The organism is Curtobacterium sp. TXMA1, assembly GCF_020162095.1.
In the GTDB taxonomy this organism is placed as follows: Bacteria; Actinomycetota; Actinomycetes; order Actinomycetales; family Microbacteriaceae; genus Curtobacterium.
In genome coordinates this window covers 2347511-2402524 of the sequence record NZ_CP083910.1, presented here as the reverse complement: position 1 = coordinate 2402524, position 55014 = coordinate 2347511, and the positions used below count along the sequence as shown (strand labels likewise).

General features: G+C 73.0%; 58 protein-coding genes, 2 pseudogenes and 1 riboswitch (2 of these 61 only partly in view). Of the genes and pseudogenes, 41 read left to right on the top strand and 19 right to left on the bottom strand.

The features are described from left to right. Together LCG91_RS11345 and LCG91_RS11340 are read left to right on the top strand one after the other, a co-directional pair. Positions 1-228, top strand: partial view of a VOC family protein gene (locus LCG91_RS11345; RefSeq protein ID WP_224443139.1) — the 3' portion only. Its footprint begins 180 nt before the window's first position; the window shows 228 of its 408 coding nt (coding positions 181-408); its start codon lies beyond the left edge, outside the window; its stop codon occupies positions 226-228. A 34-nt stretch (positions 229-262) separates the two neighbouring features. After that, entirely contained in the window at positions 263-877 is a 615-nt protein-coding gene (locus LCG91_RS11340; RefSeq protein ID WP_224441418.1) for a DNA-3-methyladenine glycosylase I, read from the top strand. 11 nt (positions 878-888) lie between these two features. Here the strand turns inward: LCG91_RS11340 and LCG91_RS11335 are convergent, their stop codons facing one another. Together LCG91_RS11335 and LCG91_RS11330 are read right to left on the bottom strand one after the other, a co-directional pair. Further along, positions 889-1359, bottom strand: a complete 471-nt coding sequence (locus LCG91_RS11335) for a GNAT family N-acetyltransferase (RefSeq protein WP_224441417.1) — start codon at positions 1357-1359, stop codon at positions 889-891. Further along, a complete protein-coding gene (locus LCG91_RS11330) occupies positions 1356-2144 on the bottom strand; it encodes a LysR family transcriptional regulator substrate-binding protein (protein WP_224441416.1) in 789 nt (262 codons plus the stop codon). Before LCG91_RS11330 ends, LCG91_RS11335 begins: the two co-directional genes overlap by 4 nt. A gap of 33 nt (positions 2145-2177) precedes the next feature. Here LCG91_RS11330 and LCG91_RS11325 point away from each other — a divergent pair, with 33 nt between their 5' ends. The 3 genes from LCG91_RS11325 to LCG91_RS11315 are packed head-to-tail and all read left to right on the top strand — an operon-like array spanning position 2178 to position 3698. Beyond that, positions 2178-2567: a DUF5997 family protein gene (locus LCG91_RS11325; RefSeq protein ID WP_058729189.1), complete on the top strand. Its 390-nt coding sequence runs from the start codon at positions 2178-2180 to the stop codon at positions 2565-2567. Positions 2568-2598: 31 nt separating this feature from the next. Continuing rightward, positions 2599-3114, top strand: coding sequence for a hypothetical protein (locus LCG91_RS11320; RefSeq protein WP_224441415.1), 516 nt, complete (start codon positions 2599-2601; stop codon positions 3112-3114). 56 nt (positions 3115-3170) lie between these two features. Next, a complete protein-coding gene (locus LCG91_RS11315) occupies positions 3171-3698 on the top strand; it encodes an Lrp/AsnC family transcriptional regulator (protein ID WP_153001824.1) in 528 nt (175 codons plus the stop codon). A 19-nt stretch (positions 3699-3717) separates the two neighbouring features. Here LCG91_RS11315 and LCG91_RS11310 read toward each other — a convergent pair whose 3' ends face one another. Next, on the bottom strand, positions 3718-4149 hold the full coding sequence (locus LCG91_RS11310; protein WP_126892230.1) for a GNAT family N-acetyltransferase: 432 nt from the start codon (positions 4147-4149) through the stop codon (positions 3718-3720). A 111-nt stretch (positions 4150-4260) separates the two neighbouring features. On the opposite strand from LCG91_RS11310, the gene LCG91_RS11305 reads away from it, so the two are divergent. The 7 genes and pseudogenes from LCG91_RS11305 to ribH all read left to right on the top strand — a co-directional run bounded on the left by LCG91_RS11305 (position 4261) and on the right by ribH (position 13980). Beyond that, the gene (locus tag LCG91_RS11305; protein WP_224441414.1) at positions 4261-5661 is read left to right on the top strand and encodes a hypothetical protein; all 1401 of its coding nucleotides are present in this window, start codon (positions 4261-4263) and stop codon (positions 5659-5661) included. A 92-nt stretch (positions 5662-5753) separates the two neighbouring features. Continuing rightward, positions 5754-7757: a beta strand repeat-containing protein gene (locus LCG91_RS11300; protein ID WP_224441413.1), complete on the top strand. Its 2004-nt coding sequence runs from the start codon at positions 5754-5756 to the stop codon at positions 7755-7757. 171 nt (positions 7758-7928) lie between these two features. After that, the gene (locus LCG91_RS11295) at positions 7929-9257 is read left to right on the top strand and encodes an alpha/beta hydrolase (protein ID WP_224441412.1); all 1329 of its coding nucleotides are present in this window, start codon (positions 7929-7931) and stop codon (positions 9255-9257) included. Further along, positions 9254-11698, top strand: coding sequence for a bifunctional lysylphosphatidylglycerol flippase/synthetase MprF (locus tag LCG91_RS11290; RefSeq protein ID WP_224441411.1), 2445 nt, complete (start codon positions 9254-9256; stop codon positions 11696-11698). Before LCG91_RS11295 ends, LCG91_RS11290 begins: the two co-directional genes overlap by 4 nt. A 177-nt stretch (positions 11699-11875) precedes the next feature. Continuing rightward, a riboswitch (FMN riboswitch) is annotated at positions 11876-12009 on the top strand. A gap of 90 nt (positions 12010-12099) precedes the next feature. Then, complete coding sequence (locus LCG91_RS11285) at positions 12100-12741, top strand: riboflavin synthase (RefSeq protein WP_224441410.1); 642 nt, start codon at positions 12100-12102, stop codon at positions 12739-12741. 116 nt (positions 12742-12857) lie between these two features. Continuing rightward, positions 12858-13481: pseudogene (gene ribB / locus LCG91_RS11280) on the top strand (3,4-dihydroxy-2-butanone-4-phosphate synthase); the annotation flags it as partial. Between the two features lie 20 nt (positions 13482-13501). Then, positions 13502-13980, top strand: a pseudogene (gene ribH, locus LCG91_RS11275) (6,7-dimethyl-8-ribityllumazine synthase). 229 nt (positions 13981-14209) lie between these two features. On the opposite strand, the gene LCG91_RS11270 reads toward ribH, so the two are convergent. Both LCG91_RS11270 and LCG91_RS11265 read right to left on the bottom strand, forming a co-directional pair. Further along, positions 14210-14380: a hypothetical protein gene (locus tag LCG91_RS11270; protein WP_161968448.1), complete on the bottom strand. Its 171-nt coding sequence runs from the start codon at positions 14378-14380 to the stop codon at positions 14210-14212. A 91-nt stretch (positions 14381-14471) separates the two neighbouring features. Then, entirely contained in the window at positions 14472-15026 is a 555-nt protein-coding gene (locus LCG91_RS11265; RefSeq protein WP_058729776.1) for a TetR/AcrR family transcriptional regulator, read from the bottom strand. Positions 15027-15162: 136 nt separating this feature from the next. Between LCG91_RS11265 and LCG91_RS11260 the strand changes: the two genes are divergently transcribed. The 5 genes from LCG91_RS11260 (at position 15163) to LCG91_RS11240 (ending at position 21261) form a co-directional block, all read left to right on the top strand. Continuing rightward, entirely contained in the window at positions 15163-17211 is a 2049-nt protein-coding gene (locus LCG91_RS11260; RefSeq protein WP_224441409.1) for an aldo/keto reductase, read from the top strand. Continuing rightward, on the top strand, positions 17190-18212 hold the full coding sequence (locus LCG91_RS11255) for a LacI family DNA-binding transcriptional regulator (RefSeq protein WP_224441408.1): 1023 nt from the start codon (positions 17190-17192) through the stop codon (positions 18210-18212). The genes LCG91_RS11260 and LCG91_RS11255 overlap by 22 nt, the downstream gene beginning before the upstream one ends. 224 nt (positions 18213-18436) lie before the next feature. Further along, positions 18437-19960, top strand: a complete 1524-nt coding sequence (locus LCG91_RS11250) for an MFS transporter (RefSeq protein WP_224441407.1) — start codon at positions 18437-18439, stop codon at positions 19958-19960. A gap of 131 nt (positions 19961-20091) precedes the next feature. Then, the gene (locus LCG91_RS11245) at positions 20092-20601 is read left to right on the top strand and encodes a flavin reductase family protein (RefSeq protein WP_058729777.1); all 510 of its coding nucleotides are present in this window, start codon (positions 20092-20094) and stop codon (positions 20599-20601) included. Positions 20602-20646: 45 nt separating this feature from the next. Beyond that, positions 20647-21261, top strand: a complete 615-nt coding sequence (locus LCG91_RS11240) for a superoxide dismutase (RefSeq protein ID WP_058725055.1) — start codon at positions 20647-20649, stop codon at positions 21259-21261. 173 nt (positions 21262-21434) lie between these two features. Here the strand turns inward: LCG91_RS11240 and LCG91_RS11235 are convergent, their stop codons facing one another. The 6 genes from LCG91_RS11235 to upp form a co-directional block, all read right to left on the bottom strand. Further along, complete coding sequence (locus LCG91_RS11235) at positions 21435-22007, bottom strand: TetR/AcrR family transcriptional regulator (protein ID WP_224441406.1); 573 nt, start codon at positions 22005-22007, stop codon at positions 21435-21437. Between the two features lie 90 nt (positions 22008-22097). Beyond that, positions 22098-23594 carry a serine hydrolase domain-containing protein gene (locus LCG91_RS11230; protein WP_224441405.1) on the bottom strand — a complete coding sequence of 499 codons (1497 nt, stop codon included), beginning with the start codon at positions 23592-23594 and terminating at the stop codon, positions 22098-22100. Next, positions 23591-24940, bottom strand: coding sequence for a cryptochrome/photolyase family protein (locus LCG91_RS11225; RefSeq protein ID WP_224441404.1), 1350 nt, complete (start codon positions 24938-24940; stop codon positions 23591-23593). The genes LCG91_RS11230 and LCG91_RS11225 overlap by 4 nt, the downstream gene beginning before the upstream one ends. Continuing rightward, positions 24937-25437, bottom strand: a complete 501-nt coding sequence (locus tag LCG91_RS11220; RefSeq protein WP_224441403.1) for a MarR family winged helix-turn-helix transcriptional regulator — start codon at positions 25435-25437, stop codon at positions 24937-24939. Before LCG91_RS11220 ends, LCG91_RS11225 begins: the two co-directional genes overlap by 4 nt. 282 nt (positions 25438-25719) lie before the next feature. Beyond that, positions 25720-26490 (bottom strand): winged helix-turn-helix domain-containing protein, encoded by a 771-nt coding sequence (locus tag LCG91_RS11215; protein WP_224441402.1) that lies wholly within the window; start codon positions 26488-26490, stop codon positions 25720-25722. Positions 26491-27241: 751 nt separating this feature from the next. Next, positions 27242-27877: a uracil phosphoribosyltransferase gene (gene upp / locus LCG91_RS11210; RefSeq protein WP_058729799.1), complete on the bottom strand. Its 636-nt coding sequence runs from the start codon at positions 27875-27877 to the stop codon at positions 27242-27244. Between the two features lie 75 nt (positions 27878-27952). Between upp and LCG91_RS11205 the strand changes: the two genes are divergently transcribed. After that, positions 27953-28384: a nucleoside deaminase gene (locus LCG91_RS11205; RefSeq protein WP_224443138.1), complete on the top strand. Its 432-nt coding sequence runs from the start codon at positions 27953-27955 to the stop codon at positions 28382-28384. Between the two features lie 66 nt (positions 28385-28450). Here the strand turns inward: LCG91_RS11205 and LCG91_RS11200 are convergent, their stop codons facing one another. Then, positions 28451-29407, bottom strand: a complete 957-nt coding sequence (locus tag LCG91_RS11200; protein WP_224441401.1) for a cation diffusion facilitator family transporter — start codon at positions 29405-29407, stop codon at positions 28451-28453. 95 nt (positions 29408-29502) lie between these two features. Here LCG91_RS11200 and proC point away from each other — a divergent pair, with 95 nt between their 5' ends. Then, complete coding sequence (proC, locus tag LCG91_RS11195; protein ID WP_058750337.1) at positions 29503-30333, top strand: pyrroline-5-carboxylate reductase; 831 nt, start codon at positions 29503-29505, stop codon at positions 30331-30333. A 95-nt stretch (positions 30334-30428) separates the two neighbouring features. On the opposite strand, the gene LCG91_RS11190 is transcribed toward proC, so the two are convergent. After that, complete coding sequence (locus LCG91_RS11190) at positions 30429-31085, bottom strand: potassium channel family protein (RefSeq protein ID WP_202596823.1); 657 nt, start codon at positions 31083-31085, stop codon at positions 30429-30431. A gap of 52 nt (positions 31086-31137) precedes the next feature. After that, entirely contained in the window at positions 31138-32577 is a 1440-nt protein-coding gene (locus LCG91_RS11185) for a TrkH family potassium uptake protein (protein WP_224441400.1), read from the bottom strand. 72 nt (positions 32578-32649) lie between these two features. On the opposite strand from LCG91_RS11185, the gene LCG91_RS11180 reads away from it, so the two are divergent. The 5 genes from LCG91_RS11180 (at position 32650) to LCG91_RS11160 (ending at position 34425) form a co-directional block, all read left to right on the top strand. Beyond that, the gene (locus LCG91_RS11180) at positions 32650-33165 is read left to right on the top strand and encodes an ArsR/SmtB family transcription factor (RefSeq protein WP_058729785.1); all 516 of its coding nucleotides are present in this window, start codon (positions 32650-32652) and stop codon (positions 33163-33165) included. 213 nt (positions 33166-33378) lie between these two features. Next, positions 33379-33573: a helix-turn-helix domain-containing protein gene (locus LCG91_RS11175; RefSeq protein ID WP_058729786.1), complete on the top strand. Its 195-nt coding sequence runs from the start codon at positions 33379-33381 to the stop codon at positions 33571-33573. A gap of 125 nt (positions 33574-33698) precedes the next feature. Then, positions 33699-33797: a 30S ribosomal protein bS22 gene (locus LCG91_RS11170; RefSeq protein WP_003792170.1), complete on the top strand. Its 99-nt coding sequence runs from the start codon at positions 33699-33701 to the stop codon at positions 33795-33797. Between the two features lie 83 nt (positions 33798-33880). Then, positions 33881-34135, top strand: a complete 255-nt coding sequence (locus LCG91_RS11165; RefSeq protein WP_058729787.1) for a glutaredoxin family protein — start codon at positions 33881-33883, stop codon at positions 34133-34135. Then, positions 34132-34425: a Dabb family protein gene (locus LCG91_RS11160; protein ID WP_058749596.1), complete on the top strand. Its 294-nt coding sequence runs from the start codon at positions 34132-34134 to the stop codon at positions 34423-34425. The genes LCG91_RS11165 and LCG91_RS11160 overlap by 4 nt, the downstream gene beginning before the upstream one ends. Before the next feature lie 72 nt (positions 34426-34497). Here LCG91_RS11160 and aspS read toward each other — a convergent pair whose 3' ends face one another. Next, a complete protein-coding gene (gene aspS, locus LCG91_RS11155; RefSeq protein ID WP_224441399.1) occupies positions 34498-35838 on the bottom strand; it encodes an aspartate--tRNA(Asn) ligase in 1341 nt (446 codons plus the stop codon). A gap of 140 nt (positions 35839-35978) precedes the next feature. Here aspS and LCG91_RS11150 point away from each other — a divergent pair, with 140 nt between their 5' ends. Continuing rightward, complete coding sequence (locus LCG91_RS11150; RefSeq protein ID WP_224441398.1) at positions 35979-36359, top strand: hypothetical protein; 381 nt, start codon at positions 35979-35981, stop codon at positions 36357-36359. Beyond that, complete coding sequence (locus LCG91_RS11145) at positions 36313-36525, top strand: hypothetical protein (protein WP_153001756.1); 213 nt, start codon at positions 36313-36315, stop codon at positions 36523-36525. Before LCG91_RS11150 ends, LCG91_RS11145 begins: the two co-directional genes overlap by 47 nt. Positions 36526-36546: 21 nt before the next feature. Here LCG91_RS11145 and LCG91_RS11140 read toward each other — a convergent pair whose 3' ends face one another. Continuing rightward, positions 36547-36921: a MerR family transcriptional regulator gene (locus LCG91_RS11140; protein ID WP_058749599.1), complete on the bottom strand. Its 375-nt coding sequence runs from the start codon at positions 36919-36921 to the stop codon at positions 36547-36549. Positions 36922-37099: 178 nt separating this feature from the next. Between LCG91_RS11140 and LCG91_RS11135 the strand changes: the two genes are divergently transcribed. The 6 genes from LCG91_RS11135 (at position 37100) to ccsB (ending at position 43384) form a co-directional block, all read left to right on the top strand. Further along, complete coding sequence (locus tag LCG91_RS11135) at positions 37100-38590, top strand: SulP family inorganic anion transporter (RefSeq protein ID WP_058729791.1); 1491 nt, start codon at positions 37100-37102, stop codon at positions 38588-38590. Positions 38591-38681: 91 nt separating this feature from the next. Next, positions 38682-39338 (top strand): histidine phosphatase family protein, encoded by a 657-nt coding sequence (locus tag LCG91_RS11130; protein WP_058749593.1) that lies wholly within the window; start codon positions 38682-38684, stop codon positions 39336-39338. After that, a complete protein-coding gene (locus LCG91_RS11125; protein ID WP_058729793.1) occupies positions 39338-39949 on the top strand; it encodes a TlpA family protein disulfide reductase in 612 nt (203 codons plus the stop codon). The genes LCG91_RS11130 and LCG91_RS11125 overlap by 1 nt, the downstream gene beginning before the upstream one ends. Before the next feature lie 45 nt (positions 39950-39994). Then, positions 39995-40693 carry a cytochrome c biogenesis CcdA family protein gene (locus LCG91_RS11120; RefSeq protein ID WP_058749598.1) on the top strand — a complete coding sequence of 233 codons (699 nt, stop codon included), beginning with the start codon at positions 39995-39997 and terminating at the stop codon, positions 40691-40693. Positions 40694-40766: 73 nt separating this feature from the next. After that, positions 40767-42395, top strand: coding sequence for a cytochrome c biogenesis protein ResB (locus LCG91_RS11115; RefSeq protein WP_224443137.1), 1629 nt, complete (start codon positions 40767-40769; stop codon positions 42393-42395). Positions 42396-42403: 8 nt separating this feature from the next. Further along, positions 42404-43384, top strand: coding sequence for a c-type cytochrome biogenesis protein CcsB (ccsB, locus tag LCG91_RS11110; RefSeq protein WP_224443136.1), 981 nt, complete (start codon positions 42404-42406; stop codon positions 43382-43384). A 306-nt stretch (positions 43385-43690) separates the two neighbouring features. On the opposite strand, the gene LCG91_RS11105 is transcribed toward ccsB, so the two are convergent. After that, a complete protein-coding gene (locus LCG91_RS11105) occupies positions 43691-44671 on the bottom strand; it encodes an o-succinylbenzoate synthase (protein WP_058749033.1) in 981 nt (326 codons plus the stop codon). Positions 44672-45107: 436 nt separating this feature from the next. Here LCG91_RS11105 and LCG91_RS11100 point away from each other — a divergent pair, with 436 nt between their 5' ends. The 4 genes from LCG91_RS11100 (at position 45108) to LCG91_RS11085 (ending at position 48641) form a co-directional block, all read left to right on the top strand. After that, positions 45108-45452 (top strand): hypothetical protein, encoded by a 345-nt coding sequence (locus tag LCG91_RS11100; RefSeq protein WP_058729677.1) that lies wholly within the window; start codon positions 45108-45110, stop codon positions 45450-45452. A 71-nt stretch (positions 45453-45523) separates the two neighbouring features. After that, the gene (locus LCG91_RS11095) at positions 45524-46453 is read left to right on the top strand and encodes a 1,4-dihydroxy-2-naphthoyl-CoA synthase (RefSeq protein ID WP_058729676.1); all 930 of its coding nucleotides are present in this window, start codon (positions 45524-45526) and stop codon (positions 46451-46453) included. 16 nt (positions 46454-46469) lie between these two features. Then, positions 46470-47621, top strand: a complete 1152-nt coding sequence (locus tag LCG91_RS11090) for an AMP-binding protein (RefSeq protein ID WP_224441397.1) — start codon at positions 46470-46472, stop codon at positions 47619-47621. A 24-nt stretch (positions 47622-47645) separates the two neighbouring features. Then, on the top strand, positions 47646-48641 hold the full coding sequence (locus tag LCG91_RS11085; protein ID WP_224441396.1) for a 1,4-dihydroxy-2-naphthoate polyprenyltransferase: 996 nt from the start codon (positions 47646-47648) through the stop codon (positions 48639-48641). A gap of 71 nt (positions 48642-48712) precedes the next feature. Here LCG91_RS11085 and LCG91_RS11080 read toward each other — a convergent pair whose 3' ends face one another. Then, entirely contained in the window at positions 48713-49042 is a 330-nt protein-coding gene (locus tag LCG91_RS11080; protein WP_058729673.1) for a DUF4229 domain-containing protein, read from the bottom strand. A 78-nt stretch (positions 49043-49120) separates the two neighbouring features. Here LCG91_RS11080 and LCG91_RS11075 point away from each other — a divergent pair, with 78 nt between their 5' ends. Then, positions 49121-49513 carry a PLDc N-terminal domain-containing protein gene (locus LCG91_RS11075; protein ID WP_058729672.1) on the top strand — a complete coding sequence of 131 codons (393 nt, stop codon included), beginning with the start codon at positions 49121-49123 and terminating at the stop codon, positions 49511-49513. Beyond that, complete coding sequence (menD, locus tag LCG91_RS11070) at positions 49446-51248, top strand: 2-succinyl-5-enolpyruvyl-6-hydroxy-3-cyclohexene-1-carboxylic-acid synthase (protein WP_058729671.1); 1803 nt, start codon at positions 49446-49448, stop codon at positions 51246-51248. The genes LCG91_RS11075 and menD overlap by 68 nt, the downstream gene beginning before the upstream one ends. A 66-nt stretch (positions 51249-51314) precedes the next feature. Here the strand turns inward: menD and LCG91_RS11065 are convergent, their stop codons facing one another. Next, positions 51315-52574 (bottom strand): isochorismate synthase MenF, encoded by a 1260-nt coding sequence (locus LCG91_RS11065; RefSeq protein WP_224441395.1) that lies wholly within the window; start codon positions 52572-52574, stop codon positions 51315-51317. 172 nt (positions 52575-52746) lie between these two features. Here LCG91_RS11065 and LCG91_RS11060 point away from each other — a divergent pair, with 172 nt between their 5' ends. The 3 genes in view from LCG91_RS11060 to LCG91_RS11050 are tightly spaced (at most 56 nt apart) and all read left to right on the top strand, a layout consistent with a single transcriptional unit that may run on beyond the window. Then, the gene (locus LCG91_RS11060) at positions 52747-53538 is read left to right on the top strand and encodes a demethylmenaquinone methyltransferase (protein ID WP_224441394.1); all 792 of its coding nucleotides are present in this window, start codon (positions 52747-52749) and stop codon (positions 53536-53538) included. A 32-nt stretch (positions 53539-53570) separates the two neighbouring features. Then, a complete protein-coding gene (locus tag LCG91_RS11055) occupies positions 53571-54647 on the top strand; it encodes a polyprenyl synthetase family protein (RefSeq protein WP_058730197.1) in 1077 nt (358 codons plus the stop codon). A gap of 56 nt (positions 54648-54703) precedes the next feature. Further along, positions 54704-55014: the beginning of an FAD-dependent oxidoreductase gene (locus tag LCG91_RS11050; protein WP_224441393.1), read on the top strand. 1060 nt of this gene lie beyond the right edge of the window; 311 of the gene's 1371 nt are visible here — the first part of the coding sequence; the start codon lies at positions 54704-54706; its stop codon lies off the right edge, out of view.

The window sequence follows — 55014 nt, the reverse complement described above, 5'->3', positions numbered from 1 at the left end:
ATCGCCGACCCGGGCACGATCGAGGTCATCAACTCCCTCAGTGCCGCGTCGAAGGACGAGGTGCACCGCATCGTGGACGCCGCCGTCATGGCCGGCGGGAACGAGGACCGCCCGGAGACCGATTACGGCTCCATGTACCAGCGGAGCTTCACCGACCCGGACGGCCACCGGTGGGAGTACGTCTGGATGGACCAGTCGGCGATGACCGACGGGGACGACCAGGAGTGACGTCCCTGTCGGTGCCGTCGGCCAGGATGGACCGGTGAGCACCGACCCGACCACGACCCCCGACGGCCTGGTGACGGGGGACGACGGACTCGCGCGACCGGTCTGGGCCGCGAGCGACGCGATGCTCCGCGAGTACTACGACACCGAGTGGGGCATGCCGGTCCGCGACGAGCGCGGCGTGTTCGAGCGGTTGTCGCTCGAGGCGTTCCAGTCGGGGCTGTCCTGGCGCACGATCCTGGCGAAGCGGCCGGCGTTCCGCGCAGCGTTCGCCGACTTCGACCCGGACGTGGTGGCGACCTTCGGTGACGACGACGTCGAGCGCCTGATGGCGGACGCCGGCATCGTCCGGAACCGGGCGAAGATCCACGCGACGATCACGAACGCGACCGCGACCATCGCCCTGCGCGACGACGGCGGACTCGCCGACCTCGTGTGGTCGTTCCGGCCGGACGCGACACCGGCGCCGCGGACGATCGCCGAGGTCCCGACGACGAGCGACGAGTCGGTCGCCCTGTCGAAGGCGCTCCGGAAGCGCGGGTTCGTCTTCGTCGGGCCCACGACGATGCACGCCCTGATGGAGGCACTGGGCATCGTCGACACGCACCTCGTCGGCAGCCACCGGCGCGGGTCGTCCGGCGTCTGGGGCTGAGGAGCCCGCGCTCAGTCGAGCGGGAGCTGCATCTGGGTCGCGGTGACGCGGTAGCCGAGCGACGCGTACAGGTCCTGCGCGCCGGTGCTGTAGGCGAAGACGTTCAACCCGATGCTCGTGGCTCCGTGCTCGCGGGCGACCCGCTGTCCGGCCTCGAGTGCCCGTCGTGCGTGCCCGCGGCGGCGGTGGCTCTCGTCGACCTCGACGTTGAACACCCACCACTCGGTGCCGCCCGGCGAGAACGGTCCGATCCAGAGGAACCCCACGACGGTGTCCTCGTCGTCGACCAGGTCCCAGACGAAGTGGTCGGGCAGAGGTGCCTCGTCGGGGAACCACTGGTCGAGCGACTTCTGCTTGTTCGCCTCCGCCTGCTCGCGGGTCTCGCCGGCCCGCATGCGCGACGCGACGTACTCGGCCATCGTGCGCTCGAGCCAGGCCGGGAGGCGCGTGGCCGGCATCGGGACGAGCCGCGTCTCCGTCACCGGTTGCCCTTCGAGCCGCGCTTCGGCTTCCCGTTGCCGAGCCGCTGGGTCCCGGGTCGACCGGACCCCCGGGGCTTCCGCGCGCCCTTGCCGCCCGCCTTGCCGCCGGAGGCCTGCTTCGCGGTGGCCTTGCCACCACCGGAGCGGGCGTCGCCACCGGAGCCGCGACCGGTGCCCGAGCCGCCGCGCGCGCCGCGCGAGCCGTCGTCGTCGGCGCTCGTCGTGCCTCCCGGCCGGTCGGCGGTGTTCCGCGAGCTGTTGGCGGTGCGGCCGCGGACGACGCCGATGAACTCCTCGGTGGTGTCCGAGGCGTCGGCGTCGCGCCAGACGAGGGCGATCCGGGTCCCCGCCGCGCCGTCGAGGGGCTTCGCCACCAGGTCCTTGCGGCTGGCGGCGCGGAAGAGGGACTGCGGGAGCACCACGACGCCGACGTTCGCCTCGACGAGGTCGAGGGCGGCGGACACGTCGTCGGGGACCGGCCCCGCGTCGACGACGTGCACGTCCGCCAGGTCGGCCTCGGTCACGACGTCGGCCGAGGCGAGGGAGCCGTCCTTCGGCATCGCGACGACGGCGGTCTCGGTCCACAGCGGGATGGCGTTGAGGTGTGCGCCGACGGGCATCCGGGCGAAGGCCATGTCCGCCTCGCCGGTGAGCGCCTGGTCGACGTCGGCGGGACCGATCGGCAGCAGGCCGAGTTCGGCGTCCGGGAAGCGTTCCCGCCAGACCCGGACCCACTTCGCGGGGGAGACCCCCGGGACGAAGGCGATGGTGAGGGCCGCGGTCATGCAACCGAGTGTAGGGGCCGTACCCTGGTACCCATGGCGCAGGAACAGACGATGAAGCCCGAGACGGCTGCGAAGAAGCTCGGCATCCTGCTGGCAGCAGCCCCGGAGTCGTTCCGCGCGGAGCCGGTCACGCGGACCGCCTTCGACGAGCTCCGGACGCAGCCGCCGGCGTGGCTCGAGGAACTCCGTCGCGAGGGGCCGCACCCGCGTCCGGTCGTCGCCCAGAAGCTCGGCGTGTCGATCTCCGGGCTGGTGCGCGCCGGCGTCGAGGAGCCCCTGACCACCGCCGAGATCAAGGCGCTGCTGCAGGAGATGCCGGAGTGGCTGGTGCGCGAGCGCGCCACCCAGGCCGAGGTGCACGCCGAGAACGCCCGTGTGAAGCAGGAGCGCGCCGACAAGGCCGCTGCCCGCGCCCAGGACTGACCGACCGGAACCACCCCGGACGCCGCTCGCCATGACCGCCGTGCACGAGACCGTCGCCGACGCGATGCTCGTCGTGCCGCAGTTCGCGTCGGTGTGCTGCATCGTGGGGGACCGCTACCGTCCCCGCCCCGGCGTGATCGTCCCCGCCGCCGTCATGCTCGTGGCGATGGTGCTGCCCGTCGTGCAGGCCGGTGCCTCGTGGACGCTCCTCGCGGCTGCCGTCCTGCTGCTCCTGGCGCCGCTGCCCGTGCTGCGGCGCCGTCGGCCGGACGGGCGCCGGGCGGAGCCGATGGACGTGCACCGGGCGCTGTCCTCGGTCGTCATGGCCGGCATGCTGCTGATGGGGCACGCCACCGGTCTGACCGACGGACACGCGGGCCACGGGATCGCGCTCTCCGCGGTCCTCGGTGCCGGGGTCATCGGCTACTGCGGGTTCAGCGGCTGGCTGCTCCGGTACGAGTGGGCGCGCGAGGACCGTCGTGCGGTCCGCAGCGGCGAGGTCTTCGCCATGACCGTCGCTGTGGTCGGGATGACCCTGGCGATGTAGCACCGTCGGCGCGCGACGATGAAGCCCCGGCGCCGTCCGGCGGTAACGTTCGGGGCGTGTCCGACCGAACCGTCCGTCGCCCCGTCACCACGCCGCGCCTCGACGAGGTCGACGAGCGCATCCTCTGGACCCTGGCGGCCGATGCCCGCATCCCGAACAACCGGCTGGCCGCCGCGGTCGGGATCGCGCCCTCGACCTGCCTGACACGGGTGCGCGCGCTCGAGGACGCCGGCATCATCCGCGGCTACCGCGCTGACGTCGACGTCGCCGGTCTCGGGTTCGCGATCGAGGCGATGGTGTCCGTCCGGGTCCACGCTGCCGCCCGGCACGAGCTCCGCGACTTCGCGAAGCGCCTGCTCCGGGTGCCCGTCGTGCAGGACGTCTCGTTCCTCGCCGGCGACAAGGACTTCCTGGTGCACATCGCGTGCACCTCCACCGAGCAGTTGCGGGACTTCGTCGCCGACGAGCTGAGCGGGGACCCGGCGGTTGCGACGACGCAGACCAACATCGTCTTCGAGCGGCTCGTCGCGGACCGGGCGCACCAGGGGCGGTCGTTCGACGAGCTCCGCCGCTGGCGCGCCTGACCCGCAAGCGGCGGGACGACTAGCGCGTGCGCGTCATCGGCACGTGCGGGATGGCGTCCTCGAGGAAGTCGTCACCGGAGCGCACGAAGCCGAAACGGCCGTACCACTGCTCGAGGTGCGCCTGCGCGTTGATCGCGATCGACGACGACCGCGACTCGGCGATCGCCGCCTCCATGAGCTGCGCCCCGAGCCCCTGCGACCGGGCGTGCCGGGCGGTGGCGACGCGGCCGATGCGCTCGGTCCCGTCGTCCTCGCGGAGGAGTCGGAGCGTCGCGTCGACCGACCCCTGACCGGCCCAGAACTGCACCGTGCCCGGCTCGAGGTCGCGCCCGTCGATGTCCGGGTAGGCGCACTCCTGCTCGACGACGAACACGTCCTGTCGGAGCCGCAGGATCTCGTGCAACGTCACGATGTCGAGGTTGCGCGTCGGGGCGGAGAAGATCGAGACCACGTGCGGCCTTTCCTGAGAATTCCTGCCAGAACCGGTTCCGGTCCGGGATCGATCGGCGTACAGTGCCGGTCAACCACTCTACGTGCGCAGCCGAGATCAGGAGGTGAGCGCATGGACCAGCCGTTGCGCGACCCCTGGCGCGCGCTGCTCCGGACCGCCCTGGTGGGCGTCGGGGTCGCTGCTGCGCTCGTGCTGCTCTCGCTGCTCCTCGGAGCCCGCCCGGCCGCCGCGGCCGAGGGCGCCCCGCAGCAGCGCGGGCTGGTCGGTGGGCTGGTCCAGGACGTCGGTGGCACCGTCCAGGGCGTGACGCAGGGCGTCGGCGGGGTCGTCGACAGCGCGGTCGCACCCGTCCGCAGTGCCGTCGCCCCGCCCGCTCCCGCTCCGGTGCCTGCGGCTCCGGCCCCCGCCGCCCCCGCTCCCGCGGCGGCACCGGTCCCGGCCGCACCGGCACCTGCGCCCGCTCCGGTCGCGACCCGGCCCGCTCCCGCGGCACCGCCGGTGCAGCAGGCCGCACCGGTCGTCCCGGCGGCACCGCGGGCGCAGCACACCGGGACGCCGACGCCGGCTCCGCAGCAGGCGACACCGGCCCCGACCGGCACCGCCGCCAGCCCGGCCACGTCGACGACGGACGAGGCCGTGAGCGCGGTGGGCAGTGCCTCCCGGCCGCTCACCGACACCCTGACCGGTGTCGTCCGTCCCGTCACCGAGACGGTGCAGTCGGTCACCGACGCACGGCCCCTCACCGGCGTCGTCGAAACCGTGGACACGGTGGTCGGCGCGCTCCCGGTCACGCGGGACCTGCTCGGCGCCGACACGCTCGGCACCGTCACCCACCCGGTCACCGGAGTCGTCGACGACGTGGTCGGCGGCGTCGGGACGACCGTCGGCGTGCTGCCGGGAACGGTCGAGCAGGTCGTCGCGCCCGTCGAGGACGCGCTCCCGGTCCTGCCGCTGCCCGTCGGGCCGGTCCTGCCGGTCCCGTTGCCGCCCCTCCTGCCGGGAGGCACGCTGCCCGTTCCCGGGACCACGCCGATCCCGGTGGGCGGTCCGGTCGAGCAACCCGTGGGCACCCGGCCGCACACGACCGGGCCCGGTGCACCGACGACGGCCACCGTGCCGGCCACGACCGCCGTGTCGGCCACGGCCGCTCCGGTGGTCCTCGCAGCTTCGTCGACGGCACCGGCCGCCGCAGCGCCCGTCGGTGGTTCGACCACCGATCGCGCCGTGACCGTGGTCGCTGCCGCCCCCGCAAGCGCGCCGGTCGCGGCGACGATCGGCGGTGCGGCACTCCTCGTCCCGGCGGACGGTGCCGGCCACGAGGGCCTCCCGTCCGGTCCGGGTACCTCCGGGACCACCGGCGGTTCTGCCTCCGGCTCCGCCGGCGCTGCGCCCGTCGGGGTCGACGGCACGTCCGCCGTCCTGTTCTCCCTCGCCGCGGGGTCACGCGGCACCCTCGCCGACGACGTGGTCCCCGCGTCCGTCGTCGGGGACCACGACGTCGCTCCTGACTGAGATCGGTGCGCCTGTCCGGCACGGCAGGCCCGCACCACCCGACCGCGATCGCGGTCGGACGACAGATCTCGATCAGTGAGGAACGAACGACCATGAACAAGTACGTCTCGAGAGGGCTCTGGTTCACCCTCTTCGTCGGCGGCCTGACACTCGGAGGGGCGTGCGCGGCGAACGCTGCGACGACCTCCGGTGACGACGGCCTCCTGTCCGGCACCCAGGTCGCCCCGGCGATCAGCGCGCCGGTGTCCGCCGCCGGGAACGCCCTCGGGGTGCTCGGCGACGCCGTCTCCACCGCCCCGGCCGCCGCGCCCGCCGCGGCTCCTGCTCCGGCTGCTCCGGTCACCTCGGGATCGGACGGCATCGCGTCCGGTACCCAGGTGGCACCCGTCGTCACGGCACCGGTCCAGGCGACCGGGAACGCGGTCGGCGTCGCGGGTGACGCGACCGCGACCGCCCCGGCCCCGGCGGCTCCTGCTCCTGCGGCTCCGGCTCCTGCCCCCGCTCCGGCCCCGACGACGTCCGGCTCGGACGGTGTCGCGTCGGGGACGCAGGTCGTCGGTGACGTCACCGCTCCGGTGACGGTCTCCGGCAACGCCGTCGGGGTCGTGGGCGATGCGGCGGCTGCTCCGGCGTCCGCGCCGGCCCCGGCCACGAGCACCCCCGCGCCCGCGGAGCCGGCAGCAGGGCCGACGACGTCCGGCTCGGACGGCATCGCGTCCGGGACGCAGGTCGCCCCGGTGGTGTCCGTCCCGGTGACGGTCACCGGCAACGGCATCGGCGTGCTCGGTGACGGGTCAGCGACGGGGACGCCGACGGCGGGCAGCGGTGCGGGTGCGACCCCGGCAGCGAGTGGCACGACGTCGGGTGACGACGCGGTGCTCGGTGGCACGCAGGTGTCGCCGGTCGTGGACCTGCCGATCACGATCGGTGGGAACGGCATCGGCGTCCTCGGCGACGGCACGAGCACCGGTACCGGCAGCGGTACCGGTGGCGGTTCGGGTCAGGGTGCGGCCCCGGCAGCCGGTGGCACGACGTCGGGTGACGACGGCGTGGGCTCCGGGACGCAGGTCGCCCCGGTCGTGTCCGTCCCGGTGACGATCGGCGGGAACGGCATCGGCGTGCTCGGTGACGGCTCGGCGACGGGGACGGCGCCGACCGCCGGCACCGGTGCGGGTGCGACCCCGGCAGCGAGTGGCACGACGTCGGGTGACGACGCGGTGCTCGGTGGCACGCAGGTGTCGCCGGTCGTGGACCTGCCGATCACGATCGGTGGGAACGGCATCGGCGTCGTCGGTGACGGCACGAGCACCACGACGCCCGGGACCGGCACCGGTACCGGCACGGGCACCGGCACGGGTTCGGGTTCGACCCCGGCCGCGGGTGGCACGACGTCGGGTGACGACGGTCTGGGCTCCGGCACGCAGGTCGTCCCGGTCGTGTCGGTCCCGGTGACCGTCGGTGGCAACGGCATCGGCGTGGTCGGCGACGGCACGAGCACCACGAACCCGGGCAGCGGCACGGGCACGGGATCGGGCACGACGCCCTCCGCCGGTGGCACGACCTCCGGCGACGGCGGTCTGCTCGGTGGGACCCAGGTGATCCCCGTCATCAGCGTGCCGATCACCATCGGCGGGAACGGCATCGGCATCGTCGGTGACGGCACCAGCACCACGACCCCGGGCACCGACCCCGGCACCGACCCCGGCACGGACCCGGGCACCGACCCCGGCACGGACCCGGGTACCGACCCGGGCACCGACCCCGGCACGGACCCGGGTACCGACCCCGGCACTGACCCGGGCACCGACCCCGGTACGACCGTGCCCGGCGACACCACCGCCGGCACCTCGGTGCCGGGTGTGACCACCGTCCCGGTCGCGACCACGGACGTCACCGCGGCGGGCGCGGTCGTAGCGACCAGTGCCTCCCGGCCGACCGCGTCGACGACCACGGCTGCGGTGACCGCTCCTGCGGGGGCAGCACAGCCCGAGCTCGCCTACACCGGAGCCGGCTCGCAGACGGTCCCCGCGGGCATCGCGTTCCTGCTCCTGCTCCTGGGAGTCGGGGTGCTCGCGCTCCGGAAGCGCACCGCGTAGCACCAGGGGGTGGGAGGGGCGTCGTCAGCGGCGCCCCTCCCACCCGTGCGCGCCCGGCGCGAGCCGCTTTGGAGCGACTGGAGCTTCCCTGGGAGCATTCGGTGCCCAACCTGTGCGCAGTGGAAGCGCTTCCGAGGCTGTGCGGCAGCGCTGCGGGGCCACGATGAACCCGTGCTCCACGAACTCCTCCGCGTCCCGATCACCGGCAGCAGTCTGCTCGTCCCGGTGTACGTCATCGCAGCCCTCCTCGCCGGCTGGGTCCTGATCGGTCCGCTGCACGAGCGGCACCGTCTGCGCCGCGCTGCGGTCCGGGTCGGGGGAGCCGCGGTCGGCGCGGTGATCGGCCTCGCCGCAGTGTGGTGGACGGGTGACGTGCAGGACGACTTCGGCGTGCAGTTCACCCCCGTCACCCGGATGTGGATCGCCTTCGCGTTCGCCGGTGTGGCGTTGCTGCTCGTCGTCGCGGTGCAGGGCGGGTGGCTCGCACGCGTCCTCGCCGTCGCAGCCGCCGGCGCACTCGTGCTGTCGGCGGGACTCGGCGTCAACGTGGACTTCGGGTTCTACAAGAACATCGAGCAGGCCATCGCCACCAACCCCTACAAGACAAGGGACCTGCCGGTCCTGGCGGACCAGCCGTCGCAGCCCGAGGTCGACGCGGCGGACTGGCACGCACCCGCCGGCATGCCGACGAAGGGCGAGACGTTCAGCGTGTCGATCCCGGGCAAGGTCTCGCACTTCCGGGCCCGCAAGGCGGTGGTCTGGCTCCCGCCGGCGGCACAGGTCGCGGATCCGCCACGCCTGCCCGTGCTCGTCGCGCTCTCGGGGCAGCCCGGTCAGCCGGCCGACATGTTCCAGACCGGTGACCTCGGGAGCTTCCTCGACCGCTACGCGGCGGCCCACGACGGGCTCGCGCCGATCGTCGTCTCGCCGGACCAGCTCGGGGCACCGAACCGCAACCCGATGTGCGTGGACTCCCGACGCCTCGGCCGGAGCGCGACCTACGTGATGACCGACACGGTCGACTGGATCGAACACCACCTGCCGGTCGCCAGCGGACCGGGCGCCTGGGGCATCACCGGGTTCTCACAGGGTGCGACCTGCGCGATGCAGTTCTCCACCGAGCACCCCGACGTGTTCGGCTCGGCGCTGGCGATCTCCAGCGAGCTCGCCCCCGTGACGGGCAACGCGCACACGAGCACCGCGCTGGCCTTCGGCGGTTCGACCGCGGCCTACCGGGCCGCTGCGCCGGTCGCGGTGATGGCGGCACACGGGTCGTACCGTGACCACCTCACCGTCTTCGGTTACGGTTCGGAGGACGCCCCCTACCGGGCGTCGACCGAGACCCTGCACGCCGCAGCGGTCCGCGCGGGCATGCAGACGCAGGTCATCGTCTCGCCGGGATCGGCACACGACTGGAACACCGTCCGCTACGTGCTCGCGCACGGACTGCCCGTCGTCCTGGCGCACCTCGGTCTCCCGCAACAGGAGGGTGCGCTGTGAGCAGGACCACGTCAGGAGTGACCGCGGTGTGGTCGCGGATCGTCAGGTCGGTCCGGCGGTACCCGGTCACCGCCGTCGTCTTCGTCCTCGTGCTCCTCACCTCGGTCGGGGGACTCGTCGCCCGCGTCGTCGCGCGCACCGCGACCCTCGACGCCGTGCCCCTCAGCCCGTTCCGCGTCTTCGCGGTGACGACCGGTGTCGTGGCGCTCGTCCTCACCCTGGTCGGGGTCGTCGTGCTCGTCGGCGCGTCGGAGCGGCTCATGGGCGGACGCCGGACCGTCCTCGCGTTCGTCGTGACGACCGTCGTCGGAACCGGGCTCGGCGCCCTGACGGCGCTCGTCGACCAGGACGGGCGCCAGGTCGGGAGCCTGCTGCTCGGACGCGCCACGAGCTTCGACCCCTGGACCGCCCTGGTCGGCACGATCGTCACCGCGAGCGCCTTCGCCGGCCCGCTCTGGCGCCGACGCATCCGGGTCAACGCCGTGGCCGTGGTCGCCGCGCTGCTGCTCTACGCCGGGCACGCCTCCGACCTGTACGCCGCGCTCGCGACGGCGGCCGGGTGGTTGCTCGGCGACCTGCTCCGGCGCGGTCCCGCCCGGCTCGGCTGGACCAGGAGCTCGCACCGCGAGACGCGGGTCCTGCTCGGCACCGTGGTCCTGGTGTCCGCCGTCGGTCCGGTGATCGCACTCGTGTCCCGTGCCCGGGTGGGGCTCCTCGCCCCGCTCGCGGCCGTCGTCGGCACCGGTCCGGTCACCCCCGTGCACGGCTGCCGCGCGGACAGCGCGTCAGGCGAGTGCCTCCGGGGACTGCTGGCGTACCGGGCGACCGATCCGTGGACGCTCGTGCTCGCGGTCGCGCCGCTCCTCGTGCTCCTCGTCGCCGGACTCGGCCTGTTCCGGGGCAGCCGCTTCGCGGTGTGGCTCGCGGTGGCCGTCGACGTCGTGCTCGCCGTCGCTGCCGCCGTCACCTACGGACTCCTGCCCGCCGGAGCGGCAGCGCTCCACGGCGCCGAGAACCGCTTCGTGGTCACCGTCTCGGTGATCGCGTCCGTGGTCGTGCCGCTCGCGACGGCCCTCGTGCTCGTGCTGCTCCGCCGGTCCTTCACGGTGCTGCCCGCACGCCGACGCGTCGTGACCTTCGCCGTGGTGGTCCTCGTCGCGCTCGTCGTCGTGACGACCGTCGTGCTCGTCACCGCGGCGTCGACCCGGGAGACGGTCGCCGACCCGCTGCGTCTCGTCGTCGCGGCGCTCGGTCCGCTGTCGCCCGTGGTGTTCTGGGACCGGCTGGCCTCCCTCGACCCGGCACTCCGCTTCGTGCTCGGCGCCGCGGGCCCGGTGCTCTGGCTGGTCGTCGCCGGCGCCGCCGTCCGTCCCACCGGTGCCGTCGAACCCGACGCGGACGCCGACGGACTGCGCGAGAGCCGGCTCCGTGCCCGCACCCTGCTCGAGGCCGCCGGCGGGGACACGTTCGGGTGGATGACGACCTGGCAGGGCAACGCCTACTGGTTCAGCGACGACGGCCGCGCGGGCGTCGCGTTCCGCCGGAACGGCCGGGTGGCGGTGACCGTCGGCGGACCGTTCGGGTGGCCCGACGCCCGCGACGCGGCGATGGTCGACTTCGCCCGGTGGTGCGACGACAACGGCTGGACGGCCGTGTTCTACGGGATCGGTACCGAGGCCGCCGGCACCCTCACGGCGCAAGGCTGGGAGACGCTGCCGGTCGCGGAGGACGCCGACCTCGACCCGCGCACCTGGACCACGAGCGGCAAGAAGAAGCAGGACGTCCGCACCGCCGTCAACAAGGCGGACCGCGAGAGCATCACCGCACTGTGGTCGTCGTGGCAGGACCTGCCCCCGGCAACGGTGCGGCAGATCGAGGCGATCTCCGAGGAGTGGGTCTCCGAACGAGAGCTGCCCGAGATGGGCTTCACGCTCGGCGGCATCGACGAGATGCGGGACCCCGCGGTGCGGACGCTCGTCGCGCTCGATCCCGAGGGCACCGTCCTCGCCGTGACGAGCTGGCTGCCGAGCCACCGCGCCGGCAGGGTGGTCGGGTGGACGCTCGACGTGATGCGTCGCACGAACGCGGCACCGAACGGCGTGATGGAGTTCCTCGTCGCGAGCGCCGCACAGCGGATGCGCGACGACGGGGTGGAGCGCCTCAGCCTGTCCGCCGCGCCGCTCGCGCAGTCCGCCGAGGGTGCCCCCGCCGCCGAGGGCGTGCAGGACCTGCTCGACCTGGTCGGTGGGGTGCTCGAGCCCGTCTACGGCTTCCGGTCGCTGCTCCGCTTCAAGGCGAAGTTCGGGCCGGAGCTGCACCCGCTGGTGCTCGCCTACCCGGACCCGGTGGCGCTCCCGGCGATCGGCGTCGCCGTCGTGCGGGCCTACCTGCCGGACCTGTCGCTGCGGCAGGCGGTCGCGCTGGTGCGCGGGCGGAGCTGACGCCGGCGTCCCGCGGCGGCGTCCGACGGCGCACCACGGGACGGACGGGAGGTCCGCCGCGGCCCCGCCACGCGCCTCCCGGCCGTCCCGCGGCCCGTCGGCGCCCCGCGGTCCCGTCACACGACGCAACGCCGTCGGGCGCACGGTCGGGGGCGTGGGGTATCGTTCGGGGTACGCAAGCGCTCCGGGGTCGGTGCAAGTCCGAACCGGTGGTGACAGTCCACGAGCTGACGACGGGTGCGAACCCGACCGATGCTGACCCGGTGGGATTCCGGGACCGACGGTGAGAGTCCGGATGGGAGGAAGCGCTGGCGGACAGGACACGTCCGTACCCGGACGCGCCCGATCCGCCGATGCCGACGATCGTCGAGCACCCCCGGAGTCCCGTTGAGAGGACATCAGTGTTCACCGGCATCATCGAGGAACTCGGCACCGTCACCGCCGTCGAGCAGCACGGCGACTCCGTCGCGCTCACCGTCCGCGGCCCGAAGGTGCTCGCCGACGCCCGCCACGGCGACTCCATCGCCACGAGCGGCGTCTGCCTGACCGTCGTCGAGCAGACCGACGAGACCTTCACCGCCTTCGTCATGAAGCAGACGCTCGACATGAGCGCCCACGGCGCGCTCGCCGTGGGGGACCGGCTCAACCTGGAGCGCGCGGCCTCGGTCGGCGACCGCCTCGGCGGACACATCGTCCAGGGCCACGTCGACGGCACGGCCACCGTGCTCGAGACCGCCGACGGCGACGGGTGGCGGCGCGTCCGGTTCTCGCTGGCACCCGACCTCAGCCCGCTCGTCGTGGACAAGGGCTCGGTCGCCATCGACGGCGTCTCGCTCACGGTCAGTGCCGTGTCCGACGAGGACACCCCGCCGTCCGACGCGTGGTTCGAAGTCAGCCTGATCCCGGAGACGCTCGAGGCCACCACGCTCGGCGCCCGCGTCCCCGGCGACCGGGTGAACATCGAGACCGACGTCCTGGCGCGCCACGTCCGCCGGATGCTCCGGCTCGACGCCGCCACCGCGCCCGTCCTGGAGGCACGGTGACCGCCGTCGACGCCGCCCGCCGCGCGCACACGGGCGGCGTCGGGTCGACGGGTGCAGCCGGGCAGGCGGACCACGGGGAAGACACGGTCGGCACCGGCGCTCCGGCGCGGCCCGCGCTGTCGAGCATCCCGGACGCCGTCGCGGCGATCGCCGCGGGTCGCCCGGTGATCGTGGCCGACGACGAGCACCGCGAGAACGAGGGCGACGTGATCCTCGCCGCCGAGCTCGCCACCCCGGAGTGGATCGCGTGGACGGTCGCGCACTCGTCGGGGTTCATCTGCGCCCCGGTCAGCGCCGAGATCGCCGATGCGCTCGACCTCCCGCCGATGGTCGCGCACAACGAGGACGTCCGCGGCACCGCCTACACCGTTACGGTCGACGCCGCCGTCGGTGTCACGACCGGCATCAGCGCGCACGACCGCGCACGCACGCTCCGGGTGCTCGCCGATCCGACCTCGGTGCGCGACGACCTGCACCGCCCGGGACACGTCGTCCCGCTGCGGGCCCGGCCCGGCGGCGTCCGCGAACGCGCCGGGCACACCGAAGCCGCGATCGAACTGGTCACCGCAGCCGGGCTCCGGCCCGCCGCAGCGATCTGCGAGATCGTCGGCGAGGACGGCGAGATGATGCGTCTGCCGGGCCTCGTCGGACTCGGGGCGCGCGAGGGCGTGCCCGTCATCACCATCGCCGCACTCGTCGAGTGGCTCGACGCGGCAGACCGGGCGGCGGCTGGGTCCGCGCCCCAGGAGGGAACGACACGATGAGCGGAGCAGGAGCCGCCGAGCGCGACCACGTCGACGGATCGGGGATCCGGGTGGCGATCGTGACCGGGCAGTGGCACGAGACCATCGCGGGGGTCTCCTCGCCGGGGCCCAGCGCGAGGTGCAGCGCCTCGGCGCCACCGCGCAGGTCGTGCCGGTGCCGGGGAGCTTCGAGCTGCCGGTCGTGGCCAAGGCAGCGCTCGAGGGCGGGTTCGACGCGGTCGTCGCCCTCGGGGTGATCATCCGCGGTGGGACCCCGCACTTCGAGTACGTGTCGAGCGCCGCGACGAACGGTCTGACGACGGTCGCGCTCGAGACCGGCAAGCCCGTCGGGTTCGGGGTGCTGACGCTGGACGACGAGCAGCAGGGCCTCGACCGTGCCGGTCTGCCAGGCTCGAAGGAGGACAAGGGCGCCGAGGCCGCGCACGCCGCGATCGCCACCGCCGTGTCGCTCCGGAGCCTGCGCCAGATGGCCTGACCCGCGCCGCACGGGTCCCGGACTCGCGCGCGTCGCACCACGAGAAGCGCCTCGCGCCACGGAACGCCGTGGCGCGGGGCGCTTCCGGTTGAGCGACGGCAGCAGGAACCACGGAGCGACGGCGCCAGCCACGACCGAGCGACGACGCCCGCACTGAACGACGGCCCACCGCGTGGACGACGACGGCCCCGCACCTCGGAGGTGCGGGGCCGTCGTGGTACGGCTGCGGTTACTTCTTGCCGAAGACGTGGATCGGCAGGAAGAACGAGAGCGACATGAGCAGGAGGCCGCCCATGAAGACGAACGCCTGGCCCGACTGCACCTGGAACGCGAACCCGAACAGGTACATCGACACCAGCAGCAGCAGGATCGAGAAGAAAGCGGCGATGACGCGGCCCACGGTGGTACCTCCGGTTCGAGCGGGTGGATCCCGACCAGTCTATCCCCAGGAAGGAGCGGACCGGTTCACGGACGGCCGGAAGACGCCGAGCTCAGGTCCCGGGGCGCGTCGCGATGAGCCGGTCGACGACCGCGAGCAGGGCGTCCATGTCGACGGTGCCGCGGTTCGGGCGGACGTCGGTCGCGATCGCGGCGCCGAGGGACGCCTGGTGGTAGAGCCCGTCACCGAGCAGCTTGACCGCCTGGGCCGTGGGGACGTCACCGAGGGCGTCGACCAGGGTCTCCAGCCACGCGTTCTCGGTCTCGTCGAGCGTGCGCCCCGCTTCCTCGTACCCGGCCTGCTGCAGCCGGCTGGCCGCGAGCAGGGCGAGGTCGAGTTCGCTCCCCACGTAGAGGCAGTTCCGCACGAAGTAGCGCGCTGCGCCGTCCTCGGCCTCGCGCATCCGGTCGACGTCGATGGCGGACAGGTCGGAGAGGCGCTCGCACAGCCCCTCGACCAGGGCGGCCTTCGACCCGAAGTGGTAGAGCAGACCGCCCTTCGACACACCGGCCCGCGCGGCGACGGCGTCGAGGGTCGCCGGACGCTCGCCCTCCTCGCACACGATGGCGACGAAGCTGTCCAGGACACGGTCTCGGGCACTTGCCATGCGGACGAGTCTAGGGAACCGTCCGGACCGTGACGACCGTGGTGTTCCGTGAACGTTCACGAACGGCTTGTCCCGCAGCATCCGCGCGGCTAGCGTCGCCGTGACCGTGAAGGTTCACGACACGAACAGGATCCGCATGTCAGCGCAGACCGCGACCCCCTCGACCACGCCCACCGGCGACCGCACCCCGGACGGCGGGGCCGCGCCCGGCTGGGCCGTCCTCGGCCCGGGCGGCATCGCCCGCCGGTTCCTCTCCCAGCTGCCCGCATCGACCGGCACCCTCGTGGCCGCCGGGAGCTCGTCGCCCGACCGGGCGCAGGCGTTCGCGGACGAGGCCGCCGAGTACGGCTTCGCCGACGTCCGCGCGGGGGAGTACGACGCCGTGCTCGCCGACGCCGCCGTCGACGCGGTGTACGTCTCGACCGTGCACACCGGTCACGCCGACCTGGTGCTCCGCGCCCTCGACGCAGGCAAGGCCGTGCTCTGCGAGAAGCCCCTCGCGCCGAACCACGGGACCGCGATGGCCCTGGTCGACGCCGCCCGCCAGGCTGGTCTGCCGCTGGTCGAGGCGTACATGTACCGCTTCCACCCGCAGACCGCGGCCCTGCTCGACCTCGTTCGCGAGGGCGTCGTCGGCCGGGTCACACACGTCGACGCGTCCTTCGCCTTCCGCAGCGGGGAGCGCACCGGTCGCCTGTTCGACGTGGCCACCGCCGGGGGCGGGATCCTCGACGTCGGCGGCTACCCGGTGACCATGGCCGCCGCGGTCGTGCAGGCCGCCACGGGCGTCGCCGTCGCCGAGCCGGTCGAGCTCAGCGCCACCGGCACCCTCGGCCCGACCGGCGTCGACGAGTGGACGGTCGCGCACCTGACGTACCGCGACGGCACCACCGCGAGCGTCCGCACCGGGGTCCGCGTGCAGGACGAGAACGCCGTCACCGTGCACGGCACCCGCGGGCGCATCGTGCTGACCGACCCGTGGACGCTCTCGGCCGACCCGACCATCACGGTGCACACCGTCGACGAGGACCCCCGCACGCTGTCCTTCGCCGGCGCCGAGCCCTACGCCCTCGAGGCGGACGCGACCGCCGCGGCGCTGGCGTCGGGCGCGGTCGAGGCGGCGCAGATGACCCTCGACGAGACCCTCGCGACCGCCCGGACGCTCGACCGCTGGCGCGCCGCGATCGGCCTGCGCTACCCGTTCGAGGCCGAGACCGCCGACGTGCCGACGGTCGGCGGGCGACCCCTGCGCGTCCGCGACGACGCCCCGATGCGCTACGGCGAGGTCCCGGGTGTCGGCAAGCGCATGTCCCGTCTGGTGATGGGCGTCGACAACCAGCCCGACCTCGCGCACGCGAGCGCGATCTTCGACATGTTCGTCGAGCAGGGCGGCAACGTCTTCGACACCGGGTACATCTACGGCGGCGGGGTGCTCGAGGGGCGGCTCGGCAGGTGGATCCAGAACCGCGGCATCCGCGACGACGTGGTCGTCATCACGAAGGGCGCCCACACCCCGTACTGCGACCCGGAGTCGCTCACCCGGCAGCTCCTCGAGAGCCTCGACCGGCAGGGCACCGACCACGCGGACATCTACATGATGCACCGGGACAACCCGGCCGTCCCCGTCGGGGAGTTCGTCGACGTCCTCGACGAGCACCGCCGTGCCGGCCGGATCCGCGTGTTCGGCGGGTCGAACTGGACCCCGGCGCGCTTCGACGAGGCGAACGCCTACGCCGCGGCGAACGGCAGGCACGGCTTCGAGGTGCTCAGCAACCACTTCGGCCTGGCCGAGGCCTACGACGTGCCGTGGGACGGCTGCGAGCACGCGACCGACCCGGCGTCGAAGCGCTGGCTCGAGGAGCGCCAGGTCCCGCTGCTGCCCTGGTCGTCGCAGGCCCGGGGCTTCTTCACCGGCCGTGCCGCCCCGGGTGACACGAGCGACGCCGAACTGGTGCGCTGCTACTACTCCGACGACAACTTCGAGCGCCTCCGCCGCGCGCGGGAGCTCGGCGAGCAGTACGGCGTCCCGGCGACCGCGATCGCCCTGGCGTACGTGCTGCACCAGCCCTTCCCGACGTTCCCGCTGTTCGGCCCGCGCACGATCGCCGAGGCACGGTCCTCGATGACGGGGCTGTCCGTCGAGCTCAGCCCGGAGCAGGTGGCGTGGCTGGACCTGCGCGCCTGAGCCGCACCGTCGGGCCGACCCCGGCGCGCGCCACGATCCACGACGTCGCCGCCGCCGCCGGGGTCTCCCGGCAGACGGTGACCCGGGCGATGAACGGCCTGTACGGCATCAGTCCGGCGACGAAGGAGCGCGTGCTCGCAGCGGCTGCCGCGCTCGACTACCGTCCGTCGCGTTTCGGCCGCGGGCTCGTCACGGGCGGGGACCGGCAGCTCGGACTCGTCGTCGACGACCTGCGGAACCCGTACTCGCCGGAGCTCGCTGCCGCGGTGCTCCGGCTCGCGGCCGCACGCGGGTGGGACGTCATGCTCGCCGATGCCGGGCTCGCCGGTGACTCGGACCGCGCGGTGCGGGCGCTCGGGGTGCAGACGGACGTGGTGATCGGGTACCTCGGTGCCCGGGCGCCCGAACTCGTCGAGCACCTGGGGTCCGCGCCCGTGGTGGAGCTCGACCCCGCGGGCGAGGTGCTCCGCGGAGCCGTCCGGATCGACCCGACCCGAGCGGTCGAGGACCTCGCCGACCACCTCGTGGAGACGGGCGTCCGGCACCCGGTGATCGTCGACGCGTCCGACACCGGGCGGCCGAGCGGTCGCGGCCGGCTCATGCTCGACGCCCTCCGACGCCGCGGGTACCTGCCGGAGGTCGCGATCGCGGACGCCCCGACCTCGGAGCTCGGCGCCGCGATGACGACCAGGGCGCTCGAGCGATTCCGTCGCGTCGACGCGGTGCTCGCCTTCAACGACCTCATGGCGCTCGGGGTCCTGGGGGCCTGTCGACGCGCCGGGATCGACGTCCCGGGGGACGTCCGCGTGGTCGGCGTCGACGGCCTCGCGCTCGGCACGCTCGTCGCCCCCACCCTCACGACCCTCGCGGTCGACCTCGACGCCGTCGCGCGCGAGGCCCTCGACGTCGCCACCGGCATGCTCGTCGGCGACCTGCCGCGGTCCGGCGCGGCCGTGCAGCGCACGGTCCGCCACCGGCTGCTGGTGCGCGAGTCCGCCTGAGCGGCCACGGTCCGCCCAGGGGACCGACGACGGACGGGAGGCCCGTGGCGACGCCGCCACGGGCCTCCCGTCCGTCGGTTGGTTGCACTTGCAACCACAACCGTCCGGACGGTACACTCATGGAGTCCTGACGGGGCGCGTGACCACTTCCGCGTCCCGTCTCGTCTGCCCCACCGAAAGTGTCCGCCGTCGACCTGGTCCGGCTCGTTCCCCAGGGAGTCACCGTGTCCACTCTGCTCACCAGCCCCGTCGCCACCGCCGTCACCGGCAGTCGCGCCCGCCGGTTCGCGGCGCTCGCCGTGCTGATGCTGCCGGTGCTGCTCATCTCCGTCGACAACACCGTGCTGAGCTTCGCGCTGCCGACCATCGCGCGCGCCCTCGACCCGAGCGCGACGACCCAGCTCTGGATCGTCGACGCCTACCCGCTCGTGCTCGCCGGCCTGCTCGTCGTGATGGGGAGCATCGGCGACCGCATCGGACGACGGCGCATCCTCGTCGTCGGCGCGACCGGCTTCGCGCTGCTGTCCGTCGCCGCGGCCTTCGCGACCGAGGCCTGGATGCTCGTCGCGGCCCGCGCGGTGATGGGCGTCTTCGGGGCGATGCTCATGCCCGCCACGCTCTCGATCATCCGCAACGTCTTCGTCGACGCGGGGGAGCGCCGGGTCGCCCTCGCCGTCTGGTCGACGATGTTCGCGGCGGGCAACGCGCTCGGCCCGCTCGTCGGCGGCACGCTGCTCGCCCACTTCCACTGGGGCGCGGTGTTCCTCGTCGCGGTGCCGATCCTCGTGCTCATGCTCGTCGGGGTGCCCTTCCTCGTCCCCGAGTCCCGCGACCCGCAGCCGGGCCCGGTCGACGTCCCGAGCATGCTGCTGTCGCTCGGCACCCTCGCCCCGACCGCGTGGGCGATCAAGTCGGTCGTGCACCCCGAGGAGCGCGGCTTCGCGATCGCGGCACTCGCGGTCGGCGTGCTCTGCGGCATCGCGTTCGTCCGTCGACAGCTGCGGTCCCGCACGCCGATGCTCGACCTCCGGCTCTTCCGGAGCACCGCGTTCACGGGCAGCGTGCTCATGAACATGGCGGCGATGTTCTCGCTCACCGGGTTCCTGTTCTTCATCGCGCAGCACCTGCAGCTCGTCGCCGGGCTCGACCCCTTCACCTCCGGGCTCGTGCTCGTGCCCGGGTCGGTGCTCACCATCGTCGCCGGGCTCGTCGTCGTACCGATCGTCGCCCGGGTCGCCCCGCGGTGGGTCGTCGCCGTCTCCCTGACGTTCTCGGCGGCCGCATACGCGATGGTCTCGGTCCTCGGGCACCACGCGTCGATCGTCGCCCTGGCGGTCGCGTTCGTGCTGCTCGGCATCGGCATCGGCGCCTCGGAGACCGTCACGAACGACCTCATCATCTCCACGGCTCCCGCGGACAAGGCCGGCGCGGCGTCGGCGGTGTCCGAGACCGCGTACGAGATCGGCGCCGTGCTCGGGACGGCGGTGCTCGGGACGATCCTGGCGACGGCGTACCGGTCGCACGTGGTGGTGCCGGACGCCCTCGCCGGCTCGGCGCGGACGGCAGCGCAGGAGACCCTCGGCGGCGCGGTGTCCGCCGCCGCCGACCTCGGCGGCACGGCCGGGCAGGCGCTGCTCGAGAGCGCCCGCGCCGCGTTCGACTCCGGCGTGACGATCACCGGCGCGGTGGCGGCGGTGCTCATGCTCGTCGCCGCGGCGGCCTCCGTCGTGATGCTGAAGCGCGACTGAGGCCGTCCGTCCGGCGCGCCCGGGATCGGACGAACCTGGGAATCGCTGACGTGGACCCTGGTCGAGGTCCTACGGTGGGAGGTGGCCGCGCAGCCGCGGCCGATCCCACCCGGAGGAACACCACGACTGCCATGCCCGACGACACCCCGGCCACCATCGCCGACGCGTACAAGGCCGCGTTCCGCGGACACCCCGCCGGTGTCGCGGTCATCACCGCCGAGGGGCCCGACGGCCCCACGGGACTGACCGCCTCGAGCGTCGCGAGCGTCGCCGTCGACCCGCCCGTGCTCGTCTTCTCGCTCTCGACCAAGTCCGGCTCCGCCGGGGTCGTGCTCGGCGCCGACGTCTTCGTGGTGCACCTGGTCGACTCGCTCAGCGTCGGTCTCGCCAAGCGGTTCGCCGCGACCGGCAGCCCCGCGGCGGACGACCCGATGTGGGGGACGCTGCCGACCGGCGAGCGCTACCTGCCCGCCGCCGCGACCGCGCTGCGCTGCCGCCCGCGGTCGACGACGGAGATCGGCTCGTCGACCGTCGTCGTGGCCGAGGTGCTCGACATCGCGACCGGGACCGACCGCGGGGAGCCGCTGGTCTACCACAACCGGGAATTCCACTCCCTCTCCGACCGTTCCCGGCTCTCGTGAGCCGCGGAGCACCGTTCCGCCAACCACCGATCGAAAGGACCTCAGATGGCTGAGTACACCCTGCCGGAGCTGCCGTACGACTACGCAGCGCTCGAGCCGCACATCAGCGGCAAGATCATGCAGCTGCACCACGACAAGCACCACCAGACCTACGTCACGGGTGCGAACACCGCGCTCGAGCAGCTCGCCGAGGCCCGCGAGTCGGGCAACCTGGCGAACGTCAACAAGCTCGAGAAGGACCTGGCGTTCAACCTCGGCGGCCACGTCAACCACTCGATCTTCTGGACCAACCTCGGCCCGGACACGAAGGTCCCCGAGGGCGAGCTCGCCGCGGCGATCGACGAGTTCTTCGGCTCGTTCGAGAAGTTCCAGGCCCAGTTCACCGCCGTCGCCACGGGCATCCAGGGCTCCGGCTGGTCGGTGCTCGCGTGGGACCAGGTCGGCCAGAAGCTCACCACGTTCCAGCTCTTCGACCAGCAGGCCAACGTGCCGCTGGGCGTCGTGCCGATCTTCATGCTCGACATGTGGGAGCACGCGTTCTACCTCGACTACCTCAACGTCAAGGCGGACTACGTCAAGGCCGTGTGGAACATCGTCGACTGGGAGAACGTCGCGGCTCGCTTCGCGAACGCCAAGTCGCAGTCGTTCGTCACCCTGTGACGCGGCTGCCGGTCACGTGGTGACCGGCTGACGGACGGGAGGCGCGGTGCCGGCTGGCACCGCGCCTCCCGTCCGTCGTCGTGCAGGTCCGTCGTCGTGCAGGTCCGTCGTCGTGCCGGTCGGTCGTCGCGCGGAGCCGTCGTCCTGCCGATCCGGTGTGCGCTCGTCGGCCGTCAGGCAGCAGCGAGGCGCACCGACGCCGCGAGGTCCTGCGCGATCGCGCGCAGCGCGCCGTCGACGTCCGAGCGGTCCGGGTCGACGAGGGCGCTCCACTGGGCACCGCGGGCCGCGGCCACCGCGGCCTGTGCGGTCCGGTCGGCATCCGCCTCGCACCGACCGTGCGCCCGGCACCACGCCGAGAGCTCCTCGACCCGGCGACGGTGCAGTCGCAGCTGGCGGTCGCGGCCGTCGAGCCCCTCGACGCAGCCGAGTTCGAAGGTCAGACGGACGGCGAGGAGCCGCTCCGGGGTGTCGAGCCCACCGAACACGGCGAGCAGGTGCTCGGTGAGCGCGCACGGGTCGGCGGCGGGGTCGAGTGAGCGGTCCTGCGCGGTGGAGAGGTGGTCGACGACGGCGTCGATCAGCGCCTCGCGTGAGCCGAAGTGGTACACGATCGGGTACGCACTCGTCCCGAGCACGCGGCCGATGCTCCGGACCGAGGCGTCCTCGAGCTTCGTGTCCTGCAGGTGCCGGGCGACCTTCGCGACGATCGCGGGCTTCAGGGTCGGGTCGGGTCTCCTGGGCATGGCGTCTCCGGCGAGGTCGAGTGATCGGTCGGCGACCGTGCGGACACGATCACCTGAAATGTTAGCGGATCACCCGTCCGCTCGTCCCGGTCAGTGCTCGGCGTGCTCCGGCGTCACCGTCAGGGTCTGCACCCGACCCGCCGCGAGCGGGGCGAGCCGGATCTCGACCCGCAGGCGTCCGGCGCTGCCGGGGATCCACCAGCGGAGGTGCGACGGCACCGAGGATCGCTCGTCCACCGGGTCGGCGGCGAGGTCGGCACCGACGGCCTGTGCTCCCTCGACCGACGCGCGGCGCCGGGCGATCCACGGTCGGTCGAGGGGGACGTTCGGCGTGCAGACGGCCGCACCGAGGTCTGCGGCGGTGTCGTCGTCGACCGCCGGGTCCGCCCAGGCCCGGAGCAGCGTGGTGACGGCCTGCCGCGCGGTGCGCGTGGCCTCCGCGGTCCGGCGGACGCCCGGCGCCGAGTCCGACACGCGCGCCGCGGGTGCTCCCGTCGCGCTCGTCGCCGTCGCACGGGTGTCGAGTGCCTCGGTGAGCAGCAGGTCGAGCGCCCGTTCCGCCGGCACCGACACCTTCGCCTGCGTGGCGTTCTCGAACGCGACCACGCCGAGGCCGTGCTCCGCCGACCATCGCACGTGCGCTGAGAAGCCCGGGTAGCCGCCGGAGTGCGACACGATCTCGCCCGCGCGGTCGTCCTGCTCCACGAACAACCCGAAGCCGTACGCCGTCGGTCGGGTCGCCGTGGGCACCACCGAGGGCGGGACGATCCGCATCGCCTGCTGCATCCCGCGCCGGTCGGCGGGGGAGACCGGTCCGTCCTCGGGAGCGGTGGTCGATGCCGACGCGAGGAACCGTGCCCAGCGCGCCAGGTCCCGCACCGTCGAGAAGAGCCCGCCGATCGGCGAGAAGGTGCCGGGACCGGTCATCGGCTGCGGCGTCCACGACCCGTCGTCGTCGCGCTGACCGGTGACGACGTAGCCGCGCGCCTCGGCGGCGCTGAACACGGTGTCCGTGAGCCCGAGCGGCCGCAGCACCCGCTCCGTCACCGCTTCGGTGTACGGCACGCCGGCGCCGCGGGCGACCGCACGGCCGAGCAGCGCGTAGCCGGTGTTCGAGTAGGCGAAGCGCGTGCCGGGAACGGAGTCGAACAGCAGTCCCGCGCGGAGCACCGCGTCGAACGTGTCGTCGTCGATCGACTCCTGCCGGTCCGCCCACGGGTCGTCGGTCGGCAGCCCGCCGGACATCGTCAGGAGCATGCGGAGCGTGGGCACCGGCGCGTCGGCCGACGGCAGGACGACCTCGGCGAACGCCGGCACGGCCGTGGTGATCGGGTCGTCGAGGGCCAACCGCCCCTCGGCGACCAGGGTGAGCAGCGTCGCGGCGGTCACGCTCTTCGTGCACGAGGCGATCCGGTAGACCGTGTCGGCGTCCGGTGCGCGCCCGTCGCCGCGGTCGCCGTGTCCGCCGGTCGCGACCAGACCGTGCAGGTCGAAGACGCCCCACACGCTGCTCGGGGCCACCCCGTCGGCGACCCGCGCGGCGAAGAGGGCGTCGACCTCGGCGAGGACCTCGGTCGAGGGCGTCATGCGCGACGCATCCGGTCGTACGCGTCCAGCGCGCGTTGCCGCGAGGCCTTGAGGTCGACCATCGGCTCCGGACGGTCCTCGTCGGCGGGCACCCAGCGCCGCACGTACTCCTTGTGCGGGTCGAAGCGTTCCATCTGCCGGTCGGGGTTGAACACGCGGAAGTACGGCGCGGCGTCGAAGCCCGAGCCCGCCACCCACTGCCAGTTGCCCGCGTTGTTCGCCGGGTCCGCGTCGACCAGGGTGTCCCAGAACCACTGCTCGCCGATGCGCCAGTCGACGAGGAGGTTCTTCACGAGGAAGCTCGCCGCGGCCAGGCGGACACGGTTGTGCATCGCCCCGGAGTGCCAGAGCTCCCGCATGCCGGCGTCGACCAGGTCGAAGCCGGTGCGCCCGTGCCGCCAGCGGTCGAGCTCGTCGTCGTCCACGTCGCGCCACGGGAAGGCGTCGAACTCGCGACGCACGTTCACGGTCGCGATGTCGTCGCAGTGGAAGTACTCGTTCCAGTTGAACTCCCGCCACGCGAGCTGGCGGAGGAACGCCGGGGCCTGGCGGCGCTGCTCGGGTTCGAGCTCGCCGTGCAGGCGGTGCCACACCTGGTACGGGCTGACCTCGCCCCACCGCAGGTGCGGGGACAGGTCGCTGGTGGCAGCCATCGCGGGCTCGTCACGCTGGTCGTAGTCCTCGAGCGGCCCGTGCACGAACTGCTCGAGCTTCCGGTGCGCGCCCGCCTCGCCGGGCTCCCACGCGTCGCGGAGCCCGCCCGCCCAGTCCGGCTCCGTCGGCAGCAGGGCCCAGTCGTCGAGGTCGTCGGACTCGACGTCCGCCGGGGCCGGCAGGTCCCGCGGCTTCGGCAGCGGGTGCCGCGGTTCGGGCATCGCCTGGGCTGCGCGCCAGAACGGGGTGAAGACCTTGAAGGGCTCGCCCTGCCCGGTGAGGACCGTCCACGGTTCCCAGAGCAGGTTCGCCGCGAAGCTGTGGGCGTCCTTCCCGTCGTCGGTCAGGGCGCTCTTGATGCCCGCGTCGAGGTCGCGTTCGACCTTGCCGTACCGCCGGTTCCAGTAGACGGCGTCGGCGCCGGTCTGTGCGACGAGCTCGGGGATCACCCGCGCGGCACCGCCACGGCGCAGGACGAGCCGTGACTGGCGGTCGCGGAGCTCGGCGTCGAGGGCGGCGAGCGAGTGGTGCAGCCACCAACGGCTGGCGGCCCCCACCGGACGGATGCCCGGCGACTCCTCGTCGAGCACGACGACGACGGTCACCGGGCCGCCGTGGTCGATCGCCGCGCGCAGGGCGGGGTTGTCCGCGAGGCGCAGGTCCTCGCGCAACCAGACGAGCGCGCCGCTCACGCCGACACCGCCTCGGGTGCGCGGGGACGACGGACGCCGGCACCCGCGCCCGCTGCGTCGCGCAGCTTCGTGCAGAGCGCCGTCAGGGTCCGGAGCTCGTCGTCGTCGAGGCCGGCGCCGACCTGGTCGGCGATGGTCTGCGCGTGCTGCACCGCGACCGAGCGGTAGACGTCGAAGCCGTGCGCCGTGAGTGCGACGATCACGCCCCGGGCGTCGCTCGGGTCCGGCTGCTTCTCGACGATGCCCCGGGATGTCAGACGGTCCACCAGGCGACTCACGCTCGGCTGCGTCAGGAGCAGGTGTCCGGTCAGGTCGCGCATGCGCGCCCGACGTCCGGGCTGCGTCGACAGGTTGAAGCAGACGTCGTACTCGTTGAAGGAGATCTCACCGCCCGGGAAGTCGGCGTTGAGTGCGCGCATCACGGTCACCTGCGCCCGGAACAGGGCCTCCCAGGCTGCGACAGCGGTCGCCTTGTCGCTGCGGCGTGCGTCGTCCACGGTCGTCGTCCCTCCGGTCGTACGGTCAATCCACACTACCGACGGCGTGCGACGCCGGCCCCGGCTCGGGGGACGTGCGACGGTCCCGGACGTGACGAGGGCCGGTCGCCTTCTGAGCGACCGGCCCTCTCCCTTGCACCAAGAGTGTCCTGCAATCACATTCCGCAGACGGTGCCACAGCAAACACTGCCTGCACGACCGACTGTATAACGAGGCGGTAACGGTGCGCCAGCGTGTGGGACCTTCGTTCGCTGCGAGTTCACCGAACGTCGCCGGAGCGGATCAGAAGAGGTCGGGGGACGGCGTCGACGCGTAGCGCACCGCGACGTCGGCGTGCCGGTCGAATCGGTAGCCGACTCCGCGCACGGTCCGCACGATCTCCTCGAACGCCCCGAGCTTCGAGCGCAGCCGCCGCACGTGCACGTCGATGGTGCGCTCGTTCGGGGTCTCGTCCTCGTCGTCGGACCACAGGCCGTCGATGATCGCGGCGCGGTCGACCGTCTGGCCCTCGCGCAGCACGAGGAACTGCAGGAGCTCGAACTCCTTGTAGGTCAGCGGAGCTGCCTCGCCGTCGAGCGTCACGCGCTTCCGGGAGATGTCGATGACGACCCCGGTCTCCTCGGGCTCGGGCTTGTCGGCCTGCTTGCGGGCGGCGACGGCCGAGCGGTCCTGCAGCGCGAGACGGACCACGTCGACGTCACGCCCGCCGGAGCCCTCGGCGGCGACGGCGACGGCTGCGTAGGTCTCCGCCGACGGCACGAGCTGGGCGGTGAGGGCCTTCAGCTGCTCGACCACGGCCGCGAGGGTCGTACCGGCGGCCGCGGCAGCTGCCTCGTCGATGCCGACGTAGAGTGCGAAGCCCCGCGCCTCGGTGCCCTCGGGGAGCGCGCGGTTGCGCTGCGGAGCGACCACGGGGCTGGTCGGGATCCCGCTCGGCACCGGCGGGACGACGGCCTGCTGACGCGGGCGGATCGGCGTGACCGTCCCGAGGTCGGTCGGCACCGAGGATGCGGGGCGGACGGCGGTGCGGGGCTGGGCGATGGTGAGCGACATGGTGGATCTCCGGGCGGTGGCTGCGGTGCGGTGCACCGTGGCGGTGTCGAATGCGTCGGTCCGGGTACGGCGGATCGCCGTGTCGCCCAGCGGTCCTGCGGTGGATCGGGGCCTCCCGGGAGGTACGGGCGTCCAGCGGGTCGACGATTGCGCTGTCGGAGCGTCGTCGCGGTGCTGTCGCCCGGGGATCACACGCGCGCGACCGGGGTGGTGTCGCGGGGGATCCGGCTGGAACGGGTGCCGATCAGGCACACATTCGACAACGCATGACCGCCGTCGCCGGCATCATCGAGCCGGCGTGCTCCAGGGCCTCGGAGAGGACTCGGGAGGACACGGTTGCAGTCATGGGTCGAGTATCGGCGGTATACCAAGGCGCTGTCAACCGTCCGCGCGGACGGTGACGGGAGCGGACAAGCGGCGCTCCGGCGGGACCGACCGTCGGACGGGAGGCGCGCTGCGGCTCCGGCGCGCGCCTCCCGTCCGCCGCCGTCCGGCTCAGTGCGGTGCGCGAGACGGTCGCATGCGAGCGGGACGCCGGCGTGCGCAGGGGCGCCCCGCGCGAGACGCCGGCGTGCGTGCCGGACGCCGCCGCTCGCGCGAGACGCCGCCGGGAGCGGCGGCGTCTCGACCGCGTCACGGCGTCTCTCGGCGACGCCGGTGTCTCTCGGCGACGCCGCGGACGCGGGACGCCCCCGCCGACCGGTGCGCCACGAGGGGCGGAGCCGTGTCGACGGGGGCGTCGGGGAGGGTGCTACTCGGCCAGGCCGTACAGGCGGTCGCCGGCGTCGCCGAGGCCCGGGACGATGTAGCCGTTCTCGTCGAGCTTCTCGTCGAGCGCACCGAGGACGATGCTCACGTTGCGGTCGCCGACGGCCTGCTCGACGGCGGCCAGGCCCTCGGGCGCACCCAGGATGCAGACGCACGTGACCTCTTCGGCGCCGCGGTCGAACAGGAAGTCGATCGCGGCGGCGAGCGTGCCACCGGTCGCCAACATCGGGTCGAGCACGAAGCACTGCCGACCGGACAGGTCGTCGGGCAGACGCTCGGCGTAGGTCTGCGGCTCGAGCGTGTCCTCGTTCCGGGCCATGCCGAGGAAGCCGACCTCGGCGGTGGGGACGAGCTTCACCATGCCCTCGAGCATGCCGAGCCCGGCGCGCAGGATCGGTACGACGAGCGGGCGGGGCTTCGCGATGGCGACGCCCATCGTGTGTGCGACGGGGGTGTCGATCGGCGTCGCCGTGACCCGGACGTTGCGCGTCGCCTCGTACGCGAGGAGCGTGACGAGCTCCTCGGTCAGGGCGCGGAACGTCGGGGAGGGTGTGGTCCGGTCGCGGAGCACCGAGAGCTTGTGGGTGATGAGCGGGTGGTCGGCGACGTGGACTCGCATGGTGTCGAGCGTACCGTGCCGATGGGGCAGGATCGACGCGTGGAGCACCCAGCCGGACGACCGTTCACCGCGGCGATGGACCTCGCGCTCGTCGAGGCGCGTGCCTGCCTGGACACGGGGGACGTCCCGGTCGGTGCCGTCGTGCTCGACGCCGCGGGCGAGGTCGTCGCGGTCGGTCGGAACGAGCGCGAGGCGCGGCAGGACCCGACCGCCCACGCCGAGGTGCTCGCGCTCCGCGCCGCGGCCGAGGTGACCGGGGACTGGCACCTCGCCGAGCACACCCTCGTCGTCACGCTCGAGCCGTGCCCGATGTGCGCCGGTGCCGCCCTGGCCGCCCGCGTGCCCCGGATCGTGTTCGGGGCGTGGGACCCGAAGGCCGGAGCGAGCGGCAGCGTCTACGACATCGCGCGGGACCGGCGCCTGCCGCACCGCGCCGAGGTCGTCGCCGGCGTCCGCGAGCAGGCCTGTGCGGACCTGCTCGACGCGTTCTTCCGCGAGCGCCGCTGACGGGCGAACGGCGCTGCCGTTCGGACGGCGCTGACGGACGGACGGCGTCGACGGCACGGCCTTGCCTCAGTCGGCCGCCCGGATCACGATCGCCTCGGTCGGCGGACGGGGCCCCGTCCGGAGCACGTCGGGCTCGACGTAGATCACGCGTGCGGCCGGGACGGCGTCGCGGATCCGCTGCTCGACCGTGTCGATGCCGGCTGCCACGTCGCCGAGGCGTCGGTCGCCGTCGACCGCGACCTTCATGCCCACCATGAGCTCGTCCGGCCCGAGGTACAGCGTCTTGAGGTGCACGATCGACTCGACCTCTGGGCCGTCGAGCGCGGCCGCCTTGATCCGCTCCACGTCGGCGGCACTCGCACCCTCGCCGACGAGCAGGCTCTTCGTCTCGACGCCGAGCACGATCGCGACGGCGATGAGCAGCAGGGCGATGAGGATCGTTCCGATCGCGTCGAACACGCCGTTGCCGGTGAGCACGGTGAGCCCGACGCCGAGCAGCGCGAACACGAGGCCGGTCAGCGCCGCGGTGTCCTCGAGCATCACGACGGGGAGCTCGGGTGCCTTGGCCCGGCGGACGAACTGCACCCACGACTGCGAGCCCTTGTGCGGGCGGGCCTCGCGCAGGGCGGTCCGGAGCGAGAAGCCCTCGAGGCCGATCGCGATGACGAGCACGGCGACGGGGAGCCACCAGTTCGTGATCGGGTGCGGGTCGGCGAGCTTCTCGATGCCCTCGTACAGCGAGAACACGCCGCCGATGGTGAACAGGACGATCGAGACGACGAAGGCGTACACGTACCGCTCGCGGCCGTGGCCGAACGGGTGCTCCTGGTCGGCGGCCCTCCGCGCGCGCCGTCCGCCGAGCAGGAGCAGGAGCTGGTTCGCCGAGTCGGCGAGGGAGTGCACGCCCTCCGCGAGCATCGCAGCCGATCCACTGATCGCGGCCGCGACGAACTTCACGATCGCGATGCCGACGTTCGCGGCCAGTGCGGCGAGGATCGCCCTCGTGCCTCCCGAAGCGCTCACGGTGTCCCTTCTCCCTGCGGTGCACCGGGCCGGCCCCCGCGGACGGCCCCCTGACGGACCGATCCTAGGCGCGGGTGCTGGGTAGGGTCGGGTCCATGACGATCGCACTGCCCCGCACCGCCATGCTCGGCGTCGGCTCCATGTCCGGCAGCGTCCTCGAGGGCCTGCTCGCCGCGGGACTCGACCCGACGACCGTGACCCTGACGACGCGGTCCGAGCGGTCCGCGGCCGCGTGGCGCGAGCGTGGCCTCGACGCGGTGGCGACGGAGACCGACCCGGACGCGAACCGCCAGGCCGTCCGCGGCGCCGGGCTCGTCGTGCTCGGCGTGAAGCCGTACCTGGTCGGCGAGGTCCTCGACGAGGTCGCCGCGTCCCTGCATCCCGGTGCGGTCGTCGTGAGCGTCGCGGTCGGCACCACGCTCGCCTCGATGGAGGCCCGGGTCCCCGCCGGGGTCCGCGTCGTCCGGGCGCTGCCGAACACCCCGATCGGCGTCGGTCACGGGGTCACCGGTGTGAGCGCGGGGACCACGGCGGACGCCGACGCGGTCGCCCTCGCGTCGAGCGTCTTCACCGCGTCCGGCCAGGTGATCGAGGTGCCGGAGTCGCAGCTCGACGCCCTGTCCGCCGTCTCCGGATCGGGTCCCGCCTACGTCTTCCTGCTCGTCGAGCAGTGGCAGCAGGCTGCCGAGGCGCTCGGCTTCACGCCCGAGCAGGCCGCGACGATGGTGCAGGGGACGATCCGGGGCGCCGTCGAGCTGCTCGCCGCGTCCGGACGCGAGCCGGCGGACCTGCGCCGCGCGGTCACCAGCCCGAAGGGCACCACCGAGCGCGCCGTCGCCGTCCTGCAGGAGGCCGACCTGGCCGGCACCTTCACGCGGGCGTCGCGGGCCGCGATCGCGCGGGCCGAGGAGATCGCCGCGTCCTGACGGCGGGTGCCGCACCGGACCGTCCGACGTGACCGGGAACGGACGGGAGGTCCGTGGCCGTGTCCGCCACGGGCCTCCCGTCCGCCGTCGCGCCGCTACTCGAGCGCGGCGAAGCGCTCCAGGTCCGTCTCGGTCCCCGAGACGATGATCACGTCGTCCTCGCCGATGATGCTGTCCGGCGTGGCCGGCACGAACGCCCTGCCCGGCGACTTGATGCCGAGGACGGTCAGCCCGTGCCGGGTGCGGATCACCGTCGTGGCGAGGTCCTTCCCACGGACCGCACGCGGCGGGAACATCTTCACGACGGCGAAGTCGTCGTCGAACTCGATGAAGTCGAGCATCCGACCGGAGACGAGGTGCGCCGTGCGCTCGCCGGCCTCGCGCTCCGGGTAGACGACGTGGTTGGCGCCGATGCGGGACAGGATCGTGCCGTGCGAGCGGCTGACGGCCTTCGCCCAGATCTGCGGGATCCCGAGGTCGACCAGGTTCGACGTGATGAGCACGCTCGACTCGAGGTGCGAGCCGACGGCGACCACCGCGATCGCGAAGTCCTGGGCGCCGATCTGCCGGAGGGCGTCGATGTCGGTCGCGTCGGCCTGCACGGCGTGCGTGACGCGGTCCGACCACTTCTGCACGAGCGCAGCGTCGGTGTCGACGACGAGCACCTCGCGGTGCTGCCGCTCGAGCTGCCCGGCGGTGGCGGCACCGAAGCGCCCGAGGCCGAGGACGAGCACGGGCGCGTCGTGGCTCACGGCACCGGTGACGGGGTGGGGTGCACGGCGCTCGGCGCGTGCGACGCGGCGGTCAGCCAACGATCGGCCTCTCCTCGGGACGGCGGAACAGCTGCCGGCTCTGGCTGGCGGCCAGCGCGGCGGCGATGGTCACTGTACCGACCCGACCCAGGAACATCGTGGCGGCGAGCACGTACTTGCCGGCTTCGGGGAGCTCGGCGGAGATGCCGGAGCTCAGACCGCACGTGGCGAAGGCGGAGATCACCTCGAAGAGCACCCGGTCGAGCGAGTCGCCGGTGATCTGCAGCAGGACGACCGTCATCACGGCGACGATGGTGGCGCCCCAGAGCACGACCGCGACCGCGACGCGCAGCACATCGCTCGGGATGCGTCGACCGAACGCCTCCATGCTCCGACGGCCGCGGGCCTCGGCGACGGCGGCGAGGAACAGCACGGCGAGCGTCGTCACCTTGATGCCACCGGCCGTCGAGGCGGAGCCGCCGCCGATGAACATGAGCATGTCGGTGACGAGCAGGCTCGCGCCGTGCATATGCTGGACGTCGATCGTGGCGAAGCCGCCGGACCGCGTCATCGTCGAGAAGAAGAGCGCCTGGAACGCGGTGTGTCCCGCTCCCGCGTCGCCGAGCGTGCGGGGGTTCGACGCCTCGAGCGCGGTGTAGACGACGGCGCCGACCAGGAGCAGGACCGCGCTCGTGGTGAGGGTGAGCTTGACGTGGATCGGCCACCGGCGGGGCGTCCGGAACTGCTTGGTCACCGCACGGATGACCGGGAAGCCGATCGACCCGGCGACGACCGCGACCATGAGCATGGAGAGGAACCAGTAGTCGTTCGCGAACGGGGCGAGCCCGTCGGCGTTCGGCGAGAAGCCGGTGTTCGTGAACGCCATGGCCGAGTAGTAGAACGCGTCACCGACGGCCGTCCAGAACGGGTACCCCGCGGCGAGGACCGACGGCAGGATGAGCACGCCGATGGCGACCTCGATCGTCAGGGTGCTGACGGCGACCGTGAGCAGCAGCGTGCCGACCTCGCCGAGCCGCACGGCCTGTCCCTCGGGCACCGCACCGGAGTGCGTGCGGAGGGGGTTCGAGTCGCCCGCGGCGATGAGCTTCGCGCGCAGACCGAGCCGCCGTGTGACCACGAGTCCGAGGATCGAGGCGAAGGTGAGCACGCCGACCGCACCGATCTGGGTGCCGACGACGATCAGGACCTTGCCGAACACCGACCAGTGCGTCGCCATGTCGACGGTGGCGAGGCCGGTGACACAGACCACCGACGCGGCTGTGAACAGGGCGTCCGCGAAGTGCGTGGGGGTGCGGTCCGCCGCCGCCCACGGGGTCGTGAAGAGCGTCGTGAAGATGAGGATCAGCGCGACGAAGACGAGGATCGCGAGTCGCGACGGCGACGCCCGGAGGACGTCGAGCACGCTGTTCCACCGCCGACGGACGTCACTCACCGGCGCGTGCCGGTCGAGCGGCTCGGTGCGGTCGAGCATCGGGCGCCTCCGGGGCCGTCGAGCAGGTCAGCGGACATGGTACATGCGCGGTCGTCCGACTAGCCTTGCCCCATGGCCGACATCTTCACCGTCGTGGCGGACCCCACCCGGCGCGAGCTGCTCGGCGCACTGCTGACGGCCTACGGGGCGGACGCCACCGGGGGTGAGCTGAGCGTCGGCCAGCTCGTCGAGAAGATCGGGGTGAGCCAGCCCACCGTGTCGAAGCACCTCCGGGTCCTGCGCGACCACGGTCTGGTGTCGAGCAGGGAGGAAGGGCAGCACCGCTTCTACCGGCTCGATCCGGAACCCCTCGTGCGGCTCGAGGAGTGGGTGGTCCCCTTCACCGGCGCGGTCGACGCGGACGGCACGCCGGCGACGACGGCGTGGACGCTGGACGGGCAGCCGGTCTCGGTGCGTCGCTCCGGCACGGCCGGACGGTCGACCGTCGAGGTCGGGACCGAGCTCGGTCGCGTGATGGCCGAGGCGTCGCACCGCGCGACGGCCGCGTTCACCGGCGCGCAGCAGGGCTGGGAGCGGGTCGTCGATCGCGGTCGGAAGCGCTTCACGCGCCGCGGCGAGGACGACTGAGCGCTCGGTCCGGCGGCCGGGTCGGGTCCGGTCGAGTGGCCGCATCGGCTTCGGTCGAGCGTCCGCGTCGGGTCCGGCGAGTGGCCACGTCGGGCCCGGTCGAGCGGCCGCTCGGAGTCTCCTGGACACGCGGTCCCACGCGCCCCTACACTCACCCTTGACCACACAGGTCACACCGACCCCGCGTGAACCGCGGGTACCCGAAGGCGGACCATGACCGGCAGTTTCGACGACGTGCGCTTCCTCACCGTCGCTGAGGTGGCCGAGATGATGCGCGTCTCGAAGATGACCGTGTACCGCATGGTGCACGCGGGGGAGCTCCCCGCGATCCGGTTCGGCCGGTCCTTCCGCGTCCCGGAGTCGGCCGTCGCCGAGCTCCTGCGCGGCGGCATCGCCGACGTCGGCTGAGGTCGCCCCGGCCCGCGCTCGTTCGACAGGACCGCTGCGCTCCGCTAGACTCGGCCGGGTTGATTTTCCGCGGTCTCTTCGGGCCCGGTGTCCACACATCAGCATCGTTCCGAGCGAGGTCCACTATGGGTTCTGTCATCAAGAAGCGTCGCAAGCGCATGGCGAAGAAGAAGCACCGCAAGCTCCTTCGCAAGACGCGTCACCAGCGTCGCAACAAGAAGTAAGTCCAGTACTTGCACCCGAAGCCCCGGTCCGCCGGGGCTTTCGTGTTCCCGGGCGCCGCATCCGCTCGGTCTATGGTGGGGGCATGCCCGCCGTGACGTTCCTGACGAAGCCCGGCTGCCACCTCTGCGACGACGCCCGTCCGGTCGTCGAACAGGTCGTGGCCGCCCATCCCGGTGCGACCCTCGAGGAGCGGTCGATCCTCGACGACGACACGCTGCGAGCGGAGTACGCCGAGGACATCCCCGTCGTGCTCGTCGACGGCCGGGTCCACAGCAACTGGCACGTCGACGCCGACCGGCTCCGACGTGCCCTCGAGAAGGCAGAGGCCCGCGCATGATCCACCACGTCGTCTCCTGGACCGTGCGCGAGGACCTCGACCGCGCCGCGACGATCGAGCGCATCCGCGGGCTCCTGACCGGACTCGTCGACACGATCGGTTCGATCCGGTCGCTGCAGGTGGTGGAGAACGTCGCGTACCCGGGGAAGAACCAGGACGTCGCCGTCGTGGCGACCTTCGACGACCTCGCCGGTCTCGACGAGTACCAGGTCCACCCGGACCACCAGGCGGCGGCCGCCGAGATCCGCGAGCTGGTCACGGGGCGGGCGGCCGTCGACTGGGAGAGCTGAGCCGAGCCTCCCGGCCCGCACGTGACGACGGCCACCCTCCTGTCGGAGGGTGGCCGTCGTCGTCGGCGGTGACTACGGGGTCAGGCGCGTCGGACCGCGGAACAGGTACGTGACCTCGCGGATGGACGGCTCGTGCAGTGCGAGCATGAGCACGCGGGCCAGGCCCATGCCGAAGCCGCCGTGCGGCGGGACGCCGTAGCGGAAGAAGTCGAGGTACCAGCCGAGCTCCTCCGGGTCGAGGCCCTTCTCGACGGCCTGCGCCTCGAGGACGTCGACGCGGTGCTCGCGCTGGGCGCCGGTCGAGATCTCGGCACCGTTGAACAGCAGGTCGTAGCTGTTCGTCAGCGTCGGGTCGTCGGCGTGACGCATGTGGTAGTACGGGCGGATCGAGGCGTCGTAGTCGGTGACGAACACGAACTCGGATCCGTGCGTCTCCTTCGCCCAGGCGCTCACGCGACGCTCGCCCTCCGGGTCCAGGTCACCGTCCGCGCGGACGACCTCGTAGCCGCTGTCGGCGACGATCTTCCGGGCCTCGGCCAGGGTGACGCGGGGGAACGGGGCGGTCGGCACGACGAACTCGAAGCCGAAGACCTCCTCGATCTCCTTGCCGTACTTGTCCTTCACGGCGGTGAAGCCCGCGACGAGGAGCTCCTCGTGCATGGCCATGACGTCGGCGTGGGACTCGACCCACGAGATCTCGGCGTCCACGCTCGTGAACTCCGTGGCGTGGCGGCTCGTGAACGACGGGTCGGCGCGGAAGGCGTCCGCGATCTCGAACACCGCGCCGAAGCCGGCGGGCTGTGCCATCTGCTTGAAGTTCTGCGGCGACTGCGCCAGGTAGGCGGTGGTCTCGAAGTACTCGAGCTGGAAGAGCTCGGCGCGCGACTCGGACGCCGACGCCATGAGCTTCGGGGTGTGGATCTCGATGTAGTCCCGCTCGACCCAGTACGTGCGGAACGCGTGCTCCAGCGTGGTCTGGATGCGGAAGATCAGGTTCTGCTTGCGGTTGCGCAGGTCGAGGAACCGCCAGTCGAGGCGCTTGTCGAGCGAGGAGTCGTCCGCGATCGGGGTCTCCGGGATCGCTGCGCTGACGACCTCGAGCGAGCCGACCTTGACCTCGAGCCCGCCGAGCTTCACGCGCTCGTCGTGCTTCAGGGTGCCGCGGACGTGCACGAAGGTGCCGTGCGCCAGGCCGGAGACCTCGTTCGTGATGGCGAGCCGGGCCTGGGCGTCGTCGTCGCCGTCCTCGGCCTCGCGCGTCGCCGGGTTCACCAGCTGCGCGGCGCCGGTCTCGTCGCGGAGGACGACGAACTGGACCTTCTTCTGGTCGCGGACGGTCTCCACCCAGCCGGCGACGGCAACGGGGCCGTCGGGGAGGGCGGCGAGGTCGGCGATGCGGGTGCGTTCGATCACGGTCGTCGAGTCTACGGCCTCCTCCACAGGTGGGCTCGCGGCGTGCGTTCTCCACAGTTCCGGCCGGGAGGCGCGGCTCGGCCCCACCGCCTCCGTAGCGTCGTCCGTGTGGTCGGGTCGCGAGTCGAGAGGGGTCCCGGATGACGGCGACGGGAGAAGGACTCGCGGCCTGGCCGCCCGTCGCGGTGGCGGCGGTGCTGGCCGCGGTGGTCGGATCGGCGGACACGCTGCTCGGCACGGCCGTGGCCGGCGTCTGGGCGCTGGTGCGGTGGCGCCGGGACGTGGCGCGCGAGGAGCGCGATCGGGCGTGGGCGCGCTTCGTCTGGACGGTCGATCATGCGTGTGACGACGACGTCGGCAGGGCTGAGGTCGGTCGCTCCACTGATCGGGCGATGTCCAGAATGCAGATCCTTCGCGCCGATGACGCCGCGATCGGCAAGATCGTGCTCGACCTGATCTCGGAAGGGGATGCAGATGACGGTGGAAGACCCGGTGGTCGCGCTCATCGAACGCGACCGTGAGGAGTGGCGGCAGCAGATCCGACGGCAGTACCGCTTCCGGCCGTGGCAGGCGCGACGGATCATCCGGGTGCATGACGACCTGCTCCGGTGGCGCGAAGAACTGCGGGCAGCGCAGCGTGAGCGTGCGCGGCTGATCGAGGCCGGGGAGCTGCGGGTCGACCGGTGACCCGTGCGGGTTCGCGCTCCGTCAGGGGAGCGAAGCGCGCAGGGTGCTCAGCGTGCCGATGAACTCCTCGGCCATGCCGGCGCGCTCCACGAGCTTCGCGTGCCGGGCGCGGGCGTCCTCGAGTGATGCGTCGAGCCGGGCGGCGAGTGCCGGCTGGTCCTCCGGAGCGGCCCCGGCCAGGGCGTCGACGACGCGGAGCAGCTCGGCCATCTCGTCCAAGCTGAAGCCGAGCGGCTTCATCCGACGGATGACGAGCAGCCGCTCGAGGTCCTGCGCCGTGTACACGCGGAAGCCCCCGGCGGTCCGGCCACTCGGCACGAGGAGGCCGACCTCGTCGTAGTGCCGGATCGTCCGCAGGGACATTCCGGCACGCTCGGCGAGCTCGCCGATGTGCATGGTGTCGGCTGCTGCTCGGTCGGCTGCCGTCTTGTCGGCTGCCGCGCGGTCGTCGGGTGTCGGTGCGGGGAAGCTCACGGTCGCCATGGTCGCAGATCTCCTCCCGACGTCGCTCGGAGTCGGCGTCCTCCTGCCGACGTGACAACCCTACCCTCACGTCAGGGTAGGGTCGTGGTCGATGTCCCTCGCTCCCCATGCTCCCGCAGCCCCCAGCGTCCTCAGTGCGCTCCGTTCGCCTCGTCTGCTCACCCGGGAGGTCCTGGCAGGTGTCGTCACCGCCCTCGCCCTGATCCCCGAGGCGATCTCGTTCTCGGTGGTCGCCGGCGTCGACCCCGCGGTCGGGCTCTTCTCGAGTGTCGTGATCGCGGTGGTGATCTCGATCGTCGGCGGCCGCCCCGCGATGATCTCCGCCGCCGCGGGGTCGGTCGCGCTCGTGATCGCACCGCTCGTGCGCGACCACGGCGTCGCCTACCTCGTCCCCGCGGTCGTGCTCGGTGGCGTGTTCCAGCTGGTGCTCGGGTTCCTCGGGGTGGCCCGCCTGATGCGCTTCATCCCGCGCAGCGTCAACGTGGCCTTCGTCAACGCGCTCGCGATCCTCATCTTCACCGCGCAGCTGCCCAACCTGTTCGGCGACGACGTCCCCCTCGTGGTGTGGCCCCTCACCGCACTCGGAGTCGGCATCATCGTGGCCTTCCCGTTCCTCACGAAGGCCGTCCCCGCGCCGTTGATCGCCGTCGTCGTGGTGACCGCGATCACGATCGTGTTCGGGGTCGCCGTGCCCACGGTCGGCGACGAGGGTTCGCTGCCGACCGCGCTGCCCGGCTTCGGCGGCATCACCGTGCCGCTGACGTTCGAGACCCTGCAGATCGTCGCCCCGTACGCGTTCGGGGTCGCGATCGTCGGGCTCATCGAGACGCTCCTGACGGCGCAGCTCGTCGACTCCCTGACGGAGACCCGGTCCAGCGCGTGGCGCGAGTCCTGGGGACAGGGCATCGCCAACATCGCGTCGGCGTTCTTCGGCGGGACGGGCGGGTGCGCGATGATCGGCCAGACCGTCATCAACGTGAAGACGGCGGGCGCGCGGACACGGGTGTCGACCTTCGCCGCGGGAGCCTCGGTGCTCGTGCTGACGATCGTCCTGCACGACCTCGTGGCGCAGATCCCGATGGCGGCGCTCACCGCCGTGATGCTCATGGTCTGCGTCGCGACCTTCGACTGGCACAGCATCCGGCCGCGCACGCTCGGACGGATGCCACTCGGCGAGACGGCGGTCATGGTCATCACCGTCGTGGTGGTCGTCGCCACCGACAACCTCGCCACCGGTGTCCTGGTGGGGGTGGTGGTCGCGGCCCTCGTGTTCGCCCGTCGAGCGGCGCACGTGGTCTCCGTGGTGCGCGAGCCGGTGGACGAGCACACGGTCCGTTACCGCGTGCAGGGCGCCCTGTTCTTCGCCTCCTCGAACGACCTCGTCACGCGGTTCTCCTACGCCGAGGACCCGGAGCGGGTGATCGTCGACATGTCGGCCGCGCACGTCTTCGACGCGAGCACCGTCGCGGCGCTCGACGGGGTGGAGCAGCGGTACGCACGGCACGGCTCGACCGTCGAGGTCGTCAACCTGAACACCGGGTCGGTGGCGTTGCACGGACGGCTGACCGGACGCCTGGGCTGATCCGGCCGACCGGAGGGGGCTGAACGCTCGCACATCCGGTGAATCCGCTGTGGGGCGGGTGATGACGGTGGAGCGACCTAGACTGGAACCCATGCCCGCGACACGGATCCACCTCGTCCGGCACGGCGAGGTCCACAACCCGGGGCGAGTGCTCTACGGCCGGCTGCCCGGCTTCGGGCTCAGCGAACTCGGTGCCCGGATGGCCGCCGCGTCGGCGACCGCCTGGCACGACGCCGGGGTCGACGTCCGGCGGATCGTCGCGTCGCCGCTGCAGCGTACGCAGGAGTCCGCGGCGCCCTGGGCGGCCGCCTACGGGCTCGAGGTCTCGCTCGACGAACGGCTGATCGAGCCCACGAACCGGTACGAGGGCCAGCGCCCCGGCTTCACGAAGCGCTCGATCGGGCGTCCGGCCGAGTGGCCCTGGATCGCGAACCCGTTCCGCCCGAGCTGGGGCGAGGCGTACGAGTCCATCGCGAACCGCATGCTCGCCGCGGTCACGTCCGCGTGGGAGAGCGTGGACGGCGGCGACGTCGTCCTCGTCAGCCACCAGCTGCCCATCTGGACGGTGCACCGCAAGCTCGCCGGGGAGCCGCTCTGGCACGACCCCCGCAAGCGTCGGTGCGACCTGTCCAGCATCACGACCCTCGAGCGTGTGCCCGCCACCTCGTCCGGTCGCTTCACCGAGGTCGGGTACGCGGACCCCGCGCAGTCCCTGCGTGCGTCCGCGGTCGACGAAGGAGCAGTCTGATGTCCGCACGCAGCCGGATCGCCGCCGTCGCGGCCTCGGCGGTGATCGCAGCCCTGGCGCTCGCCGGGTGCTCGTCGTCGAACGACGACCTGTCGCGCCAGTACGGCAGCGGCACCACCCAGAACTACATCTCCGGCACCGGGGCGGTGACCGAGGTGGCGGCCGACAAGCGCAGCGCCCCGGTCGACTTCACGACGAAGGACACCGACGGCGACACCATCTCGGCGAAGGACCTCCGCGGCAAGGTCGTCGTGCTCAACTTCTGGTACGCCGGCTGCCCGCCGTGCCGCGCCGAGGCGAAGTACCTCAACCAGGTGCACGAGCAGTACGCCGACGACGACGTGGTCTTCGTGGGCGTCAACGTCCGCGACGAAGAGGGCACCGCGGCGGCGTTCGAGCGCACCTTCGGTGTCGACTACCCGACCGTGCTCGACGCCCGCGACGGCACCGTGCAACTCGCGCTCTCCGGGCAGATCGCCCCGAACGCCGTCCCCGCGACGATCGTCCTCGACAAGCAGGGCCGTGTGGCCGCCCGCGTCCTCGGCGCGATCGACGGCAAGAGCATCCTGCAGACCCTGGTCGGCGACGAGCTCGACGGCAAGGCGTCCTGACCCGTGCCCGGCAACCCCTTCGCCGACGCGATCCTGAGCGGCCAGATGCTGGTGGCGCTGCCCGTCGCCGCCCTGGCCGGTCTCGTGTCGTTCCTGTCCCCGTGCGTGCTCCCGCTCGTGCCCGGCTACCTCGGGTACGTCGGCGGGATCGCCGAGGGCGGTCAGCGTCGGGGTCGTGTCGTGCTCGGCGTCGTGCTGTTCGTGCTCGGCTTCACCGCGGTGTTCGTGGCGTACACGACCGTGTTCGGCGCGCTCGGCTTCTGGCTCGTCCGGTGGCGTGACCTCATCACGCAGGTGCTCGGCGTCGTCGTGATCGCGATGGGCCTGGTCTTCGTCGGCCGCTTCACCTTCCTGCAGCGCACGGTCAAGCCGTCGTGGACGCCCGCGACCGGCCTCGTCGGGGCGCCGCTGCTCGGCATCGTGTTCGGCCTCGGCTGGACTCCCTGCCTCGGGCCGACGCTCGCCGCGATCAACCTGCTCAGCGTGCAGTCGGGGAGCGCCTGGCAGGGCATGTGGCTCGGTGTCGCGTACTGCCTGGGGCTCGGTGTGCCCTTCGTCCTCGTGGCGCTCGGCGCCGGGTGGGCGACCGGGGCGATCCGGGTCGTCAAGCGCCACATGCGCACCGTCAACATCATCGGAGGAGCGATCCTGATCGTCATCGGTCTGCTCATGGTCACCGGCATCTGGTCGGCCGTCATGTCGAGCCTCGGGGCGGTGATCCAGAGCTTTGTCCCCGCGGTCTGAGCACGACACCACCCCCGAGCGCCCCGACGCCGAGCCGGTCTCCGTGGACGAGACGACCTCGGGTGCCGACCCGATGCGCCCGTCCGACCACGTCGACAGCGCCGCTCCGGCGGTGACCGGCGACGACGGACCGACGCAGCCGAAGCTCGGATTCGTCGGCTACGTCCGCTTCTTCTGGCGCCAGCTGACGAGCATGCGCACGGCGCTCTTCCTGCTCATGCTCCTGGCACTCGCCGCGATCCCGGGCTCCCTCGTGCCCCAGCGCACCGCCGACCCGAACGGTGTGGTGCAGTACAAGGCGGACCACCCGCAGCTCTTCCCGGTGCTCGACACCCTGCAGGTCTTCGACACCTACACCTCGGTGTGGTTCTCGGCGATCTACCTGCTGCTGTTCGTGTCGCTGATCGGGTGCATCGTCCCGCGGACGAAGCACCACTGGCAGGCGCTGCGGACGCGACCGCCGAGGACCCCGGTGCGTCTCGGCCGACTGGCCGGCTACCGGTCGGTCCCCGTCGAGGCGGACGCGACCACGAGCCTCCCGTCCGTCGACGACGCCGTGACCCGCGCGGCGGCGCTGCTCAAGCGGTCCGGGTACCGGGTCGAGCGCTTCGGGGACTCGGTGAGCGCGGAGCGCGGCTACCTGCGCGAGACCGGCAACCTCGTCTTCCACGCGGCGCTCGTCGGCGTGCTCGTGGCGGTCGGCCTCGGCGGCGGCTTCAGCTACACGGGGCAGCGCCTGCTCGTCGAGGGGCAGACGTTCTCGAACGTCCTCGGCTCGTACGACTCCTTCAACCCGGGCCGCTGGTTCCGCCAGTCCGACCTGCAGGGCTACAACCTGACGCTCGACAAGTTCACGACCACGTACGAGGAGAAGAACCTCGACGCCCTCGGGCAGGCCCTCGACTACTCGGCGACGGTGACCAGCCAGGAGAAGGGCCAGGCGCCGAAGACGAGCCGCATCGGCGTGAACGACCCGCTCTCGGTCGGTGGGACGAACGTGTACCTGCTCGGCAACGGGTACGCGATGCAGGTCACGGTCCGCGACGGCAAGGGGAACGTGGCGTTCCAGGACGTCGTGCCGTTCCTGCCGGAGGACGCGAACTACACGTCGACCGGCGTCATCAAGGTCCCGGACGCCTCGCCGTCGCAGCTCGGCATGGTCGGGTTCTTCTACCCGACCGCGTCGAAGCTGTCGACCGGCGCGTTCGCCAGCGCCTACCCGGACGCGCAGAACCCGCTCCTGACGCTGCAGGTGTACCGCGGCGACCTCGGCCTCGACAGCGGTGTCCCGCAGAGCGTCTACTCGCTCGACACCAGCGGCCTCGAGCAGATCGCCGGGCGCCAGTCGAAGACCGCCAGCATCGAGCTCAAGCCCGGGCAGACGAAGACCCTGCCGGACGGCACCGGCTCGATCACCTTCGACGGTGTGAAGCGCTACGTCTCACTCGACGTGCACCACGACCCGTCGCAGCTGTTCGTCGCCGGCTTCGCGGTGCTCGCGGTGCTCGGCCTGCTCACGTCGCTGTTCGTGCCCCGTCGCCGCGTGTGGGTGAAGGCCGTCCCGCGTCGGGGTGCGGAGCACGGCGAGTACGACCTCGAGTACGCCGGCCTGGCGCGCGGCGAGGACCCCAACCTCGAGCGCGCCGTCGACGACATCGCCAAGAGGCACCTGTCGGACCTCGGAGTTAGGATCCCTGCGTGAACCCGGACATGACGACCAACCTCGCGACCTACTCGGTCGTCCTGACGTACTCCGCGATGGCGGTCTACGTCATCGCGTTCATCTCGTTCGCGCTCGACATGGCGAAGCGGTCCGGCCAGGTCGCAGCCGGCGCCGGGGCCGCCGCAGCCACGCCCGCCGAACGCACCGTCGCGACGGTGCAGGGCGGTACGGTCGTGCTCGAGAAGGTCGACACCGACCGGGGCCGCTCCGGCGGTGGCGGCACGAAGTTCGAGCGCGTCGGCATGGCGATGACGATCCTCGCGCTCGTGCTGCACGTCGGGGCGACCGTCCTGCGCGGCGTCGCGGCCGACCGTGTGCCGTGGGGCAACATGTTCGAGTTCTCCCTCACCGGTACGGCGCTCATCACGCTGATCTTCCTGCTGGTGCAGTTCTGGCAGAACCTGAAGTTCCTCGGCGTGTTCATCACCGGGCTCACGATCATCCTGCTCGGCATCGCGACCGTGAACTACTGGGTGCCCGTCGTCCCGCTGCAGCCCGCACTGCAGTCGTACTGGCTCGTCATCCACGTCTTCGTCGCGATCGCGGGCACGGGGTTCTTCGCCCTCGGCGCCGGCCTGGCCGTGGCGCAACTGGTGCAGACCTACCGACAGGGCCGCCCGGTCTCCAAGCAGCTCCGCTTCATGGAGACGCTGCCCGACGCCGAGCGGCTCGAGGTCCTGACCTACCGCGTGCTGCTCGTCGGCTTCGTGCTCTGGACCTTCACCCTGATCGCGGGTGCGATCTGGGCCGAGCGCGCCTGGGGCCGGTACTGGGGGTGGGACACCAAGGAGGTCTGGACCTTCATCATCTGGGTCGTCTACGCCGGGTACATCCACGCCCGTGCGACCCGCGGCTGGCGTGGTGCTCGGTCGTCCTGGTTGGCGCTCATCGGCTTCGCCGCGGTGATGTTCAACTTCTCCGTCGTGAACGTCTTCTTCAAGGGCCTGCACAGCTACTCGGGCCTGTGAGCCCGGCCGGGCGTCGCTGACGCAACCGGCGTGACGGACGGGAGGCACGGTGCCAGCTGGCACCGTGCCTCCCGTCCGTCACAGCCAGCTGCCGGGTGCCGGCGCACTCGGGTCGGCCCCTCCCGGTCCGGCAGGCGGGGGCCCGTCGGTCTTCGTCGCAGGACTTGCCGCTGGTGGCGCGACCTGGCGGCACGTCGTGCGACTCGAGGGATCGCAAGCGGCACGTCGTCCTACCGGAACGATCGGACGCGGACGCGGACGCGGACGCCGACGCCGACGCCGACGCCGGTGCCGCCGCCTCCGCGCTCAGGCGGCGGCGAGCAGGGCGTGCACACGCTCCAGCCGGGCGAACCACCACGCCGTCCGCTCCGGAGACGCTGCGTTCCGCTCCAGCAGCTCCTGCGACACCTCGGTGCGGCGGACCGGTACCCGCCCGTCGACCGGCAGCAGGGGATTGGCGGTGACGTCCGTCTCGAACATCGCGGCCGTCCCGAGCCCCGCCGCGTACCCGGGCGACATCGCCGCCGCCGCGAGGAACGCCCCGGTCCCGAGCCCCACCGAGGTGTCGAGCGCACTGGAGACGACGCACGGCAGACCGGCCTCGGCGACGATCGCGCGCGCCGCGGTGACCCCGCCGAGCGGCTGCGCCTTCACGACGAGCACGTCGGCCGCACCGGCCCGGGCCACGGCGAGCGGGTCCGACGCCCGGCGAACGCTCTCGTCGGCGGCGACGGGCACGCCGAGGTCCGCGATCCGTCGCCGGAGCTCGGCGAGTTCGGGCACCGACCGGCACGGCTGCTCGGCGTACTGGAGGCGGTGGGGAGCGAGCCGCTCGAGCGCCTCGACGGCCTGGTCGACGGACCAGAGCCCGTTGGCGTCCACGCGGATCGCCGCCTCCGGTCCCATCACGCGACGGACCTCGGCGACGCGGGCGACGTCGTCCTCGGTGCTCGTCCCCGGCTCGGCGACCTTGACCTTCGCGGTCGTGCAGCCGGGGTAGCGCGCCAGGAGACCGGCGACCGCGTCCGGCCCGACAGCCGGCACCGTGGCGTTCACCGGCACCGTGTCGGCCCCGGGGAGGTGCTCGGTCCACCCGAAGTCGACGGCGCTCCGGAGCCAGGCGGTCGCCTCGTGGTCGTCGTACTCGACGAAGGGCGAGAACTCCGTCCACCCTGCGGGTCCGCGGAGCACCACGGCCTCGCGGACGGTGATGCCACGGAAACGGACGCGCATGGGCAGCGCGACGACGTGGGCGTCTGCGGTGAGGTCGGCGAGGTCAGGGAGCACACCCCATCCTCGCGCACGGGCGGTGACAGCGACCGGGGCGGCCGCGCCGAGGACCGGCGACGCCGGGGCCCGTCCCGCGCCCAGCGCTCCCGCCGCTTCCTCGGAGCCGACCGCCAGGGCCGGGCACTAGCATGCACCGGTCGGCCCAGCGTCGACGGCGCCGCGGACCACCGTGGCACGTCCGTGTGGCGACCGAGGAGAGGGAGGGCCGGTGGCGTCGGATCCGCAGCAGCGCGCCGCAGCGCAGCGTGCCGCGGCGCAACGCGCGGCGGCGGCGCAGCGTCCCGGTGCAACCCGGCAGGCAGCCGCGCAGCGGACGGCAGCACAGCGCGCGGCCGCGTCGGGAACGACCCGGCCTGCCACGAACGCGGCCGCCAGACCCGCCGGGCCCCGTCCTCCCGGAGGACGCTCCGACACCGGCGACTTCGAGCGCCTGATGCAGCGCAACACCGTCGACACCCGCGCGCTCGAGCACGCCGCCCGCCGCCGCCGGAACCCGATCGTCGGCAAGATCGCGCTCGGACTCGCCGTGGTCTCCGCCGCGGTCGACGCCAGCGCCTTCGCGGTGTTCATGGGCGGCGACACCACCTTCGCCTTCGGCATCTGCTTCGTGGTGGTCTTCCTCACCCTGATCGCCGCGGTGCTCGGCTTCATCGCCGCGGTCGGGTCGTTCGGTCGCTGGTACGGCGCGGTCGGGGTCGTCCTCGCGTTCTTCGCGAACCCGGTCATCCTCATCGTGCTGCTCGTCGTCCTCGCCCCCGAGGCCCTCACGGGCATGTAGCCCGACGGGAACGGGGCCCCGACCAGCACGGAGCGGGGGCCGCTCCCACACCCCGGCGATACGGTGGGGACATGGCTGCTCCCGTCTCCGACCTGTTCGACCCCGACGTCTGGACCGCTGCGCCGGTCGCGGAGCACTTCACCGACATCACGTACCACAAGCACGTCTCGCAGGGCATCGTCCGCGTGGCCTTCGACCGCCCCGAGGTCCGCAACGCCTTCCGCCCACGGACCGTCGACGAGCTCTACCGTGCCCTCGACGACGCGCGTCAGGACCCGCGTGTCGGCGTCGTCCTGCTCACCGGCAACGGCCCGAGCCCGAAGGACGGCGGTTGGGCGTTCTGCTCCGGCGGCGACCAGCGCATCCGAGGCCGCAGTGGCTACCAGTACGTCGGCGACGAGGGCGCGCCACCCGAGGGCGTCGACCCCGCTGCCGCGCAGGCGTCGATGGGTCGGCTGCACATCCTCGAGGTCCAGCGCCTCATCCGGATGATGCCGAAGGTCGTCATCGCCGTCGTGCCCGGCTGGGCCGCGGGCGGCGGGCACTCGCTGCACGCCGTCGCCGACCTGACGATCGCGAGCGCGGAGCACGGTCGGTTCAAGCAGACCGACGCCGACGTGGGGTCCTTCGACGGCGGCTACGGCAGCGCCTACTACGCCCGGCAGATCGGGCAGAAGCTGGCGCGCGAGGTCTTCTTCCTCGCCGAGGAGTACTCGGCACAACGCGCGTACGAGATGGGCGCGGTGAACAAGGTCGTGGCGCACGAGGACCTCGAGCGCGAGGCGATCCGGTGGGGCGAGACGATCCTCGGCAAGTCGCCGACCGCGATCCGCATGCTCAAGTACGCCTTCAACGCGGTGGACGACGGCATGGTCGGCCAGCAGGTGTTCGCGGGCGAGGCGACGCGCCTCGCCTACGCCTCCGACGAGGCGGTCGAGGGCCGCGACGCCTTCCTCGAGAAGCGCAGGCCGGAGTGGACATCGTTCCCGTGGCACTACTGATCCCGGGACCCGGCAGGTGAACCGCCCGCTGGTCGCGATCGGCGCGTCCGACCCGTCCGCGGTGCTGCGCGGCCTGGAGGCTGCACTCGCCGGCGGTCCCGCACTGCTCCCCGTCGCCGAGGACGCCCCGGCGCTGCCCGCCCCGCCGCCGTCGCACGTCACGCAGCGGGTCGCCCTGGTCGTCGAGACGAGCGGGTCCACCGGCACCGGCAAGCGCGTGGCCCTGTCGTCGGACGCCCTGCTGGCGGGTGCCGCGTCGGCCGATGCCGCACTCGGTGGTCCCGGCCGGTGGGTGCTCGCGCTCCCGACGCACTACATCGCCGGTCTCAACGTCCTGACACGCTCGATCACGGCGGGCACCACCCCGATCGTGGTCCCGCCGGGGCACTTCGACGGCGGCGCGTTCGCCGACGCGGTCGACCGGCTCGACGTCGGCCCGGGAGCGCCTCGCCGCTACACGTCGCTCGTGCCGGTGCAGCTCGCCCGCGTGCTCGACGACCCGCGCGCCACCGCAGCCGCGACCCGGTTCGACGCCGTCCTGGTCGGCGGCCAGTCCACCCCCGCGCCGCTCCGGCAGCGCGCCCTCGACGCCGGCGTCCGGGTCGTCACGACCTACGGCGCGAGCGAGACGAGCGGCGGCTGCGTGTACGACGGCACGCCGTTCGGCACGGTCCGCGCGGAACTCGCCGACGGCGCGCTCGAGCTGTCCGGTCCGATGCTCGCCGAGGGCTACCTCGACGACCCGGAGCGCACGGCACGCACCTTCGTCGAGCGCGACGGTCACCGCTGGTACCGGACCGGCGACGCCGCGACCATCGACGACGACGGTCGGCTGCGCGTGCTCGGCCGGCTCGACGACGTGATCGTCTCCGGTGGCGAGAAGGTGCCGCTCGGTGCGGTGGAGCGCCGGGTGCGCGAGCTGCCCGGGCAGGACGCCGCGGTCGTCACACGACGGGCGTCGGGGGAGTGGGGCGAGGTGCCCGTCGTCGTCACGGAACGCTCGATCGACCTCGACACGGTGCGCGCCCACGTCGCGGAGGCCCTCGGACGCGCAGCCCGTCCCGCCGCGGTCCTGGTCGTGGACACGCTCCCGATGCTCGCGTCCGGCAAGCCCGACCGCCGGGCCGTCCGCGCGCTGGCCGACCCCGAGGGCGCACCGTCCCCGTAGTCGTCACCGATACGATGGTCGGCCGTGGCACGTACGAAGAACAGGACCCCGGTCAAGGGCCGCAGCGGCAACCCGGCGAAGGCCTCGGCACCGCAGCGCACGAAGCAGCGGGCGACCGCGGGCGACTGGATCGGCGGTGCCCGGCTCCGCACGCTGACGCTCGGTGTCGTGCCGGTCGTGCTCGGTACCGGCGTGGCGTTCGTCGACTCCGGTGAGCCGGGCGACTTCGGCGCGTACCTCGGGCGCGACCACCACCTCGCGGTCGCCCTGCTCGCGCTCGCGGTCGCACTGTTCCTGCAGATCGGCGTGAACTACAGCAACGACTACTCCGACGGCGTCCGGGGCACCGACGAGTTCCGCGTCGGTCCGGCCCGTCTGACCGGTGCCGGCCTGGCGAAGCCCCGCACGGTGCTCACCGTCGCGCTGACGTTCTTCGGGCTCGCCGCGGTCGCCGGTCTGGTCATCGTGCTGCTCACCGGCACGTGGTGGCTGCTGCTCGTCGGCGCGGCCGCGATCGTCGCGGCCTGGTACTACACCGGCGGGAAGAAGCCGTACGGCTACAACGCGCTCGGCGAGGTCTTCGTCTTCGTCTTCTTCGGGCTGGTCGCCGTGCTCGGCACCCAGTACGTGCAGATCCAGGCGGTCACCGCGAGCGGCTGGGCAGCGGCCGTCGCCGCCGGCTTCTTCGCCTGCGCCGTGCTCATGGTCAACAACATCCGCGACGTGGACGAGGACCGTCAGGCCGGCAAACGGACCCTCGCGGTCGTGGTCGGTCGGCCCGTCGCCCGGGTCCTGTTCGGGCTGTTCCTGATGCTGCCGTACGTCGTGCTGCTGTGGTTCGTGCTGCTGTACTTCCGCACCGGGTTCGCGTACTTCTCGCTGCTGCTGGCGCTGCCGGCACTCGCGATCGGCGTCTCGTCGCGGAAGCCGCGCGAGCTCATCACGGCCCTGCAGCTGTCGTCCTTCGCGTCGCTCGCCTACGGCGTGGTCCTGGGCCTGACGCTCGTCCTCCTGCCGTAGGCGCGTCGACCGGGCGGCGTGCGGGGACCGGCGGCGCGGACCACCCGTCGGGACGGGACGGGCGGCGCGGACTACTCGGCGTCGTGCTCGCGACGCTCGCGGTGCCGGTCGGCGTCCGACACGGGCTGGTCGGTGGCGGCGGTCGCGTCGGTGTCGGCAGCGTCGACGAAGTCGTCCTCGAAGTCCGAGTCGGCGTCGTGCTCCGGTCGACCCCGACGTTCGGCGATGGACGAGGTCACCCGGCCCCGGAGTCCGGGCAGGGCGATGTACGACACGAGCAGGCCGATCAGCGCAGCGCCGATCGCCGCCCAGTACCACTTCAGGCCGATGACGAGCAGGACGGCCAGCGCCGCGGCGAAGATGCCGAGCCGGGCAAGGGTGTAGACGAGCCACGCTTTCACCCCACGAGTCTACGGAACACCGCTCGTGCAGCGGCTGACGGGCAGGTCCGTCCCAGGCGCGCTGCCTAGAGTCGTCGCATGGTCCGTCTGTGGTTGATCGTCGCCGTCGCCGCCGTGGCCTTCACGGTCTACGCGGTCATCGACTGCGCGACCATGCCACGTCAGCGCGTCCGTTCCCTGCGGCGCGGGTGGTGGATCCTCCTCGTGCTCGTCCTGCCGGTGCTCGGCGGTCTGCTGTGGTTCGTGCTCGGTCGGGCCCCCGCCACGCCCGGACCGGCGCCCCGGTACCGTGGACCCGAAGACGATCCCGACTTCCTCGGTGGCCCCCGTGGCACCGGGACACTCCGCACCGGAACGGACCAGGACGACGCAACCCTCCGAGACCTCGAGGACCAGTTCCGCGATGACCAGCTCCGCGACGAACGACGCGACCGCGACGAACGAGACGACGACCGCCCCGCCGATCGCTGACGGGCCCGCGGGCTCCGGCAGTCCGGCCACCGACTTCGCGCTCGCGCTCCTGCGGGAGCTCGCGCGCGCCGGTGTCACCGACGTCGTCGTGAGCCCGGGCTCCCGGTCGCAGGCACTCGCCCTCGCGGCGGTCGCCCTCGGACGTGCCGGCGGCACCACCGTGCACGTCCGGCTCGACGAGCGGACCGCCGGCTTCTTCGCGCTCGGGCTCGCGGTCGAGTCGGGTCGCCCGGCAGCCGTCGTCACCACCTCGGGCACCGCCGTGGCCAACCTGCACCCCGCCGTGCTCGAGGCCCACCACTCCGGTGTGCCGATGGTCGTCCTCTCCGCCGACCGTCCGGACGAGCTGCGGGGGATCGGCAGCAACCAGACGACGGTCCAGCCCGGACTGTTCGGTCCGGCCGTGTCCTTCGTGCGCGACGTGCAGGCGCCGACGGCACACGGCGGCACGGACGTCGACGCCGTCCGGTCGCTCGCGCGTGAGGCCGTCGCCGTCGCGTCGGGGCACACCGGGCAGCCGGGGCCGGTGCAGCTGAACGTCGCCTTCCGCGAGCCGCTGTCCGCCGGGCTCCGACCCGAGGACGTCCCCGCCGTGCCGGAGGACGAGGTCGACACGGAGCACGCCCGTCGTCGGGTGCACGCCGGACTGCCGGTCGCGGAGCTCGCACCGGACGACCAGCCCGCGACCGTCGTCATCGCGGGACACGACGCCGGCGAGGACGCCGAACGGATCGCGTGGGAGCTCGGCGCGCCGCTGTTGGCCGAGGTGTCGAGCGGGGCGCGCTTCGGCCGCAACCTGGTCGTCACCTACCGGGAGCTGCTCCGCGACCCCGGGTTCGGCGGTGCCGTGCGCCGCGCCGTCGTCCTGGGACACCCCACGCTCAGCCGCGAGGTGCCCGCCCTGCTGCAGCGGGCCGACGTCGAGACGGTCGTGGTCCGCGGACCGGGGGCCGACCCCTTCGACCCGGCCCGTGCCTCCCGGCCGGACGCCGCCACCTCCTTCGTCTCCGACGTCCGCGTGACGGGCCGGACCACCCCGGCGCACCGCGCGTGGGTGGGACGGTGGGTGGCGACGAGCCGCGCGCTCCTCGGCGACGGCGATGCCGGGCCGGACCTCGACGCGAAGCGTTCGGGGGACCGCGCCGAGCGCAACCGGTACCTGCGCGACGAGGTCGCCCTGCGTCGTCGACCGGTCGACCGGACCATGCTCGTCGAGGCGGTCTGGGGCGCGACGTGGCCGCACGACCGCCTCGTGCTCGGCGCCTCGCAGCTGATCCGGGTGGCCGACGCGCACGTGCCGGGCAAGAAGATCCGGGTGCACGCGAACCGCGGCCTCGCGGGGATCGACGGCACGGTGTCGACCGCACTGGGGATCGCCGCCGCACTCGAACGGACGCCGGACTCCGTCGGCACCACGCGGGTGCTCGTCGGCGACCTGACGTTCCTGCACGACCTCGGGGCGTTCGTCACCGGCACCGAAGAGCCGACGCACCGTGTCCAGGTGGTGGTCGGCAACGACGGCGGGGGCGCGATCTTCCGCGGCCTCGAGGTCGCGGCGACCACCCCCGAGCAGGACATGCGGCGTGTGATGACGACGCCGCAGCACGTCGACGTCGAGCGGGTCGTCACCGGGCTCGGGTGGGCCTACCGCCGGGCTGCGACCTGGGGCGACCTCGAGGGCGCGCTCACCGACCCGGCGCAGCGCCTGGTCGTCGAGGTCCCGCTGACCGACTGACGACCGACGGCTGCTGCCGGTCCGCCCGCACCGGTTGCAGCTCCGACCGGCAGCAGCCGGGTGTCGTCAGGCCAGCGCGTCGCGGATCGGGCGGAACTTCAGGGCGGTCTCGGCGACCTCGCGCGCGGGCTCCGAGCCCGCGACGATCCCGGCGCCCGCCCACGCGCGCACCGTCCCGTCGTCGTCGATCCGGGCGCTGCGGAGCGCGAGCATCCACTCACCGTCGCCGTTCGCCCCGAGCCAGCCGACGGGACCGGCGTACCGCCCGCGGTCGACGCCCTCGAGCTCGGCGACCAGGCGCACCGCGACGTCGGTGGGGGTACCGGCGACCGCGGCGGTCGGGTGCAGGGCGTCGGCGACGTCGAGCGAGGTGGTGCCGACCGGCAGGGTCGCCCGGACGTCGGTGGCCAGGTGCCACAGGTTCGGCAGCTGCAGGCGGAAGGGCTCCGGGTCGGCGCGGACGTCGGTCGCGACGGTCCGCAGCGCGTGCAGCAGGCTCGCGATCGCGAAGCCGTGCTCCTCGACGTCCTTCGCGCTCGACGCGAGGGCCTCGGCGGCGGCGCGGTCGGACACCGGGTCGGCACCGCGTGCGGCGCTCCCGGCGAGCACCCGCGCGGACAGTTCCGTGCCGTCGGTGCGGGCGAGGGTCTCCGGGGTCGCGCCGACCAGGCCGTCGACGGCGAACGTGACGCACTGCGGGTAGGCGGCCGCCAGGTCGAGCAGGATCGCGCGTCGGTCGGCTCCGACCGGCAGCGCGCCGACCAGGTCGCGCGCCAGGACGACCTTCTCGGCCTCGCCCGCGGTGATCCGGCGCACGGCGTCGGCCACGGCCGCGGCGTAGGCGTCCTCGTCGACCCGCCCGGGGCCGAGCGCGACCGAGACGTGTGCGCCGACGGCCGGCACCGGCACGGAGGTCCGCGAGAAGGCCAGGGGCTCGGGGTCGGGGGTGGTGTCGACGGCGGTGAGCCAGGCCTTCCCACGGCGCTTGCCGATGACCACCCGGGGCACGACGAGCACGCTCCGCTCGGCGGAGTCGTCGGCGAAGGCGAAGGACCCGAACGCGACGAGCCCGGTGCCGCGCAGCTGCACGGGGTCGTCCACGACGGCACCCTGCACGAGCTCGCGCCAGACCGCGGACGCCTGCCGCATCCGGTCGGGGCCGGAGAACGTGAACCGCGCCGCCTCACCGATCCCGACGATGCCGTCCCCGCTCCGGACGAACGCCAGCGGTGCGTCCCGGAGGGTGTGGCGGAGGACGTCCCCCGGGTCGTCGAGGATCCGGGTCGAGACCGTGAGCGTGGGGGCCGCCGTGGTGGTTCGGGTCACGCCCCGATCGTACGCGCGCGGCCGACCGGGGTCCGTCCGGCGGCCGTGGGGTCGGTACCGCGGCGGCTCGGCTGACCGCGGCCGAACGGTTCGGCTGACCGCGGCCGGGCGGCTCGGCTGACCGCGGCCGGGCGTCCGGGCAGCGGGGAGCCACGCCCTCTAGGATGGTGCGGTGAGCAGAGCGGACCTGAGCAAGCGGCCGGACGAGGTGGCGGCCATGTTCGACGACGTCGCCGCGAAGTACGACCTCACGAACGACATCCTGTCGGCGGGCAACGCCCCGCTGTGGCGCGTCGCGACGGTCCGAGCGGTCGACCCCCAGCAGGGCGAGAAGGTGCTGGACATCGCCGCGGGGACCGGGACGAGCGCGGCCGCCCTGGCGAAGAAGGGGGCGGACGTCACGGCGCTCGACCTGTCGGCGGGCATGATCGCCGTCGGGCGCGAGCGACACCCCGAGATCACGTTCGTCGAGGGCGACGCCGAGCACCTGCCCTTCGACGACGACACGTTCGACGCGGTCACGATCTCCTTCGGGCTCCGCAACGTCAACGACCCCATGCAGGCGATCACGGAGATGCTCCGGGTGTTGAAGCCGGGCGGCCGACTCGTCATCTGCGAGTTCTCCACGCCCCCGATGGCGTTGCTGCGCTTCGGGTACGGCGCGTACCTCAAGCGCGTGCTCCCGGGCATCGCGCGGCTGTCGAGCAGCAACCCGGCGGCCTACCGCTACCTGGCCGAGTCGATCGAGGCGTGGCCGGACCAGCAGGTCCTCAGCCAGTGGCTCCGCGGCGTCGGCTTCACGATGGTCGCGCACCGCAACCTCACCGCCGGCATCGTCGCGCTGCACCGCGGCCGCAAGCCCGTCGCGGGCGAGGTCCGCGAGTCCGTCGCCCGTCGGGCGAAGGCACGTCGCGAGCACCAGCACACCGGCGAGCAGCCGAGCGTCGAACCCGGCGACGCCTGACCGGTCACCCGACCCCGAACACGGAGCAGCACTTGAACCCGAGCGTCCCGGTCGCACGTCGCGCACCGAGCCTCCGCGCCTCGCTGGGCATCGGCGAGCGGTTGTTCGCGACCCCGTCCGAGCGGCGCTTCATCAGCGCCGTGGACGACGGGCTCGAGCTCGTCGAACAGGGCCTCGAGGAGGCCATGCGGTCGACCGACACGCTGGCGGACACCACGAGTCGCTACCTGCTCTCGGCGGGCGGCAAGCGCATCCGGCCGACCCTGACCCTGCTCATCGCGCAGCTGGGCAACGGCGTGACGGACGCCGTGGTGAAGGCCGCGGTGAGCATCGAGACCACGCACCTGGCGTCGCTGTACCACGACGACGTCATGGACGAGGCGCCGGTCCGTCGCGGGGTGCCCGCCGCGCACGTGACCTACGGCAACAACGTCGCGATCCTGACGGGTGACCTACTGTTCGCACGGGCCAGCCTGATCACCGCCGACCTCGGCACCGAGGGCATCCGCATGCAGGCGGAGACCTTCCAGCGGCTCTGCATGGGACAGCTGCACGAGACGACCGGACCACAGCCCGACGACGACCCCGTCGAGCACTACATCCAGGTGCTCAGCGACAAGACCGGGTCGCTGATCGCCACCGCCGCCCGCGCGGGCGTGATGTTCTCCGGCGCCGACCGTGCCTACCTCGACGCCGTCGGCACCTTCGGCGAGAAGGTGGGCGTTGCCTTCCAGCTCGTGGACGACGTCATCGACCTCGCCCCCGCGAAGGACCGCACCGGCAAGATCGCCGGGAACGACCTGCGCGCCGGCGTCGACACGCTGCCCCTGCTGCAGCTCCGGCGCCTCGCCGCCGGTGACGACGGTGCGGCCGCGCTGCTCGTCCGCATCGAGCACGACGTCAAGGACGCCCCCGACGACGCCGTGGACTCCGCGCCCTACCAGTCGGCCGTCACCGCGCTCCGCGAGCACGAGGCGACCACCGCGACCCGCGCCGTCGCCGTCCGCTGGGCGGAGGAGGCGGTCGCAGCCCTGGAACCGCTGCCCGACGGCACCGTGAAGCGCGCACTGACGCGGTTCGCCGAGTCCGTCGTCGAGCGCAGCCGCTGAACCGGGAGGCGCGCCGCCGCCCGGGAGCGCCCCGACCGAACGAACTGGAGACATCAGTGCCCACCCTCCGAATCGCCATCGTCGGCGCCGGTCCCGCCGGCATCTACGCCGCGGACATCCTGCTGCGCGAGGCGCACGGCACCGACGTGTCGATCGACCTCTTCGAACAGCTGCCCGCACCCTACGGGCTGGTCCGCTACGGCGTCGCCCCGGACCACCCGCGCATCAAGGGCATCGTGAACGCGCTGCGCGACGTGCTCGACCGCGGTGTCGTCCGGCTGTTCGGCAACGTGCGGTTCGGCCGTGACATCACGATGGACGACCTCAAGCAGCACTACCACGCGGTGCTCTTCTCGACCGGCGCGAT

Excerpts from the sequence above, each read along its gene's own strand:
- LCG91_RS11140 (WP_058749599.1), bottom strand. The coding sequence starts at position 36,921 with ATGCACATCGGCGAGCTCGCCGAGCGTGCCGGAATGTCCCTGCGGACG.
- ccsB (WP_224443136.1), top strand. The coding sequence starts at position 42,404 with ATGACGACCAACCTCGCGACCTACTCGGTCGTCCTGACGTACTCCGCG.
- LCG91_RS11120 (WP_058749598.1), top strand. The coding sequence starts at position 39,995 with ATGCTGGTGGCGCTGCCCGTCGCCGCCCTGGCCGGTCTCGTGTCGTTC.
- LCG91_RS11075 (WP_058729672.1), top strand. The coding sequence starts at position 49,121 with ATGGTCCGTCTGTGGTTGATCGTCGCCGTCGCCGCCGTGGCCTTCACG.
- LCG91_RS11240 (WP_058725055.1), top strand. The coding sequence starts at position 20,647 with ATGGCTGAGTACACCCTGCCGGAGCTGCCGTACGACTACGCAGCGCTC.
- LCG91_RS11125 (WP_058729793.1), top strand. The coding sequence starts at position 39,338 with ATGTCCGCACGCAGCCGGATCGCCGCCGTCGCGGCCTCGGCGGTGATC.
- LCG91_RS11215 (WP_224441402.1), bottom strand. The coding sequence starts at position 26,490 with ATGTCGCTCACCATCGCCCAGCCCCGCACCGCCGTCCGCCCCGCATCC.
- menD (WP_058729671.1), top strand. The coding sequence starts at position 49,446 with ATGACCAGCTCCGCGACGAACGACGCGACCGCGACGAACGAGACGACG.
- LCG91_RS11130 (WP_058749593.1), top strand. The coding sequence starts at position 38,682 with ATGCCCGCGACACGGATCCACCTCGTCCGGCACGGCGAGGTCCACAAC.
- LCG91_RS11175 (WP_058729786.1), top strand. The coding sequence starts at position 33,379 with ATGACCGGCAGTTTCGACGACGTGCGCTTCCTCACCGTCGCTGAGGTG.
- proC (WP_058750337.1), top strand. The coding sequence starts at position 29,503 with ATGACGATCGCACTGCCCCGCACCGCCATGCTCGGCGTCGGCTCCATG.
- LCG91_RS11305 (WP_224441414.1), top strand. The coding sequence starts at position 4,261 with ATGGACCAGCCGTTGCGCGACCCCTGGCGCGCGCTGCTCCGGACCGCC.
- LCG91_RS11265 (WP_058729776.1), bottom strand. The coding sequence starts at position 15,026 with ATGGCAAGTGCCCGAGACCGTGTCCTGGACAGCTTCGTCGCCATCGTG.
- LCG91_RS11245 (WP_058729777.1), top strand. The coding sequence starts at position 20,092 with ATGCCCGACGACACCCCGGCCACCATCGCCGACGCGTACAAGGCCGCG.
- LCG91_RS11235 (WP_224441406.1), bottom strand. The coding sequence starts at position 22,007 with ATGCCCAGGAGACCCGACCCGACCCTGAAGCCCGCGATCGTCGCGAAG.
- LCG91_RS11160 (WP_058749596.1), top strand. The coding sequence starts at position 34,132 with ATGATCCACCACGTCGTCTCCTGGACCGTGCGCGAGGACCTCGACCGC.
- LCG91_RS11115 (WP_224443137.1), top strand. The coding sequence starts at position 40,767 with ATGCGCCCGTCCGACCACGTCGACAGCGCCGCTCCGGCGGTGACCGGC.
- upp (WP_058729799.1), bottom strand. The coding sequence starts at position 27,877 with ATGCGAGTCCACGTCGCCGACCACCCGCTCATCACCCACAAGCTCTCG.
- LCG91_RS11180 (WP_058729785.1), top strand. The coding sequence starts at position 32,650 with ATGGCCGACATCTTCACCGTCGTGGCGGACCCCACCCGGCGCGAGCTG.
- LCG91_RS11260 (WP_224441409.1), top strand. The coding sequence starts at position 15,163 with ATGTCAGCGCAGACCGCGACCCCCTCGACCACGCCCACCGGCGACCGC.
- LCG91_RS11325 (WP_058729189.1), top strand. The coding sequence starts at position 2,178 with ATGGCGCAGGAACAGACGATGAAGCCCGAGACGGCTGCGAAGAAGCTC.
- LCG91_RS11205 (WP_224443138.1), top strand. The coding sequence starts at position 27,953 with ATGGACCTCGCGCTCGTCGAGGCGCGTGCCTGCCTGGACACGGGGGAC.
- LCG91_RS11165 (WP_058729787.1), top strand. The coding sequence starts at position 33,881 with ATGCCCGCCGTGACGTTCCTGACGAAGCCCGGCTGCCACCTCTGCGAC.
- LCG91_RS11135 (WP_058729791.1), top strand. The coding sequence starts at position 37,100 with ATGTCCCTCGCTCCCCATGCTCCCGCAGCCCCCAGCGTCCTCAGTGCG.
- LCG91_RS11330 (WP_224441416.1), bottom strand. The coding sequence starts at position 2,144 with ATGACCGCGGCCCTCACCATCGCCTTCGTCCCGGGGGTCTCCCCCGCG.
- LCG91_RS11230 (WP_224441405.1), bottom strand. The coding sequence starts at position 23,594 with ATGACGCCCTCGACCGAGGTCCTCGCCGAGGTCGACGCCCTCTTCGCC.
- LCG91_RS11320 (WP_224441415.1), top strand. The coding sequence starts at position 2,599 with ATGACCGCCGTGCACGAGACCGTCGCCGACGCGATGCTCGTCGTGCCG.
- LCG91_RS11170 (WP_003792170.1), top strand. The coding sequence starts at position 33,699 with ATGGGTTCTGTCATCAAGAAGCGTCGCAAGCGCATGGCGAAGAAGAAG.
- LCG91_RS11300 (WP_224441413.1), top strand. The coding sequence starts at position 5,754 with ATGAACAAGTACGTCTCGAGAGGGCTCTGGTTCACCCTCTTCGTCGGC.
- LCG91_RS11185 (WP_224441400.1), bottom strand. The coding sequence starts at position 32,577 with ATGCTCGACCGCACCGAGCCGCTCGACCGGCACGCGCCGGTGAGTGAC.
- LCG91_RS11150 (WP_224441398.1), top strand. The coding sequence starts at position 35,979 with ATGACGGCGACGGGAGAAGGACTCGCGGCCTGGCCGCCCGTCGCGGTG.
- LCG91_RS11145 (WP_153001756.1), top strand. The coding sequence starts at position 36,313 with ATGACGGTGGAAGACCCGGTGGTCGCGCTCATCGAACGCGACCGTGAG.
- LCG91_RS11100 (WP_058729677.1), top strand. The coding sequence starts at position 45,108 with ATGCAGCGCAACACCGTCGACACCCGCGCGCTCGAGCACGCCGCCCGC.
- LCG91_RS11095 (WP_058729676.1), top strand. The coding sequence starts at position 45,524 with ATGGCTGCTCCCGTCTCCGACCTGTTCGACCCCGACGTCTGGACCGCT.